Below are 48,494 nucleotides of genomic sequence, written 5' to 3'. Positions count from 1 at the left end.
TTTCGGACACTTAAAAATAATATGAAAAGAGTGTCTATTTATTCGATATTTTCAATTAATAGACACTTGTTGTCTGATAATGACTTAGGAGACATATTTTGCGCCTATTTGGTTATGCAAGGGTATCTACTAGCCAGCAATCTCTCGATACTCAAAAGAAAGCATTGATTGATGCCGGAGTGGCAAAGCATCGCTTATTTAGCGATAAAGGATCAGGAAGTCACATTAATCGTGATGGATTGCAGTTACTCAAAATTAAAGTTGAATGCGGTGATATTATTCTTGTGAAAAAACTCGACCGTCTCGGACGAGATACTGCGGATATGATTCAGTTGATAAAAGAATTCGATTCAATGGGTGTAGCTGTTCGATTTTTGGATGATGGTATAAGTACAGAAGGAACAATGGGAAAAATGGTGGTCACCATTTTATCCGCGGTGGCAGAAGCAGAAAGACAAAGAATTTTGGAACGAACAAATGAGGGCAGGCAAGAAGCTTTGCTCAAAGGGGTAAAATTTGGACGCAAGCGTTCAGTGGATCGCGAAAGAATTATTGAGCTAAAACGAAGTGGGTGGGGAGGAACCGCAATAGCCAAAGAAATGAAAGTAGCTCGTTCTACGGTTTATAAGATCTTGAATGAAGAAATATAAATGTAGTATATGAGTACTGAGGTAGCAGTAATGTAAAAATAAATCTAATCTAACAGACTGCTATGTGCCAATTGCAGACGTTGTTGCACTGCAAAAATATCTTGACCGGATCAAGGTATCGTCACCACTTGTTAGGTGGATTAATCCGTATTTATAACAAATACAATTCCCGGCTGTACCTATAAGCTGTTGTCAGTTATACAAAAGTGATGTAGTGTTCCACACACTAAATTTACAAACGTGGAAAAGTCCGTGTTTAGATACAGATTTTTCCGCTGAATAACCGCATATTTCCAAAGGTTTATCATGAGTAAGTGGCTATTAGACAGGCTATTTGAAGCCGGTGATCAGGCAGAGCCCCGGTTTGCGTTTCAGGGGACTGTAAATTGGATGAGGGCCCTTGCCGAAGTCGTTAACGGTGGCGCTTGTGCCGATGATAAACTAAATGATTTATATGCTCGGGTACAACGTAGACCTGTCAATCGTGAAGCTGATACGCTTGTGTTTGAGAACACAATGATGGCCTTACATAATCTGTCATCTTTGAAAAGTATGAATAAAGATGTCGAAGATAAATATGACATATGTCGTTCAGCTATTATTTCTTGGTATTACAGTATCTATTTTTCCGCTAGCGCGATGGTTGCAGCATCTTCTGGTTCTATTCAAGAGACACATACAGCCACAGCAAAAGTTTGGCAGTCAGATATCGCGGAAAAAGAACTTATCCCATATCCATTTAATCTTCTTCTAACTAGTTTAGTTTCAAACACTGCTGATGCCGAGATTGCTGCATATAGAGGTGCTAACCGTTTCGACCTGAATGTTAGAGCTTATGATAATGAAACTGCTCATGGTGCACTGGTTTCCTATCTAAAGGGGACTCATGGCTACAAAAAGTGGGAAACAGAAGAGAGGGTGAGAACTTCTCGTGATTTCAAGGCTCTTGGTGTTGACAACTTTCGCACGAAAGCTGCTCGCGAAGTTCGCGATCACGCACTAGAAAAAGGACAAGTTAATTTCCTTATTCAGGCATTTAGATACCGTGGTAAAGCGAACTATCGTGACTCTATATTTTTATCCTACGGTGACAACAACGAAGCTACTATAGAAAAATTTATCCAAGATTTGTATGACGTCGCTATTGGCTTCATTAGGGCTACTTCGCATTATTGCAGTCGAAGAGTCGAGAGAGGTACGTGGGCTGAGTTTGTCGAGGATATTTCTGATAACTCAAGGTTGTCTATTGACTCTGTCGTGCTTGAAATATAACAAACAATTTAAGAATGGGTCAGCACGCTTGGCATTTTCAGTTTGGTTCAAATTTAGTGATTAAGGTATTCAAATTGAGTATGGTGAATACGTGCTTCACACTTTAATTGGGCGTTAATGCCCGCTCTTCGCTCAGAGCAGACTTGACAACTAGTAGATCTGTCTACTCAGTATTATGAACGGATATTAGTTATATCACAACCAATCACACTTACCTGTACTATCGACGATAGCCACTTTGCTCCATCCTTGTTTTTTCAATGCATCGACTTCCTTTTGATTTATTTCTCCATTCTTACTTTCGACATGGCTTTTTTTCATTGCCAAGCATAATAGATGTGAAGGGCGTGTCATAGCCACGTAATGGAGCTTTAATCTCTTTGCATCAGAATCAGAAATTTTATTTTTGGGTTTGCATTTTATCCATGGAAAAATCATTTTTAAATGATGTGATTTATTGAATGTATCTAACACCAAAGTTGCGGTATGTGTTTCGCCTTTTACGGAATGAATTGAACCTAACTTAATATTCACTTTCCGTCCGTTACTCTCTACAGTATATGTATTGTTCCGAGTGCCAATATGATTTGAAGAAGAATCTTCAGATAGTTGATAGCCTAGAAAAGGGTGGTCGCTCTGTGGAGCTACGCCAGATAACGAGGTAACTATGTCGATTATAATACCCTGCCATGAACTACTCCAATCAGCTTCCGAAGGGAAATTTCGGTCAACAGCAAAATAACTAATAAGTTTGAGGTAGTTATCGTAATTCGCATGGTCATCTTTTAGTAACTCCAAAATGAATCGATGATTTCTTTGTCTTGGCTTTGGATCGAATTGGCTTGATACCTCTTTAGCAAAGTTAATTATCCCCATAGAAATACGTTCAACTGTAGTGAGTGATTCACCTCCAGTTCCTTCGGCGGCAAACTTCTCTCCCAACCTATGACCAGCGTTGACATATTGCAAAAAAGTTTTAGGTTTTGGATCGTTACTAGCGATATCTGGATCGTATTTAGTGTAATAATGAGACAGATTGTGGGGTTTATTTTTTTCCGCCCCCTTTTTATTTCGGTGTACAGCTCCAACAGCGGTAAAAGTCAATCGATCCAATAATTCCTGCTCTTCATCAAATACTGAGAGCAAATACTGTCCGTAGGCTTTTAAAACAGCCTCTGTGCTATCTTTGTCAATTAGAAATATAGCGTGAGCTGTGTCTTTTGATGAACCGATCTTAGGTCCTTGGCCTGACAATCTCATTTTCCCTACCGATAAGGGAGAAGCTAAATTTGCTATTGATTGACTGAAGCGATGGCTATTTGGGAGATCATATTTAACGTTATCTGATGGAAATTTATCAGTTTTTGCTCCGTTAATTTCAACAGTAGAATTAAATATTTCTTGATCACTATCACCGAATCGCATTCTGCAGCTTGCTCCATCTCCTTCCATAAATATTCGATGAAGTGTAGATGATTGGATTTCGCTGTTATCTTGAACTTCATCGAAAAATACAAGAGGAAAGCGACCCCGGATATACTGTTTTACGGTAGGTAAAGAGTCGATAAGATCATTTGCCCACATAAACATTTCGTCGTATCGGTGATAACCTCTAGCAACTACACGCTCAACAAGATTTTTTAGTTGATCATAGGATGCTACAGGGTTTTTAAATATTGGCATTCCGCTTTTATCTACAACATTGAACGCTGGTGACGAGATAATCCATGGGTCAATGATATCTGAGATATTAACATCCCACTTTGAACTTCGTACCTTACGATTTAGCCATTTTTTCAGATCTGGGTGATCTTTCCAATTAAGACAACTAATTCTATGTCTTTTAACTATATCATCGTCAATAGCCTTAATTGGATACCCTTTAGATCTCAACCAAGGAAGAGCCATAAATTCATTAACAAATCCATGTATAGTTCCAATGTAATGTGGATATGACAAAAGTGCCTGGCCTACTTCCGTTCCTCCTAGGCGCTTTTCAATTTCTTCTTTCGCTACATTCGTATGCGATAGAATACACATGCCTTGACGTCTATAAGGCCAGTTACGTGCAAGTATCGCCAGTTTTGCAACAAGTAAAGTTGTTTTTCCACTACCGGGACAAGCCGATACATCCAATGTTTCGCCAAGGGATTTTAGTATTCGCTCTCTTGCACCACCATCTTTTTCTGGGGAAAAAGCATCATCGGGTAAACCTAATACTCTCACTACCCAAGCAATATCATCATCCGTAATCTTTGGTAGTTCAACTTTCATTAATCTTACTCCCTGAAACAATACGAAGATTCGATGTAACATAGTCTATTGCATCAACAATATAGCCCGGGAGCTTGGTTCTTAAATCATATGTTTTTTCAAGGGTTATCTTGTCCATGATAATTCCACACAAATACTGTGCTGCGATGGATTTTGAAGCTTTAGAGCCTGTGACATACATTGCATAGACTTTACTCGCTAACACTTCATTCTTGTCCCAACCTTTATCTGCTGCAAGTTTGTCAGCCTTTTTCTTTAAAGCTGTATATTTGGCTTGGGCCTTATTAATTTTTTCCTTAGCTGTTTTTTCAGAGTAATTATCCCCTTCATCCCATATAGCCAATTGAGCAGCAATATAGACCTCTTCAGCCAAAGCGTTGTCGTTTGCAAATGCTAAGTCATATTCTAGTGTCCACTCATCTGCTACAAATGACTTAACATTTTGCCCATGGGCCTTGGATTTAATCTTTTCCTTATGTTCATTTAATTTCGTCAATGTAAAATCCCGCTTAGCACGCCACTTTCTGTTCTCTCCGTCCCCTAATATTGTCCAATCACTATCGTCTTGGATGATCTTAGTAATATAGGGAGCACAGTTTGGCATAACGTCCAGATCGGTGACACAAGCAACAGGTACAGATTGTATTCCATCTTGATCAGGATTTTTTCTCATGAATATTTTAGCGTATCGTCGTAGCCCAACGCCTCCGACGTTGATCATAGAAACTCCATGTTCCGTAAAATCTTTCCCAATGCACTTGGCCAAAGTAGGGATCAAAATATTTTCTGCATCACCCTCTACAATCATGACACCACGGGCGAAAAATAGATTCGCTTTAGTTACATCTAGAAAACGTGAGAGGAATTTATAATCATTCGAATCAAGCTCAGTTTCACCATCAGCGGTAGAAAAAGCTTTGCCTGCTTGAATAATAACTAAATTATTGAGATTAACCTCAGATGCAAGATTGGGGCTATGAGTAGTTATTATTATTTGTGGTTTGTTTTCTTCATCTTTTTTTGTGTTAACTATCTTTTGAAGATATTGTATTAGCCTAAGTTGTCGCTGTGCATGCACATGAGCCTCAGGTTCCTCTATTAATAATAACGGAAAATGCTCTTGGTCATCGGCTAAAAGGATTAATTCGCATGCAATAAAAAGAATATTATTTGATCCTAGCCCCATTCGCCCAGGAGTATTATCCACATTGAGAGTTAGCTTCTCTAAAAGTTGCCTAAGCCTCTGAGAATCAGAGCCATTTTGACTAACTGATATCGAGCTTTTTAGTGAGTCTCCATGAAGTTGTAGTTTCTCTAAATGATTATTAACTTTTGACTTTCCATTCTCAATATGAGGGTGATGTTCAATCAGCTTATTGAATAAGTCACCCAGTCCTAATAGCCCCAGTTTTTTAATGTCATCATAACTAAATGTTTCCGCATCAAACAACTGGCCCATTTCTGCTCCATCGAGTGAATTTAGAACCATCGAAAGCCTAGAATTACGACCAGAGGAAAGCTCTCGCTCAGCATCACGAAGAGGCCTTAGATATGTTGCAGCAAGCAATGAACGGCAGTTGTTATCCATATTTGGTCCCTCTCCATTCTTACCAGATCGAATCTCTGTGGAGATATATGGCCTTCCTGCCCTAGTTCCGATACGCTTTGCTGTAAGTGTAAGGTGAAGTGTAGGTTCATCATCCTTATTAATTCCGTAGGTTAAGTATTCAACGAACCCTAACTTATCGCTGGATGTTAAGTTTTTAAATGTACCAGATATTTTAATTTCACTTGATTCTGAGCTATCTTCACTTGTCTTGTGGAAGTCATCATCACTAAATCGAAGCCATTCTTGATCGGTTGTTCCGAGAAGAAATCTCAGAGCATCAATTACTGCTGTCTTGCCAGAGTCATTTTCACCCACAAGGGCTGTTAGCCCTTCACGAAATTTAACTGTAATACCGTCAGAACCAAATGATCTAAAATTGGTAATGGTTAACTCGGTTAGGTACACGATAATTGTCCTTAATTTTTAATTACCAGAGGTTTGTTTTGGGCCGACTGCTAATTTTTCTTAGGCTATCAAACAATTTTAAGATTGTCCTCTTTTCGAATATAGCAATCGTTCGTTATTTTGAGCTTGATCCAAAAATTAGGTTTATCATCAATATAAGTTATATAATTAGTAGTAGCATTTATATAGTTCCAGATACTTTTATCTTGTGATTTTCTAACTTTTATTTTCATTCAAACAACTAATTTCAGGTATTAGTTGGGGCATGACGTAGTGGTATAGTTAATATAGGAAACAACCCTTTATAATCAATAGGAAAAATAATACTCCTCAGTTATTAGGGGAATAGTTAGGAATAAGTTATTTATTATTTAATACCCATTTAAAGTTAGAGTGTGATATATCCCGAATAGATTAAGAAAGCTAGCTAAAATAAATAAGCTTAATTATCACTTCTCAAAAACACTTCCTCATTGCCCCTTAACCAACAATCCATCAAAGTTGGACTCTTTGTAACAGAGAGTCCTTATGAACAAACCCATTTCCTTTATAATCTGTTTCACTACCTTATTTATAACGGCTTGTACTCCGAAAGAAAAACTTCAGCAACTTGAAACTGAACCTCGCTCGATCATTCTCAATAAAAACATTCAAATAGCACAGCCCGATCTCTATCTAACAACACCAAAAGTTGTGCGTTATGATCGCTATCTATTGATAAATACATCTCCAACGTTGGCTCAAAGTGACCCGATCGAACAAATAATTGATGTTCATATCCCAACTTCTCAACAATCCTCTGTTAGTGATGCAATGCGTTATATTTTACAACCGTCGGGATATTCTTTATGTAAGACAACGTCGTCTAATCAAGTACTCTATAACCAAAAACTTCCTGTTGTACATCATCAATTAGGGCCTATGCGTTTAAAGCAGGCTTTAAATATTGGCAGGTGTTGCATGGCAACTTGAGATTGATGCAGTACAACGAATAATTTGTCATTCATTGCGAGAAGGTTACCAATTACCGACAGAAATACTCACAAACTCAACATTATCAGCGGATAGGATGTTTCAATGAAAATTCAATCTATATTGAATTCTCAATTTTTAGTCTCATTGGGGATTAGCGTGTTGACAGTGTCAACAGAAGGAATGGCGGATCAAAGTCAACATCAAGTTTTAAAAACAGAGCAACAGGCATTAGAACAATCACTAATCACTGAAAATGCTCAAGAATGGAAATTAACAGAGAAAGAATGGCAACGTTATGAAATGCTAAAAAAGGGGAAACGAGGGCTGTTTTCACCAAATTTAGATCCCTTAACTTTATTAGGTATTGAAGCTCGTACTTATGAGGAGCGACGTTATTTTGCTGAATTAGTGGTGAGGCAAGAATTTCAGCGTGTTGAAGCAGAATTAGCCTTTCAGCGAGAGGTGAATCAAGCATGGCTTCGTCTTTATCCTGAAATTTTACCAATTCAAAATGAAATGAGAGAAAGTCGTCAGGCTTTATTTGTAAAAGAAAATTGTTCTATTTGTGAGGCAAAACTCGCTCAGCTTATCAAACTAAATCAACCTATTGATATCTATTTAGTGGGAAGTGGGGGGAAAGATGGTGTGATACGAAATTGGGCTAAAAAACATCATATTCCTATCGAAAAGGTAAAAAATCGCCATATCACATTAAACCATGATAACGGGATATGGCTAAAGCATGGCAATGGAATAATGCCTGTTGTTTTACAACAAGGAACGCAAGGATGGCAAAGAGTCGATTAGTTTTTTTATTTATCTCCATTGTTTATCTTGGTGATAATAGTCGCCGTTGTTGATGGTTTGGTCAGACGTGATTTACGTCGATATGGTGCAGCTTATGAATCTAGTTTTGTTTATCATCATGCTAAGCGAATAATCAAGCCCGCAATTTATATCCTCTGTGTATTGTATTTGTCATTGCCATTTGCAGTTTATCCGAATTTCTTGTTGTTGCCTTCTATCTTTTTGATAGGGATAGCTATTTCTGTGACAATAGGGTGTTTTAAAAAGTATTTGTAGGGATTATTCCTTTTTATTAATTAAGATTAAGATGCGATGGAGTTGCTGATGCCTGAGTTAACAATACGAGAGTGTGGTGAGGAGGCAATTAGATTAACTAATGAGTTATTTCAACAGTCTGAGCAATCTTTTATGGCATATTTATTAAATGAATCAGACTTAGCATGGTGTATTGCAAGTACTAGAAATTTTCCGCCAGAGAGGCAACTTCCTTGGGATCACGCAGGACAAACATTTCAAAATGATAATGGATTTAGCTTTTGTTTTAAGTTTTTAGATATGCAAAATAGGCCTGCTGGAGCCTGCATTTGTGAATATTGCTCTGATAATGTATTGAATATTGAAATGATTCAGAACTTTCAAATTAAACCATCTATTCTTGATGGAAATACGCTTAAGTTTATGCTTTATACCATAGTGTTTTTTCTGTTACTGACACAAGGGACGGGTGTACGGCTCATGTTTCCTATAAATGAAAATGTTGCAACATACTATGTTGAAAAACATGGTTTTCAGGATTTAACTGGTGATGGTTCAAAAGAAATACTTTACCGCTCAGCAGAAGATTTATTAAATTGGTTTGAGCAAAATAACCGCTCAGTTGATAGTGAGTGATTTATGAGCGATACTATAATGCAATCAACATGGCAAACTAAGGAGTTGGGTATGGTAACCAGAAAAGGAAAATCTGTTACGCCTGAGTCTTCGTTTTTCCAAACGCCACACATTATTCAGACTCGAGAAGATGGAAGTACTGTTAGTACTGTTTGTAGTCGTAGTGGAAAAGAAGTGACCTTTGTTACTCCAAAAGGAAAAAGGATCAGAGCATCACAGAATGAAGTTTTTAATACTTTATTGAAATCTATAAAATCAGTAAATCATTCATAAAATAAATAGTTATTGGATACAGAAAAAGAGAGTTTAGACTCTCTTTTTGCATATCTATGGTGTAGCTAGTGGTTTTAATTACAAAATTAATTTCTGATTACTCAAGCTCTTGATATTTTCTTACGGCAACAATGAGTGTTGAAGGATTAGCGACTGCTTAATTGATCTGCTTTAATCAAACAAGACACTTTAATAATGGAATATAATTTAACTATTGAAGTGTTGAATGAAAAAACGAACAAACCGAGTTTATACTCTTGAGTTTAAGCAAGAAGCGGTCGCATTAGTCTCAAAACAAGGTTATAGCGTCTCAAAAGCGGCAGCTTCTTTAGGGATCACCGATAAATTACTTTATAACTGGAAAGCAAAATTCGACGCTGAGCAATCCGGTAGTAGCTTGAATTCCGATGAGAGAGCTGAAGTATTAAGGTTTCGAAAAGAAAATAAAGAACTTAGGATGGAGAAAGAAATCCTAAAAAAAGCAGCGCCCTCCAGCTAAAGGAAACCAAGTAACGTTTAAAACGATTAAGCAATTACCTTCTCAGTTTCCCGTGCAGAAGCTCTGTAAGTTAATGAAAATAAGTCGTTCTGCCTACTACGCTTGGCTTAAACGCCCAGCAAAATTGATCACCGCAGAACCAAAGCTATCTTTGAACAGAGTCGAAATAGCTTAGGTTACATAACGTGACATAAACGGTTATGCAAAGAGGGCTTTAGCGTGAGTGCTTATGGCGTTCAAAAGCTAATGGCTCAGCTTGGCCTAGTCGTCACTCAGCGTGTTGCTTACAAAGTCACCACAAAACGCAAACACAGTGATGCGGTAGTCGATAATTTGTTAAATCAAAATGTTAATCCTCACGCACCTAACGAAGTGCGGGCGGGTGATGTGACCTATTTAAAAACAGGGGAGGGCTGGGTGTATTTAGTCATCGTGATGGACTTATACTCACGCCGTATTGCGGGTTGACACATCGATAAACGAATAACGGCAGATTTAGTTGTGCAGAACAATTAGGGCATGCCAGTATTACATCGACATTAGAATACATTGATGAAAGTGTTGATAACTTGCGAGATATACTTGAAGCGGAATTGATGTGATAAGAATAACAAGAGGAGTATCTAGATTTGACAGTGATTAGGAAAGAAAGTAAAAGTGACAAATAAAAAAAACAGCCTTGATATGAGCAAGACTGTTTAGTTTAAGAGTTTTAACATAAAGTGACTGTGCCAAATTATATTATTTTTCAACTCTTGTTTGCCCTCTCAGTGATTTAACTCACTGACGAACAAAAGAAATATGGTGCCCGGACTCGGAATCGAACCAAGGACACGGGGATTTTCAATCCCCTGCTCTACCGACTGAGCTATCCGGGCAACGGGGCGTATTAAACCCGATCTCACCGTCTTCGTCAACGTTATTTATCACAAAACTGTTCAATCGCTGTTTTTTTAATCTTATTGATTAATAAAAGACTCTTTTTTTCACAGAATGAGTAAAAAGAGTACTGAAGTGATTTTTGTTGTCGCAGAGCAATAAAGAAAAAATGTGGCGAAGTGAACAAAAGCAGGGTACCGATAACAAAAAAGCTTACCCAAATTGATTGGGTAAGCTTTATTTTTAACCATAATAATGGTTAACGATAGTTACGTTGCGCGGTGCTTACCTTTTCAAGATAACGCCGTGATTGGTCGGCCGGATGTTTATTGCGCAATGTCGTATAAACTTCCGTCGGCGCTAAGTTATTAATCATCGCGGCTGCTTTTTTCTTATCACTGTGGAAGATGCGTAACACACTACCCGCACCGCCATTGTAAGCCTGTATCACCGCATAGCGACGAGAAACGGGATCTTTAATGTCACCTAAGTAGCTATTTTGTAATATCGAGATATACGCTGTACCAACATCGATATTATTCGCCGGATCAAATAAGTAACTGCGACTTGGCTGTCCTGATTTACCTTGCATACGAAATACATCTCGTCCGGCTGTTGCTGGCATAATTTGCATTAAGCCTAGTGCATCTGAGCTACTTACCGCATAGGGGTTGAAGCTGGATTCAATTTGCATAATGGCAAGGATCAGGGAAGGTTCAACACCATACTTGGCCGCGGCTTGTTGTACATAAGGTAAGTATTTATGTGCACGTTTATCTAAGTGGTTAGGTACTAAGTTAATAGTGACATACCAAATAGTGTTCAGCCCTGATTGACGTTTTTGTAATTTATTGGCAATTAGATAATCTGCAAATTTATTTGCTCGCCACTCCCAGCGTATAGGCTGCCCTGTATTATCAAGTACTTGTCCTAATAAAAAAGGCTCTGTACTGTGGGGAATATTATTTACATCAGAATAGAGGTCGATAGAGCCGGGATCTTCTCCCATAAGCAATGTCGTGACAATCGCTTTATGTAATTGGAATTGAGGCGCGTCACCCCCTAGGGTTTCTATAGTGATGGTACCCGCTTCAAAATTAATATGGCTACGAGTTCTATAAGCGTCCGTATATTTTACGTAGTCTTTAGGGCCTGCGATTAATACTTCCTGCATTCCCCAAATCATCTCGATATTATTGGCAAATTGTCCCATTAATATATCGAAGGCATTGGTGTCTTTGCTGTAATCAGGCTCAAAAGTTTTAGTGGGTTTACTACTACATGAGATGAGTAGAGGGGCGATAATCAGCAAGAGAAGGATTTTTTTCATGGTCTATTGCATCGCTCTGGTGAATAAAACTCCAGAGCCGTAATGGCTCTGGAAAATGGATATTATTTTTCAGGTGGTGTGTAGCCGTCAATATGAACATCGTGGCCTTCAAATAAAAATCTTACCATCTCTTGTTCTAATAATTTGCGATCGTCAGGATTCATTGTGTTGAGTTTTTTCTCATTGATAAGCATGGTTTGCTTTGCCATCCATTGACCCCAAGCTTCTTTAGAAATCTCATTGAAAATGCGTTTTCCAAGCTCTCCTGGATATAACTGAAAATCAAGTCCATCCGCTTCTTTATTTAGGAAAGTACAAAAAATAGTTCTACTCATAATAAATCCTCAAATATCGCCGGTATTAGCTTAGGCTAATTGTCTAAGTAAATTCTCTACAGGTGCCGCAAGCCCTACGCTTGCCGGGGTTTGTAAGTTATACCAAAGTCCTTGTTGCGCCTCCATCAGAGAGGTAAACGTGGAGAGTTTTACGCAAATTGGTACTATATCTAAATGAAAATGGCTAAAAGTATGTCTAAATGAAATTAATTGCTCAGTTTTATTATTTTCAAGACCATGCTCAGTTAGCCACTGTTCTAAAAGCATTTTTGTTTCAAACTGAGGAAAGGCGAACAGTCCTCCCCATATTCCTGCTGGTGGTCTTTTATCTAACCAGACCAGATTATCATATTGTAAAATAAGAAAATAAGTTGTTTTTTCCGGAATAGCCTTTTTAGGTTTTTTCCCCGGATAATCCGCCCAACTATGGTGAGCATAAGCAATACAACCTGTATTTAAAGGGCAAAGTTCGCATTTTGGTTTTGTTCGCGTACAAACCATTGCCCCTAAATCCATCATTGCTTGATTAAAATATTCAACCCCTTTGGTTGGGGTGACTTGTTCACTGATTTCCCATAATTTATTTTCAACTTCTTTTTTACCCGGCCAACCTTCTACAGCATAACAACGCGCTAAAACACGTTTCACATTGCCATCAAGAATAGGGTAAGGCTTTTTTAGTGATAGCGATAAAATAGCCCCTGCTGTAGAGCGTCCCACACCCGGTAAAGCACAAACGTCCTCAAAGGTATCAGGAAACTGTCCTTGATGCTTATCTACAATGTGTTGTGCCGCCTTATGTAAGTTTCTGGCGCGGGCGTAATAACCTAAACCCGTCCATAAATGTAGCACCTCATCAAGTGGCGCTTTCGCTAATGCGCTAACATTCGGAAAACGCGCAATAAAACGCTCAAAATAAGGGATCACCGTGGCAACTTGAGTTTGTTGTAACATCACCTCAGATAACCAAACGTGATAAGGCGTTTTTTCTTGTTGCCAAGGTAATGTTTTGCGCCCGTATTTGTGATACCAGTCGAGTACGACTTGCGAGAACTGCTGTGCTTCCATCATATTTTATTTTTAACTCAGATCTGTATAAGGGTAAGATTGCACCACAGAGAGCATAAACTGTAAACATCCTTAATATTTATCTTATAGAGTGATGCTTATATAGGTGACTCTTGCTAAAATTGGCTATCTTTGGATAATGTCGCTTAAATGTATACTATAACGACATTATAACGTTATTAAGTTAATAATTGGCCTAACGACTGACAGTATTAGACATGATCAAGAATGTAATTTCTCCGGAATTCAATGAAGAAGGGCGTGCTTTACGACGCGTTCGTAGTTTTGTTCGCCGACAAGGCCGTTTAACTCCTCGTCAGGAACAAGCATTAGAAAAGCAATGGCCTATCTTTGGCATTGAATATCAACCGGAACCTATCGACTTCAGTCAGGTTTTTGGACGTAACGCCCCTGTTGTTTTAGAAATTGGTTTTGGAATGGGCGCTTCGTTGGTGACTATGGCAAAAAATTCGCCAGAAAATAATTACTTTGGTATTGAGGTACATGCCCCTGGTGTAGGTGCTTGCCTTGCCAGTGCACAAGAAGAGAATATCTCAAATCTGCGAGTTATGTGTCATGATGCGATAGAAGTACTCAATCACATGATCCCAGATAATAGTTTACAGATGGTTCAGTTGTTTTTTCCTGATCCATGGCACAAAGCGCGTCATAATAAACGTCGTATTGTGCAAGTACCATTTGCAGAGTTAATTTTAACTAAATTAGCGCCAAACGGTGTTTTCCATATGGCAACAGATTGGGAACCCTATGCAGAACATATGCTTGAAGTTATGACAAGTGTTGATGGATATCAGAACTTATCAGAAACTCAGGATTATGTACCACGACCAGAAACACGCCCCGTGACTAAGTTTGAACAACGCGGTCATCGTTTAGGGCATGGAGTATGGGATCTTATGTTTAAGAGGGTAAAATAATGGCTAAACAACGTAGTCGCCGTTTACGCAAAAAAATGCGTATCGATGAATTTCAGGAATTAGGTTTTTCAGTTAAATGGACGTTCCCAGAAAATACCCCTATTGAGGAGGTCGACAGCTTTGTTGATGACTTTATCCTTAATGTGATAGAGCCAAATGGGCTGGCATTTGATGCGAGTGGTTATCTGAGTTGGGAAGGCCTGATCTGTCTACAAAAAATTGGCAAATGTACCGAAGAGCATCGTCAATTAGTAGAAAACTACTTAAAAGAAAAAAATATGCAAGATGTACAGACCTCTGAACTATTTGACGTTTGGTGGGACTAATAAAAAGTTATACATTTTTAGCAAATAATCACAAGGGCATCCAACAGGATGCCCTTGTCTGTCTAGGGAATCAGCTGTGACTACAACGTTATCTAACGCATTATTGTCAGATATATTGCAACAAATTCGTCCTTTAATTGGGCAAGGAAAAGTAGCAGATTATATTCCTGCTCTCGCTCAAGTACCTGCTAATCAACTGGCTATGGCCGTGTATACGGTTGATGGTGAGCTTTATCAAGCGGGTATGGCCGATAAACGTTTCTCTATTCAGTCTATATCAAAAGTACTTAGCTTAACCCTTGCGTTAACACGTTATGATGAAAGCGAGATTTGGCAACGAGTAGGCAAAGAGCCTTCAGGATTACCTTTTAATTCGTTGATCCAGTTAGAAATGGAAAAAGGGCTACCACGTAATCCTTTTATCAATGCTGGAGCGATAGTGATTACGGATATGTTGCAATCGCGATTAAGTGCGCCAAAACAGAGAATGTTAGAAGTTATTCGTGCACTGACGAATACAGCTGATATTTGCTATAACACCGTTGTGGCAAAATCAGAGATGGAACATTTAAGTCGTAATGCTGCCATTGCCTATCTGATGAAATCGTTTGATAATTTTGATAATGATGTTATCACCGTATTAGAAACCTATTTTCACTATTGCTCGATTGAAATGAGTTGTGTAGAGCTTGTTCGTTGTTTTAGCTACTTAGCGAATCAAGGAATATGTGTTGGAAGTAAAAATCAGATTATTACGCCAAGACAAGCCCGACAAATAAATGCGTTAATGTTAACTTGTGGTATGTATGATGGTGCGGGAGAGTTTGCTTTCCGTATCGGTATTCCCGGTAAGTCTGGGGTGGGAGGCGGTATTATTGCTGTGGTTCCTGATGCCTTTACCGTAGCAGTATGGTCACCAGAGTTGGATAAATCTGGTAACTCATTGGCGGGGTGTGCTGCCCTTGAATTATTAGCAAACAAAGTAGGGCGCTCAATATTTTAAGTGGCTGTAGCGCCAAGAATGCGCAATGTTAGGTAAAAAAGTAGTTCAATACGCTTCTAGGAGAGCGATTATGGGATTTAAAAAGTTGGTCGTTGCATTGGTTTTTGTCGCAAGTTCAGCCACTGCTGCACCCAGTTTTGACTGTGCTGTCACGCCAAAAGATGATTTACGTATTACACCTGAATTTGTTGAAGTGGCCGGCTCTAATGGTTTACTTGTTATTTATCCCGATGGCACGTTACTGCGCGATGAAAAGAGCGTCACACTAACCCCTGAGCAACAAGCTATTGCGAAAAAATATCAAGCGACAGTTAGGCAAGATATTCCTTGGTTAAGAAAAGAGACGGGAATTAAATTACAAGAGTCAAGAAAAGTACTGGATAAAGTTGTTATTGAAGCCTTTGGGCAAGATAGCCGTATTTTAAAGCGCTTAAGTGACTTAGAAAAAAATCTTAATCAACAAATGGATACTGTTATTTCGCTCAAGCCTGATAATGTCACATTCCATGCTCAAGCGATTAAACAGGTCGAAACCAAAGGGCGAGAAATAATTGAGAGTAGCCTTGGGGGGATGTTGCAAGATAGCATTAATGAATTAGGTCAAAAACAATTACTAGCTGCTGCGAGTGGTGATAGGAAAAAAGCCTTAAGTGGATTATTAGGTAATCTTGATGGTTTTCAACAAATCATCGAAAAAGAGTGGAAGCAACAAGAAGCTTCATTTAATCAATTTGGGCAGCAGGCATGTAATAAAATCACCCAAATGGAAAACCAACGTGTCGAATTGATAAATTCACTAAACAAATAGCTTTATCCTTACAGTAAATAAGAGTTATAGATTGTTGATTCACAATAGTTGAAAATAACAATGAAAATCATTCTTATTCAATTGACATGTAAAGTAAGCTGTTTAGAATGCCCTGCTTAAGTATTCCACTTAAACAGGGCTAAATTCATGAAAAAGATCCTTGCGTTAGTTACTGCCTCTCTTCTGTCAGTTAGCAGTTTTTCTGCATTAAGTAATACCTCAGTTACATACCAGCCTAATCAAATTGTTGAACAGCAAAATGATAAAGTTGTTATCAAGCACCTATTAGGTGAAACCGCAGTATCTAAAAATCCGTCTAAGGTTGTACTGTTTGATTTTGGTCTATATGACTCTTTAGTTGCATTAGGTTTAGCGGATAAAGTGGTTGGTTTACCATTAGGAAATGCACCTGAATATATTAAAGGGCGTATTGCGAATGATGTGGCTAATGTTGGGGGAATGAAAGCCCCTGATTTTGAGAGACTCGCTGAGCTTAAACCTGATTTAATTATTATTACCGGTCGTCAAGGCGCTTCTTATGAGAAACTCACAAACATTGCCCCCACGATTAATTTAGGTACAAATAGTGCGAATTATCTTGATTCAGTGGAAGCGAATATTCAATTAATAGGTGAATTATTTGATAAGCAACAAGCTACTCAAACACAATTAGCAACATTGAATACCGTGATTGAACAGGCTCAGAAAAAAGCGGCAGGATCAGATAAAAAAGTGTTGGTCTTACTGCACAATGCAGGCAATTTAATGCCCAATAACCAAAGCGTGATTTACGATGTGGTTAAAGCGAAGAAAGCAGAATTACCACCTGTTGCTGAAGAAGAGAAAGGCAAACGTCGCGTGGTTACTTCTGAAATGATCGCCAAAGTAAATCCGGATGTTATTTTTATTATCGATCGCAGTGAAGCCATTGGTGCCGGTAAATTAGAGAAAAACACCTTTGAAAATGATGAAGTGAAAACAACTTCTGCTTATAAAAATGGTGGTATTGTTTATTTGCAATCTGATCTTTGGTATCTCTCTGGTGGTGGATTAGAAAGTCTTACTCAGCAAATTGAAGCGGTGCAAAGTGCACTTTAAAATCAGTGATAATGGTTATAAGCGCCGATAAATAAATTATGCCCATAGTGTAAATGAACAGTATGGGCATTTGTTTATTAACGAAATAAGTGAATTTTCGTATTAAAGAAAGAGTTCAAGTAATGAATTAAGAAACAGTTTACCGTGGGGCGTTATCTGCCAATGGGTTTCTGTTTCACTGATATAACCTAATGCGAGTGCCTCATCAATTTGTCTACGGATAGTCTCTTGTGCAAGCCCCGTGTAGTCGCTAAAATCTTGCCGAGGAAAAGCTTCTAATAACCGAAAGCGGTTCATAAAAAATTCAAATGGACGGTCATCATTATCAACCCAATTTTGCTGGTGAAGATAACGTCCTGCCATAAAACCTTTAGGATGTTTGGTTTTTACCGTTCTCATAATTCGGCCATCGGCAAAACTTATTTTTCCATGAGCACCACAGCCAATACCTAAATAATCCCCAAAACGCCAATAGTTTAGGTTATGTTGACATTGAAAACCTGGCTTACAATAAGCCGATGTTTCATATTGTTGATATCCTGCTGCGGTAAGTAATTTGTCACCTTCAGAAAAAATATCCCACAACATATCATCATCAGGTAATTTAGGCGGACGGGAGCCAAATTGTGTATTGGGTTCAATAGTTAATTGATACCAAGAAAGATGTGGGGGAGATAAAGCGATTGCTTGCTGTAGATCTGAGAGTGCTTGAGATAATGATTGGTCAGGTAAGCCATGCATTAAATCAAGATTAAAGCTACGTAAGCCTAACTCTTTTGCTAGTCTCGCGGCATTTTTAGCTTCATCGGCATCATGAATGCGCCCTAAGCGGATCAGTTTATCATTACCAAAACTTTGTACGCCAATGGATATACGGTTAATTCCCGCCCGTTGAAAACCGGCAAATCGTTCAGCTTCAACCGTACCAGGATTGGCTTCCATCGTAATTTCAGCATCAGGAGCAACGGCTATGCGCTCTTTTACGCCATACAGTAAATCGGCCATTGATTCAGCACTTAATAGGCTTGGCGTGCCACCACCAATAAAGATAGTTTGCACTTCACGAGAGCCAACATGAGTAAGATCAGCATCTAAATCATTGAGCAGATGTTGCACATATTCCTGATGTGGAACTTCGCCTTTTAAGGTGTGAGAATTAAAATCACAATAAGGGCATTTTTGTACACACCAAGGAATATGAATATACAAACTTAATGGTGGTAACTTAAGCATTCTTAAGTGCATCCAACATTAGTTTTAGTGCTTTACCACGGTGAGAGTATTGATTTTTTTGCTCTCTGGTTAATTGTGCCGCAGTGCAATTTAGCTCAGGGATAAAGAAAATAGGATCATAACCAAATCCACCATCACCTTGCATTTCTTGAGTTAACACACCTTGCCAAATACCATGGAAAATCAGCGGAGTGGGATCGTTTTCATGGCGTAGATAAACTAACACACAGTTAAACTGAGCTTGACGTTTCTCTGCGGGAACATCTTTCATTGCTTCGAGTAATTTATCTACATTTTGCTGATCGGTTGCCTCAATACCAGCATAACGAGCAGAGTAAATGCCCGGAGCACCACCTAATGCATCAACCGAGATCCCTGAATCATCAGCTATAGCCGGTAAGCCTGTTACTTTGGCAGCATGACGCGCCTTAATTAGTGCGTTTTCTACAAAAGTAAGACCTGTTTCTTCAACTGAGCCAACACCTAGCTCAGTTTGTGCGACAATATCTAAACCAAAATCAGCGAGTAATGAGGCTAACTCTGTTACTTTACCGGGGTTTCCAGTAGCAAGAACCACTTTTTGCATATTATCTTCCTTAGTAAAGTGTCATGGTGATTAGCCACTGTAAAACATCTACACGTAAATAATTCAGGGCATAAAGGATCAGGATAACAATCATGGCTGAGAAATCTAATCCTCCCATTGCCGGAATAACACGGCGAATTGGGGCCATTAAAGGCTCAGTTAATTGGAAGAGCAGATGATCGATAGGATTACGTCCTTGACTGACCCAACTGAGAATTGCACGGATGATAATCATCCAAAAAATAATCTTACCTGCTGCGGTGAGTAATTCAATAAATGCGAAGGGTAGGACTAAAGAAAATGGAATAGCACCACCTGCTCCGGATAAGTAAGAAGGGAGGATAATTTCTAATAACACTAAAACATATGCCAAGATGACCGAAGCAGTATCAATAGAGCCAATAGAGGGGATAATTCTTCTTAATGGGCGCACAACAGGTTGGGTAATTTTAACCACAAATTGTGAAAACGGATTATAAAAATCAGCTCTTACACATTGCATCCATACACGAAGTAGTAGCACGGAAATATAGAGTTGAATAAGAGTCAGAATGACGAAATTTAAAAAGTTCATTAGTTGGCCCTGATGAAATTAAAACTGTTTTTCCATTTCTTGCGCTCGTTTAATCGCCGCTTGCATCGCTAAAGCAACATTCTCAGGTAATTTACCTGCATAGAATTGTGCCAATGCTGCAGCTGTTGTGCCACCTTTTGACGTTACTTGTTCACGTAATGTTGAAAAAGGTAAGCTATTTTGTTTTTCAGCTAATGCAGTAGAGCCACTGGCTGCTTGTTGTACAATAGCTCTTGCTACGTCGGCTGAAAAACCTAAGCGCTCGGCTTCTTGTTGCATAGATTCCATAAACAAGAAGAAATAAGCAGGCGCACTACCCGCAACGGCGATAATATCATTGATAGCTGATTCTTGCTCTACCCAAACCGTCGTACCGACACTTTTCATTAACGCATCAGCAAATTGTTTATCTTCAGGGGTAATAGTGTTTTGAGCAAACATACCGCTTAACCCTTTGCCAACCAGTGCTGGGGTATTTGGCATGATGCGGATCAGTCGTAGCGAAGTGGCTAAATAATCATTATAACGAGAAGCTGGAATACCCGCGGCAATGGTTAGCACTAATTTTTGACCAAAATCGATATGTTGTAATGGCTTACAAACTTCAGCCATCATTTGCGGTTTGACGGCTAATACGATGACATCGGCATTTTCAACAGCACTGATGTTGTCGCAAGTACTCTGTATGGCAAACTCTTTTTCTAAAGGCTCACGTCGAACCTCTGAAGGTGAACTTACCGTAATATTTTTTGCGGGATAACCACCATTAACCAGTCCTGCAATAATAGCGTGTGCCATATTTCCGGCACCAATAAAAGCGATATTGCGATGTTCCATACTAATTTAACCTCTTTTTTATTTATTGGCGTAATCACGAGCGCCAAAAATGGCCGTTCCAATACGTACCAGTGTTGAGCCACAGGCAATTGCTGCTTCCATATCACCAGTCATTCCCATCGACAATGTATCAATATCGGGGTACTGGTTTTGTAACTGTTTAAATGCCTGATGCATTTTCTCTAGTACCTCGACTTGCTTGTTATAGTCATTTTCTGGGGCAGGAATAGCCATTAGTCCGCGCAGTTTGATCCCTGGCAGAATGGATATTTGTGCAGCAAGGCCATCAAGCTCGGTAAGAGAGATCCCTGATTTACTGTTTTCATCACTAATATTTATTTGGATCAAAACATTGAGTGGCGGTAACGTAGTTGGACGTTGATCACTTAATCTTTGCGCTATTTTTAATCTATCTATGGTATGGCACCAGGCAAAATGTTCAGCAACAAGACGTGTTTTATTGGACTGCAATGGGCCAATAAAGTGCCAAACTAAATTTTTGTTTTCAGCAAAATAGCTAATTTTATCTACACCTTCCTGCACATAGTTTTCACCAAATTCAGTTTGTCCACATGCAATTGCTTTTTCGATATCGCTCACAGGCTTAGTTTTACTAACTGCAAGTAGGGTTATTTCGTCTGGAGAACGCCCGCATTTTTGCGCTGCGGTGTCAATGTGAGACCTGACATTGACGAGATTCTGTTTAATAGTATTCATGGCAACTCAGGAGATAATAAGATGAATATGGAAAAATTAATTATATATAGTGTAAAGCATAATGCTTCCGATCTGCACCTTTGTTGTGGCGATGTGCCACGATTACGGATCAATGGCGTACTTTATCAACAAAATCAATGTAAACCTATTACTTCTGATACGCTACTCAAATGGATAACACCTTATCTGACCACAGCGCAATTGCAATTTTTTGGTAAGGAGGGGCAAGTTGATACGGCGATAACTCTTGCTGAGGGGCAGCGCTTACGAGTGAATTTATTTCGCCAACAATTAGGGATATCCGCAGTACTAAGAGTGATAAATTCACAGCTCCCGACATTAACATCACTACGCGTACCAAAATCAATCACTGCATTATTAGATAATGTTTCTAATGGACTTATTTTAGTGACGGGAGCAACAGGGAGTGGTAAATCATCCACATTAGCAGCGATGATTGATTATCTCAATCAGCATAAGCGTCAGCATATTCTTACTTTGGAAGCGCCAATAGAGTTTATTTACACCAATAAGCAAAGCATTATCCAACAACGTGAAATAGGGCGCGATGTACAAAATATAGCGAGTGCAATAAAAGCCGCATTACGTCAAGATCCCGATGTAATTATGCTAGGGGAATTAAGAGATCTAGAAAGTATTAAAATGGCATTAATTGCGGCTGAAACGGGGCATTTAGTACTAGCAACATTACATACGCAAGGCGTTGTTCAAACGTTAGAGCGTGTCACTAATGTATTTTCATCCAATGAACGACAATGGATCTCGGCACAATTAGCTGGAAGCTTAAAAGCAATTATTTCTCAGCAATTGGTTCCAGCAACACAAGGCGGGCGTGTTGCCCTGTTTGAAGTGATGTATATGACGCAGGGGATTGCACATCTGATCAGAGAAGGGAAATATCATCAAGTGACGACATTAATGCAAACTGGGTTTGAATATGGCATGCAAACCTTCACTTTAAGTCGCCAACAACGTCAATATGAAGGTTTGCTCAATGAGCACATCAATGAAGAAAATTAATACTGCCGTTCAAACCAGCTTTCTAAAATAATAACGGCAGAAGTTGCATCAACACTGCCTTTATCTAAAGAGCGATACCCCCCTTGTTCAAAAAGGTGAGCACGGGCTTCTACTGTGCTAAGGCGCTCATCATGTAAGGCGATTTGTACGCCAAAGCGTCCATGCAAGCGATTAGCAAATTTTTTGGCTTGGGTAGTCACTAGCTGTTCTGTACCGTCCATATTAAGAGGCAAACCCACCACCACTAAATCCGGCTGCCATTCTTTAATGATTTTTTCGATTTGACTCCAATCTGGAATACCATCTTTAGCTTTAAAGGAGGCTAATGGCCTTGCTGTCCCTGTAACTTCTTGACCTATTGCGGCTCCAATACTTTTGGTGCCAAAATCAAACCCCATTACCGTTCTATTTGACATTATGCATGACCAGCCGTTGGTGAAATTGTGTGGATATCGATACCAATTAGTTCGGCGGCTTTATGCCAACGCTCTGCAATTGGGGTATCAAAAATGATTTGTGGGGTTGCTTCAACGGTAAGCCAACTATTTTCTAAAATTTCTCTCTCGAGCTGGCCTTTTTCCCAACTGGAATATCCTAATGAGACTAAGGTTTTTTCAGGCTGTCTTGCTGTACCTAATGTTTCTAACACATCTTTTGACGTGGTGATCATGGTGCTATCGCTGATTTTAATACTTGAGCTAAAACCAGAAACAGGGGTGTGTAAGATAAAACCATGCTCTTCCGCTACAGGGCCACCAGACATAACCGGTTTTTGTAAGCTAATCGCACTATCTCTATCTGCTGAGAATATCTCCAACTGCTCTAAGACACTTTCAATAGAGATATCTTCAATCGGCTTATTAATAACTAAACCCATTGCACCGTTTTCATTATGTTCGCAAACATAGACGACCGAGCGTTGAAAGAGCGGATCGCTTAATGATGGCATAGCAATAAGAAAATGGTTGAGTAAATTCATAATAGTAATACTGTTCTCTGATTGTTTTTATTAAAAAACCTAGCCCTATTGATAATGTTTAATATAAGGGCTAGGTAAAGACTTTTAAACCTTAAAACACATCGTTTAAAAATTAGTTTTTCTTGTTAAGGCGAGTTTCAATAGCATCCATTAACATACCTGTAATAGAAACCTCAGGATAAGCCGCTTCAATCTCACGTGCACAAGTCGGGCTTGTAACATTAATTTCCGTTAAACGATCGCCAATAACATCTAATCCAACAAAAATAAGGCCTTTTTGTTTTAAGATAGGTGCTACTTGGCGTGCAATTGCCCAATCGCTTTCTGTTAATGGGCGCGCTTCTCCACGGCCACCAGCGGCTAAGTTACCACGGGTTTCCCCTTTGGCAGGGATACGGGCTAAGCAATAAGGAACCGGCTCTCCATCAACTACCAGAATACGTTTATCACCATCAATAATTTCTGGTAAGAAATTCTGTGCCATACAGAAACGGTGACCGTGCTCTGTTAAGGTTTCGATAATAACACCGACGTTTGGATCATCTTTTTTCAGGCGGAAAATAGAAGCGCCACCCATACCGTCAAGTGGTTTAAAAATCACATCACCATGTTTTTCATGGAAAGCACGAAGGTGTTTGGCTTCTCGAGTGACTAATGTATTTGGCGTTAATGAAGGGAACCATGCTGTAAAGAGTTTTTCATTACAATCACGTAAGCTTTGTGGTTTATTAACAATTAAAGTCCCCATATCTTCAGCACGTTCAAGAATATAGGTAGCATAGATAAATTCGGTATCGAATGGGGGATCTTTACGCATTAAAATGGTATCAAGGGAGCCTAACGCAATATCTTGCTCTTGACCAAATTCAAACCACTTTTCAGGGTTTTCTTCTACACTTAACAGACGTGTGTGAGCACGGGCTTCACCTTGATTAAGATAAAGATCGTTCATTTCCATATAATGGATTTCCCAACCACGGCGCTGTGCTTCGAGTAACATGGCAAAGCTGGTATCTTTTTTAATTTTGATGGATGAAATAGGATCCATCACAATACCTAATTTAATCATTATTTCTCCTTTATCCCAGATCGCCGAACCGAACCTGCAAAGCGGTGATTGCGGTGAGTGCTGTTGTTTCAGTTCTTAATACACGAGGACCTAATAAAATATCAGTAAAATGGTATTTTGCTGTCATGGCAATTTCTTCAGGAGATAATCCCCCCTCAGGGCCAATTAATAGTCGTACTTTTTTAACTGGAAGTGGCAAGGTATTAATACTTTGGCTTGCTCTAGGGTGTAAATTAAGTTTTAAGCTATCATCCGTTTGGGCACACCACGCCTCTAATGACATCACCGGCATAAGCTGTGGAATTTTATTTCTGCCACATTGTTCACAGGCTGAGATAATAATTTTTTGCCATTGCTGATGCTTTTTTTCTAAACGACTAGGATCTAGTTTAACACCACAACGTTCAGAGATCAGCGGAGTAATGGTGTTAACACCTAATTCAACGGACTTTTGGATAGTAAACTCCATTTTCTCACCACGTGAAAGTACTTGGCCTAAATGAAGATCAAGTGGGGATTCTCTATCATCCATTTGTCCTTCATTAATCTGCACAATCACTGATTTTTTGCTGCTTTCGATAATATCAGCATCAAATACTTGATTGGAGCCATCAAAAAGTGCCAGTTTTTGGCCTTTTGACATTCTTAATACTCGTCCAACGTGATTTGCAGCTTCTTCTGCTAATGAAGTTTGTGTACCTGCACTGAGTGGCTCTGGATGATAAATGCGAGGAATACGCATAACGTGAAACCCTTACGTAAAATGTTAACCATGATAAACAAGATATTGTGATATGCATCATACGCATGCCATTAGCTCATGCAAGTTATCAGGTGGCTTTTTCTATCATTATAGCTGGATTTTATTTGCGAGATTTGTCGTAAAACTTCATGTTTGCAATATGATAAAACAACCATTGCTTGGAAGTAATAGCATTCTATTTTAGAGTCCTAGATTAGGAACTCGCAAATATCAAGGATAGATATTTATGTTATTACCGCAAAACATCATGATTACAATGGCCTTTTTTACCTTTTTAAAAGGGTGTAGCGATTATTTCTCTACCTCTGTTTTAGCACGCCTCTCACCTATTCGTTATCAGCAATTGTGGCAAGTCTATTTAATTATCTGTTTTTATTGGTCTTTTACTATTTCTAATTATTCGTTATTAATATTATTTCTATTGTTTAGTTTTTACCTCTTAACTCTCTCGTTTTTCGATGCAGATTATCTTCAGCTACCTGATAACTTAACTTTTTGGTTACTTTTCTTTGGAATTACGCTTAATTTAACGCCTTATGGCGTGATTTCTTCAACTTGCTCTTTTTATGGCTGTTTAGTCGCAAGCTTGTTTTTTTATAGTATTTATTGGCTCGGTTATTGGATATATCAAGAGACTATTTTGGGGTTGGGTGATGTAAAGCTTTTTAGTGCCATAGGCGCTTGGTGTGGAATAGAACTATTACCTTATATCCTCTTTTTCGCTGCACTATTAGGGATTGTTATTTATATGCTTATTTGGGCTTTTACTAATGTGAAGATAAAGCAGATTGCCTTTGGCTCTTGCCTTGCATTTTCAGCGATAGTTGTTTTAAGAGTAAAGACAATAATAATGTATTGAATAGGCTAATATTTCTTGCTGAATATTAAATAAGAGTGAGGTGTAGAATTTGTCTACACCTTCAAGTCTCTATCATTATTTACTCTATTTTCAGTAAGGTATTACAGCGTTTGTTTTAGAAAAGAAGTCCAACTTTTTGTATCGCCAAAATAATTCTCTACTGGGATCAACTGGTAGGTTTGGTTATCTTCAATACATAGCGTTGGGAAACCACGACCATTTACTTGATGCATTAATTGTTGAGTTTGCTGTATATGTTGAGTTATTTCATACTCATTTACTTGCGTAAATAGCGTCGAAAAAAGGGTGATATCAAACCCGAGTTTTTGTACGATAAAAAATAGCACATCTTTATCACTAATATTTAATCCATCAAGATAATAGGCATCTTGTAACGCTTTTAATAACATAACATCTCTATCGCCCATTTTTCTTGCTACCAATATCGCTGCAATTGGCATCAGTGAGTTTAATGTCATCTCTGTATTGGCGAGGTTATCACGGTATTGCTGGCTAAAAATTTGTCCCGATAACTGGCTAATACGTTCATCGATAGGGGTAACATGCTCTTTCCATGCATCGCCCCCTGTCACTTTTCTTGTCGGGGTAAATAATCCCCCACCATGTAGTGTTAGTACATGTGGGTATTCGTGACTCACTACTTCAATAAGTGGGGCAATGCCGTAGCACCACCCACAAAGTGGATCGTAAATATAGTGCAGCTTTTTGGTGCTATTTTCTTGGTTCACATGGCTTACTGAGGCCATTTCATCTCTCCTTTAAGGACTTTTGCGCTAAGCTCTAAACTCGATTTATCTGCTAAGTCAGGATAACTTTTTTCCATCGCCGCAATAAATTGTTCTGAGTTTTGAGTTTCAGCGAGTTTAATTTCTGCCTCTTTAAGGTAATTCATTGTGAAATCAACAGAACGCATATCATAATTGCTTTTTGGAACATAATGTCCTGGAATAACCGTTTTAGGTGATAACGTTTTAATCTGTTGTAACGCTTCTAGCCAATATTGGCGTTGTGCTTTAGATTGAGTATCTGCTAGCCACACATGAATATTTTCAGACAGTATTACCCCACCCATAATAGCATTCAGTTTTGGCACATAAACATAGGTTCTTTCTGGAGATTGGCTATCTAATCCTTTGATATAGAGTTTTTCACCTTCAAGAGAAAAACTATCACCAGTAACGACTTCAGGAATGATAACTTTTTTAGGGGCATTGTCTTTGAGGACAGGCCCCCAGTAGGCAAGTTTTCCTGCTTGGGTTTCATTAATGATTTTGACGGTGGGAGCTGAGGCAATCACTTTAGCATTTGGAAATGCTTCAGTAATGACATCTAACCCAAAATAAAAATCGGGATCAGAATGGCTGATATAGATATAAGTTAAGTTTTTCCCTGATGCTTTAATTTTATCGACTAAGGCTTGAGCATCATTTTTTTGGAATTGAGCATCGATTAAGACAGCATCTTTATCACCATAAATGATTTCAGATGAAACAGGGAATACACTGGCATCACCGGGATTGTAGATATCTAATGTTAACTCTGCTGCCATAACAGAAGTGGCGAAAAACGCAGTAGTTGCAAGTGTTAAAGGAAGTAATTTTTTCATCTTTATTTTCTCCATCATGTTGATGCGTTCTATAATAGGTTGCATGAAATGGGAGAAAAACCCTGTTTTGGTGAATACATTGTTGCATAAATCGAGCAAATAATATGGACAAAATTAAAGCATCAGAGGTTTTTGTGACCATCGTTAAGCAAGGTAGCATGATTAAAGCTGCTGATTATCTAGGTATGTCTAGAGCAATGGTGACGCGCTATCTTAATGAAATGGAGGAGTGGGCTGGGGTGCGTTTGTTGCATAGAACAACCCGTAAGCAGAGTCTGACTTCCGTGGGAGAATTAGTTTATCAACAAAGTTTACAACTGCTAGAGATGGCCGAGCGTATTCCCGCGAATATTCCCAAAGAGAGTCACCAAATCAGTGGGCTGGTGCGTATTACAACGGCACAATCACTCGCTAATTGTGCATTATCTGTGGCTATAACTGAATTTATACAACTTTATCCTCTTATTGCAGTCGATTTGCAGATATCTAATCAGACAGTCAATCTTATTGAAGAGCGTATTGATATTGCATTGCGTATTACCAACCATTTAGAGCCTAATCTGATAGCCCGCCCTTTAGCAAAATGTCTTTCTGTGGTTTGTGCTCATAAAGATTATTTAGCTAAACATGGTATCCCTAACACGCCGGATGATTTGACTTATCATCAATGTCTCACATATCGCTTTTTTGGCAGTAGCTTGTGGGAGTTTAGTTTAGGTGATGAGCGTTATTCTGTTCCTGTAGGTGGTAATTTAAGTGCCAATGAGTCTGTTGTGTTATTGCAAGCCACTTTGCAAGGTGCCGGAGTCTCCTTACAACCTTACTGCTCAGCAAAACCCTATCTTGAACGGGGTGAGTTAGAAATTTTGTTAGCGGATTATCAGCCACAGCCTATGGGAATTTATGCCGTGTTAGCGAGCCGACAAAATATGCCCGCAGCCGTGCGTGTTTTACTGGATTTTCTGGTTGACTGGTTTGCTTCTTCGCCTCATTGGTTGTCATTATCGGGTGAACGCGTGAGTTAATTGTTTTGGGTAATTAGCTAAAGTGGTTTTCATCACATCAATAAAATAGCGCACAAGTTGTGATGAGGGGCGATGAGATGGTGTGATCAAACTCACCGTAAATGGAATGGTAAAACTCAGTGGCCGTATACAGAGATCACTATATTGATAATCAAGGGCGGTAATAGGGTTAACGATAGAAACACCAATGCCTTTACTCACCATGGCACAAATTGAGGCCGCACTTTGTGTTTCCATGATCAATTGTCGAGTGATCCCCTGTTTAATAAACATAGCATCAATAAGTTGTCGATAACTATCATTAGCAGATAAGCTGATAAAACGAGTTTGATGAAAGTCTTGTGGCTGCAGTAATGCTTTTTTACTTAACACATGAGACTTTGGCAAAATAGCGACTTCATTTAACGTTAGCAGTGTTTCTTGTTGGGTTCCGGCAGGTGTTTGTGTGTGCTCAGTTAGCCCTAAGTCATAATGTTGTGCAGATAACCACTCCTCTAATAAAGGAGACTCCTGTGGCACTATCGTTAAATTAACCTCGGGATATTGGCTGAGAAATTGTTGGCAAATTGAGGGTAATAGTGATTGAGCAAATGCCGGTAAACAGGTGATATTTAATTCCGCTTGATGAAAATGGCGAATACTATTGGCTGCGGTAATAATGCGGTCAAGTCCATAATAAGAGCGCTGTACCTCTTCAAAAAATCTTAATCCCTCCGTGGTAGGTTGTAGTCGACCTTTAATTCTATCAAATAGCTTAAATGACAATAGCTGTTCAAGACGTGATAGTTCGCGACTGACTGTGGGTTGAGACGTTTTCAGTAAATCTGCCGCTTCGGTTAGGTTTTGTGTGGTCATCACTGCATGAAAAATTTCAATATGTCGCCAACTAAATGGAGTTTTCATAAATTTTATCCTATATCACAAGTGAATAGACTATAGCTAATTTGATATTTTTATTCCCGCTTTAATTGCTTAATAATATTTTTATTCACCCTACATTGCTGAGTAAAAAATGATGACAACATCCAACAATGCGATCCTATCTCAATTAGCACAAACTTATGGCACGCCATTATGGATCTATCAAGGTGAGACTATTTCTGAACATATTGAGCAATTAAAAGCCTTTGATGTGGTTCGTTTTGCACAAAAAGCCTGCTCTAACATTCATATTTTACGGTTAATGAAACAGCAGGGCGTTAAAGTTGATTCTGTCTCACTAGGTGAAATTGAGCGGGCGTTGGTTGCCGGTTTCCAAGGTGGTCGCGAGCGTAGTGAAATTGTCTTTACCGCAGATTTACTCGATGAAAAAACGATTGAACGTGTGGTTGAATTAGATATTCCGGTTAATGCAGGTTCTATTGATATGCTTCGCCAACTTGGAGAACGTCATCAAGGGCACGCGGTGTGGATAAGAATAAATCCTGGGTTTGGTCATGGACATAGCCAAAAGACCAATACAGGTGGGGAAAATAGCAAACATGGTATTTGGTATGAAGATGTGCCAGAAGCATTAGCGGTGATTAATCAATACAATTTGAATTTGGTTGGTTTCCATATGCATATTGGCTCAGGGGTTGATTATCAGCATTTAGCGAGTGTCTGTGATGCAATGGTTGAGCAAGTACTCACCTCTAATGTTGATATTAAAGCCATCTCGGCCGGTGGGGGATTGTCAACACCTTATCAGCAAGGAGATAAAAGAGTCGATTTAAACCACTATTTCTCTTTATGGGATAGTGCTCGTCAACGTATAGCGCAACACCTTGGGCATGATATTGAACTGGAAATTGAACCAGGACGCTTTTTAGTGGCTGAGTCTGGCGTGTTAGTGTCACAAGTAAGGGCGGTTAAGTCGATGGGAAATCGTCATTATGTGCTGGTGGATGCAGGGTTTAGTGATTTAATGCGCCCAGCTATGTATGGTAGTTACCATCAAATCACATTATTAGATAAATACGGCCAATTAAAATCTAGCGAGTTTCAACAAGAAACCATAGTTGCGGGGCCTCTTTGTGAATCTGGTGATGTGTTTACCCAGCAAGAAGGAGGAATGGTTGCTCCTCGTTTATTACCTCCGGCAGAAGTTGGTGATTACTTAGTTATTCATGATACGGGGGCTTATGGTGCATCAATGTCATCTAACTATAATAGTCGTCCCCTTATTCCTGAAGTGTTAATTTCACAGGGCATACCTCAATTAATTAGACGTCGTCAAACCATTGAAGAGCTATTAGCGCTAGAAATTAACCTGTAACTTTTACTATTCCTCCCAGTGTGATCATCTCCCAATAAAAAACACCTCATTATTAAATTAAAATAATGAGGTGTTGTATCCGTGTTTCAGTCGTTAAATGGCAGACTATTTATTGACGATCATAACGGCATAATTAGGCTGCTTTATCTGTTTTTATTGTATCAGTTGACGACTTTTTTGCCGGCACCGCCAAGGCATCAAAGTCAAATTCATCCACATTAATACTACGTAAACGGCTTTGCTCCGCTTTGCGTAAGATATCTGCTTCTTCGGGAGTCACTCGTTTATCAGCTAAAGCCTTATCCGCTAATTTATCTAATTGAGTGAAGCTAAATTTCTTTTCATAGAGTCGACAGATACGTTCAAACAGTGGCTCTGCGGCTAAAATATCGAGCAGAGCTTCTTCCATTAAACCATGAGGATTGTGCTCACTGGGTGTGAGGAATTGTCCTTTACCAATACGATCACGGGTTTCAGAAGGTTGTTGGATAATTTGAGCCACTTTACTATCTAACTTATCTGAAGGCAGTTTCTGCACTTTACCCAGAGGGAAAATAAGGGCGCGCAGAGCTCCTGCAACAAAACGATTTGGGAAATTGCGTAATAGCTCATCAATGGCATTTTCTGCTTGGTATAAACACTCTTTAATACCCCAGTGTACCAGTGGTAAATCAGCGGTATTACGACCTTCATCCTCATAACGTTTTAGCACCGCAGAGGCGAGGAAAATATGACTTAAAATATCGCCAAGTCTTGCAGAAATACGTTCACGACGTTTTAAACTACCACCTAAAACCCCCATGGCAACATCAGAAAGTAACGCCATGTTGGCACTGAGCCGGTTAATTTGTTGGTAATAACGACGAGTTTCATCTTTTGTTGGCGCGGTACTTAAGCGACCATTAGTGATACCTAACCAAAGGCTACGTAATGTATTACTGGCAACATGGCCTAAGTGACCAAATAAGGCATGATCAAAGTCGTGTAAGTTGTTATCTCTAGCTGCTGCAATTTCATCTAAAACATAAGGGTGGCAACGAATAGCCCCTTGTCCATAAATGATCATGCTACGAGTGAGAATATTAGCGCCTTCCACCGTAATGGCGATGGGGGAGCCTTGATAAGAGCGAGCCACAAAGTTGGAAGGGCCAAGACAAATCCCTTTCCCACCAACAATATCCATTGCATCAATAATCCCGCGTTGCGCTCTATGGGTACAATGATATTTTACGATAGCAGAAAGTACGGCAGGCTTTTCTCCTAACATAATACCTGTGGTAATTAAGGTTGAAGCTGCGTCCAAGAGATAAGCATTACCAGCAAGGCGCGCTAATGGCTCTTCAATTCCTTCCATCTTCCCGATAGGAAGCTTAAATTGACGACGAATTCGAGAGTAAGCACCTGTTGCCATTGCTGCACTTTTTAAGCCTCCAGTGGAGTTAGATGGCAGTGTGATACCACGACCGACTGAAAGACATTCCACCAGCATTCTCCAACCTTGGCCTGCCATTTTTGGACCACCGATAATAAAATCGATAGGAACGAAAACATCTTTACCACGAGTGGGACCATTCATAAAAGGAACATTGAGTGGGAAATGGCGATGACCAATTTCTACCCCTTTTACGTCGGTTGGAATTAAAGCACAAGTAATACCGGGATTTTCATTATCACTCAGTAGATGGTCTGGATCGCGAAGTTTAAAAGCGAGTCCTAATACTGTGGCTATAGGTGCTAAAGTAATATAGCGTTTATTCCATGTGAGACGAATACCAAGGACTTGCTCACCTTGCCATTCCCCCATACAAACCACACCACTATCAGGGATAGCGCCAGCATCAGAGCCTGCTTCAGGACTGGTTAATGCAAAGCATGGAATTTCATCACCTTTGGCTAAACCGGGTAAGTAACGTTTTTTCTGCTCATCAGTACCATAATGTTGCAATAACTCACCTGGACCTAATGAATTAGGTACACCTACAGTGATGGCGAGAATACCAGAAACACCCGCGAGCTTTTGCAGTACACGAGATTGTGCATAGGCAGAAAACTCTAATCCGCCATACTCTTTTTTGATAATCATCGCAAAGAAGCGATGGTCTTTTAAATATTGCCAAATCTCAGGAGGTAAATCAGCTAGTTCATGTGTGATTTGGAAATCATTGGTCATGCGACAAACTTCTTCAACTGGACCATCCAGAAAAGCTTGTTCTTCAGCGGTAAGTTGTGGCTTAGGATAATTGTGAAGTTGTTTCCAATCTGGTGCTCCACGGAATAATTCACCTTCCCACCATGTTGTTCCCGCATCAATGGCCTCTTGCTCTGTCTTAGACATAGATGGCATCACTTTTTGGAAAGCCTTTAGTGCAGGGGCAGAGATATATGCTTTGCGAATAGAAGGAAGAGTGAATGGTAATAATATCAATGCAACGGGCAGTAATAGCCAGTAGCTCCAGATATTGGCTAAACCCATCACGAAAGTATAAGCAATAAGTAAGATACTGCTTACTACAAGGCTGTATTTTCGGTAACTAAGTATACCGATGAGAACTAAGAAAAGCACAATACTGAGTAGGGTCATAATAAAACTCCTGTATTTGCAAGACATCAGAGGTCAGACCTGTTATGTGTTATTTAGATCTAATGCAGTCACCAAGTTTTAGCAATATTTTTACATTCTAATTACAATGTAGCTCACAAATTATTCGTAAATGAGAGAAGTTAGCATTTGTAGGTAAAGAGGTGCTTCTTTCGTATCATTGGATCCGTTACACTGAGAAATAGATATTTTTTGATCCCTTTTCTGGAGTAAAAATCCTATGTACCAAGATCTTATTCGTGGCGAATTAACTGAAGCGGCAGATACACTCTCTCGTTTTTTACAAGATGATGCGAATATTGAAGCCATTCAAAAAGCAGCTGTATTATTAGCAGACTCATTTAAAGCAGGCGGCAAAGTTTTATCCTGTGGTAATGGGGGATCACACTGTGATGCCATGCATTTTGCAGAAGAATTAACGGGGCGCTATCGTGAAAATAGACCCGGTTATCCTGCTATCGCAATTTCTGATGTGAGCCATATTTCTTGTGTGAGTAACGACTTTGGTTATGAATATGTTTTTTCACGTTATGTGGAAGCGGTAGGTAAAGAGGGTGACGTATTACTGGGGATCTCAACTTCCGGTAATTCAGGCAATATTATTAAAGCCATTAGTGCCGCTCGTGAAAAAGGTATGAAAGTTATTACTCTAACAGGTAAAGATGGCGGAAAAATGGCAGGGAGTGCAGATATTGAAATTCGTGTCCCTCATTTTGGTTATGCCGACCGTATTCAAGAAATCCATATCAAAGTTATTCATATTCTGATCCAGCTGATTGAAAAAGAAATGGAAAAATAACGATATAGTAATATTGCCTTATATGAATAATTAAAGTGTGAGTAAGTAGGAGCGGGCGATGTGTGAATTGTTGGGCATGAGTGCAAATGTACCCACTGATATCAATTTTAGTTTAAGTGGCCTCATTCCTCGTGGTGGTAAAACTGGCCCTCATAAAGACGGCTGGGGTATCACCTTTTATGAAGGATTAGGATGTCGTACATTTAAAGATCCACAAGCTAGTGCCGTTTCACCCGTCGCTCGTTTTGTACAAGAATACCCCATTAAATCACATGCTGTCATTGCGCATATTCGCCAAGCTAATCGAGGTAATGTCAGTTTAGAAAATACGCATCCTTTTACCCGTGAACTGTGGGGTAAAAATTGGACTTATGCTCATAATGGACAACTTAAAGGTTATCAATCACTGGATACAGGGCGTTTTAGAGCGGTAGGACAGACTGATAGTGAAAAAGCCTTTTGCTGGATATTAAATCAGCTTGAAAAGCGTTACCAGAGAACACCATCTAATTGGCCGGCGGTCTTTCGTTTCATTGCTATTTTAGCTGATCAATTGCGACAAAAAGGTGTGTTTAATATGTTGTTATCCGATGGCCGGTTTGTTATGGCATATTGTTCAACTAATTTACACTGGATAACCCGTAAAGCTCCTTTTGGTAAGGCCAAATTGCTGGATCAAGATATTGAAATTGATTTTCAGCAACACACTAAAGCGGATGATATTGTGTCGGTAATATCGACATTACCCTTAACAGGTAATGAATCTTGGCAAAAAATTCCTGTTGGTGAGTTTGTTTTATTTGATCGTGGGTTGCGAATTTTGTAACCATTTACTATCGATACTTTTAGCTAAATTTAATGTGGAAATAGCCTCACGATTATTCACCAAATAGCGACCGTTTTTTACACTAATCGATGGGATCTTTTTGTATTCTTCCACATATTGGTAAGCAGGTGCTAACTGTTGCCAAAAATCCATATTGGCAGAGTATTGGAATTTTTTCATATTTTCGGCTGTCATTTTAAAAGGGAAAATATGAATATTAATGCTCTGTTGGCCATTTTTCAGCGCAAGTTCGGCATATTGGTAGATTTCATCCATCACAGTATCGGTCATTGCGTAGCAACCCACTGATTTACAAGCACCGTGGATCATCAAGAAATCACCGGTATAACCTTGCTCTTGATCGTATTGATTAGGAAATCCTAGGTTAATTGCTCGATAAAACCGACTATTTGGGTTAAGCTGAGTTTGATTAACTTGATAAAAGCCTTCGGGACTTTTTAAATCACCTTGATATTTCTTCGGACCTAATCCTCCCGAATAGCTACAAATGGGATAAGTACGTATTTTCTCTAATTGTCCATCCTGTTTTTCTATATACAGTTCTAGTAAGTTTTCTTCTTTAAATATTTGAATATAGATGGGCTCTCCTGTACTTTTTTTAACAGGTTTGATAAGAAATTTTGAACTATTTTCAGCGTTAACAAATAATGAGGTTAATATTATTGTTAAAAATATGATTAATTGTTTTGCGTGACTGGTCATGGTTTTATCAAAAAAAAGGCTTAAAATTTGTTGATAAACTAGATTGTAGATTGCAATGAAGCAATCAATTTGTAAATTTAAATCTACTATGGTTTCTTTTCTATTACAAAATATTCTGTATAAAACTTAATCGTTGGTCGAGAAATGTGATATTTTAATTCGGTTTATGCGAATTGTTAACGTTTCAGTCAAAATAATATTCCCATTTGCTTGAGCTAAATCACTCGAATAGTCAGACAGGCTGAAACTGAGATGATAAAATTCAGATCGGCAGAATAAGAGAAAATAGTAACAATTATCGGAGATAAATAACTTAGGGTATCAAACTACCTTAAGGTGTTTTTATTACAGAGTCGCTACATTTTCGGGGTGAATTTGTAGCTTAGGGTTTAACTGATAAACTTGTGCAAATCTTATGATTAAAATTAAAAAAGGACTCGACCTCCCAATTGCAGGAGCGCCTGCCCAAGTGATAGAAGACGGACCCGCGATTCGACACGTAGCTTTGCTAGGTGAAGAATATGTCGGAATGCGTCCTTCTATGATGGTTTCGGAAGGTGAGCATGTTAAAAAAGGGCAGGTTCTTTTTGAAGATAAAAAGAACCCCGGTGTAATATTCACAAGCCCTGCGTGTGGTAAAGTTGTTGCCATTAACCGCGGTGAGCGCCGTGTACTTCAATCCGTTGTTATTGAAGTTGACGGCGATGAAGAAGTCACTTTCGACAGTTATGATAGCTCATCACTTTCAGAATTGACCCGTGAACAGGTAGAAACAAACCTAGTAAATTCAGGTTTATGGACAGCGTTAAGAACACGTCCATACAGTCGTTCCCCTAAATTAGGAACCACGCCGGTGGCAATTTTTGTCACTGCGATGGATACTAATCCATTAGCGGCAGATCCTACTGTGATCATTGAACAAAACGAGCAGGCTTTTAACGATGGTCTGATTGTTTTAAGTAAATTAACAGAGGGTAAGGTACATGTTTGTCATGGTGAAAAAGCACCGGCAAAACTCAATGATGGACAAATTAGCTATAACCAATTTGTTGGCCCTCATCCTGCGGGATTAGTGGGTACTCATATCCATTTCTTAGAGCCAGTCAGCGCGAAAAAAATGGTATGGCATCTTAACTACCAAGATGTTATTGCGATAGGGTATCTCTTTACTACCGGCTCTTTATATACCGAGCGTGTTGTTGCATTAGCGGGACCTCAAGTTAAAGCCCCTCGATTATTACGTACCTGTTTAGGTGCTGATCTTTATGAATTAACGAAAGATCAATTAGTCGATGGTGATAATCGTATTATTTCTGGCTCTATTTTATGGGGTTGGAAATCGGACGAAGCGCATCACTATTTAGGCCGTTTTCATAACCAAGTCTCTGTATTACGCGAAGGTCGTGAAAAAGAGTTATTTGGTTGGGGTTATCCAGGTACTAATAAATTCTCCATTACACGTACCACAATTGGTCACTTCTTAAAGAACAAACGTTTTGCATTTACAACCACAATGAATGGTGGTGAACGTTCAATGGTGCCAATTGGTAACTATGAGCGTGTTATGCCATTAGACATTATGGCAACACATTTGTTACGTGATTTGATTGTCGGTGATACTGACAGTGCTCAAGCATTAGGTTGTTTGGAATTGGACGAAGAAGATTTGGGACTATGCACTTATGTTTGTCCAAGCAAATATGAGTATGGCCCAGCACTGCGCCAAGTATTGACCAAAATTGAGCAGGAAGGGTAACTCATGGGGTTGAAAAATTTATTTGAAAAAGTAGAGCACCATTTTGAGCCCGGTGGTAAATACGCCAAGTGGTATGTACTCTATGAAGCGGTCACAACGGTTTTTTATACGCCGGGTACGGTGACACGTAATGGTTCGCATGTACGCGATACCATCGATCTAAAACGTATGATGATCCTTGTTTGGTTATCTGTTTTCCCAGCCATGTTCTGGGGAATGTATAACGTTGGTCAACAAGCGATCCCTGCTCTTAATCAGTTGTATAGTGGTGCTGAGTTACAGCAAGTGATTGCTTCTGATTGGCACTATGCACTTGCACAGTATTTAGGTGCATCATTGACACCAGATGCTGGGTGGGGAAGTAAAATGCTCCTTGGGGCAACTTACTTTTTACCTATCTATCTTGTTGTATTTGCGGTAGGTGGTTTCTGGGAAGTGTTATTTTCCCTTATTCGCGGACATGAAATTAACGAAGGTTTCTTTGTTACTTCTATTCTGTTTGCGTTAATTGTGCCACCCACATTACCATTATGGCAGGCTGCTTTAGGTATCACCTTTGGTGTCGTAATTGCAAAAGAGATTTTTGGTGGAACAGGACGTAACTTCTTAAACCCCGCATTAGCAGGGCGTGCTTTCCTCTTTTTTGCTTATCCGGCACAAATTTCAGGTGATCTTGTTTGGACTGCCGCTGATGGTTTCTCTGGTGCAACCCCTCTCTCTCAATGGTCTGTTTCTGGTCAAAGTGCATTGTTAAATAATGTCACTCAGCAGCCTATTTCTTGGATGGATGCATTCCTTGGAAATATCCCTGGTTCTATTGGTGAAGTCTCAACACTGATGATCCTAATTGGCGGCGCAATCATTTTATTTGCTCGTATCGCATCATGGCGCATTGTTGCCGGTGTGATGGTGGGTATGATTGCAATGTCATATCTGTTTAACTTGATTGGTTCTGACTCTAATCCATTATTCTCAATGCCTTGGCACTGGCACCTCGTATTAGGTGGCTTTGCATTTGGTATGATGTTTATGGCAACCGATCCGGTATCAGCTTCATTCACTGATAAAGGCAAATGGGCTTACGGTATTTTAATTGGCGTAATGGCTGTGCTAATCCGTGTCGTCAATCCGGCTTACCCAGAAGGAATGATGCTAGCAATCTTATTCGCCAACTTATTTGCACCGCTGTTTGACTATGTGGTTGTTCAGGCGAATATTAAGCGGAGAAAAGCTCGTGGCTAAAGAAAAAAACAAAGATAGCGTCGGAAGAACGTTCCTCGTTGTATTTATTCTATGTCTTGTTTGTTCCGTGGTAGTGGCTGGCTCTGCTGTTGGACTTAAATCTAAGCAAGAAGAGCAAAAGCTACTGGATAAACAACGTAATATTCTAGATGTTGCTGGTTTATTGGTGCCTAAGATGAGCGCCAGTGAAGTACTCAAAGTTTACGATACACGTATTAAAGCTAAGATTGTAAACTTCAAAACTGGCGAATTGACAGACAGTAAAGGCGACTTTGATTTAAATAGCGAACTACGTAGCGATGAAACTTCTATCGCACTATCACCTGAAGAAGATATTGCAAAAATTCGTCGTCGCGCCAATACCGCAGAAGTTTACTTTGTTCTTGATGATCAAGGTAAAACCCAAGAAGTGGTACTGCCCGTCTATGGTTCAGGCCTATGGTCGGTCATGTATGCCTTTGTTGCGGTAGATATTGATGGTGTAACAGCGAAGGGGATTACCTATTATTCTCATGGTGAAACGCCGGGGCTAGGTGGAGAAGTTGATAATCCGCAATGGAAGGCTCAGTGGAAAGGTAAACGCTTACTGAATGAAGAAGGTGTGCCTGCTATTAAAATCGTACGTGGCGGGGCATCAGATAGTCCTTATGGTATTGATGGCCTTTCAGGTGCAACCTTAACCTCTAACGGCGTTCAACATATGTTCGATTTTTGGTTAGGTGATAAAGGTTTCGGCCCATTCCTGAAAAAAGTTCGTGAAGGAGAGATCAATGGCTGATACAAAAGAGATCAAACGCGTTTTACTCGGGCCGTTGTTAGATAATAACCCGATTGCCTTACAGGTATTAGGGGTCTGTTCTGCATTAGCAGTAACAACCAAGCTTGAGACGGCATTAGTAATGACCATTGCGGTAACATTAGTGACGGCATTCTCAAACTTCTTTATTTCACTGATCCGCAACTATATCCCCAGCAGTGTACGTATTATTGTGCAAATGGCGATCATTGCTTCATTAGTAATTGTGGTAGACCAAGTTTTACAAGCGTACGCTTATGAAATATCTAAACAGCTTTCTGTTTTCGTTGGTCTTATCATTACTAACTGTATCGTGATGGGACGCGCTGAAGCCTATGCGATGAAGTCACCACCTATCGAAAGCTTTATGGATGGTATCGGTAATGGCCTAGGATATGGGGTTATCTTGATCCTTGTTGGATTTTTACGTGAGCTATTTGGTTCAGGTAAATTATTTGGCATTACGGTGATGGAATCTATCCAAAACGGCGGTTGGTATCAACCTAATGGCTTATTCCTATTAGCGCCAAGTGCTTTCTTTATTATTGGCTTGCTAATTTGGGGATTACGTACATTAAAACCTGCACAGGTTGAAGAGGACTAATTGCCATGGAACATTATATAAGCTTATTTGTTCGTGCTGTTTTTATTGAAAATATGGCACTGGCGTTCTTCTTAGGGATGTGTACTTTCCTTGCGGTATCTAAAAATGTAAAAACAGCATTTGGATTAGGTATTGCGGTAACCGTTGTTCTGGGGCTTTCTGTACCTTTGAATAACTTGGTTTACAACTATGTACTACGCGCAAATGCATTAATGGAAGGTGTTGATTTAAGTTTCTTAAACTTTATCACTTTCATTGGTGTGATTGCGGCTCTGGTACAGATCCTCGAGATGATTTTAGATCGCTACTTCCCTTCGCTATATAACGCATTGGGGATCTTCTTGCCACTGATCACTGTTAACTGCGCTATTTTTGGTGGTGTGTCCTTTATGGCACAACGTGACTATAACTTTAGTGAATCTATTGTATATGGTTTCGGCTCTGGAATTGGCTGGATGTTAGCTATCGTATTACTGGCTTCTATTCGCGAAAAAATGAAATACGCGGATGTACCGTCAGGTATGAAGGGATTAGGAGTTACTTTTGTCACCACAGGGTTGATGGCATTAGGTTTCATGTCCTTCTCTGGTGTTCAGCTATAAAGGGTGAGAAGAACTCATGGATATAATTATTCTAGGTGTTGCGATGTTTACCCTGATTGTATTGGTGCTAACTGCATTGATTTTGTTTGCAAAATCAAAGTTAGTCAATACAGGGGATATTGAAGTTGAGGTGAATGGAGATCCTGAAAAAAGTTTCCATGCGCCAGCCGGTGATAAATTACTCAACGTATTATCAAACGAAGGTATTTTTATCTCATCTGCATGTGGTGGTGGTGGCTCTTGTGGTCAATGCCGCGTAAAAGTGCTTGAAGGTGGTGGAGATATTCTTCCTACTGAGCTTTCTCATATTAATAAGCGTGAAGCTAAAGAAGGTTGCCGTTTAGCTTGTCAGGTTAACGTTAAAAATAATCTGAAATTAGAGCTACCCGAAGAGATCTTCGGGATTAAAAAATGGGAATGTGAAGTTATCTCAAATGATAACAAAGCCACGTTTATTAAAGAGTTGGTATTAAAAATTCCTGAAGGTGAAGTGGTACCTTTCCGTGCTGGGGGCTTTATTCAGATTGAATGTCCTCCTCACACAGTGCGCTATGAAGATTTTGATGTTCCTGAAGAGTATCGTGAAGATTGGGATAAATTTAATTTATTCCGCTATGTTTCTGAAGTTAAAGAGACCACAGTGCGTGCATACTCCATGGCGAACTACCCTGAAGAGCATGGCATTATCATGTTAAACGTGCGTATTGCGACACCGCCACCACGTAATCCTGATGTGCCACCGGGAATTATGTCATCTTATATCTGGTCATTAAAACCGGGTGATAAAGTGACAATTTCAGGGCCGTTTGGTGAATTCTTCGCGAAAGAAACTGATGCGGAAATGATCTTCATTGGTGGTGGTGCTGGTATGGCACCGATGCGTTCACATATTTTTGATCAGCTAAAACGCTTACATTCTAAACGTAAAATTAGCTTCTGGTATGGTGCTCGTTCTGTGCGTGAAATGTTCTATACAGAAGATTTTGATATGCTGGCTAAAGAGAATGAAAACTTTACTTGGCATGTTGCGCTGTCAGATGCATTACCGGAAGATAATTGGACGGGTTACACCGGCTTTATTCACAATGTGCTCTATGAAAACTACCTCAAAGATCATCCAGCACCAGAAGATTGTGAATTCTATATGTGTGGACCACCAGTGATGAATGCTGCGGTGATCAAAATGCTTAAAGATTTAGGCGTAGAAGATGAAAATATTATGCTGGATGACTTTGGTGGTTGATTTTTCTCATAAAGTAGATAAAGCATAACAGTATGAAATGACAAGCGCCCACTAATGTGGGCGCTCATGATCAGAAGAGAGATATATGTTAAAAAGAAAGATGATGCATGGGATCTTGATGCTATGTGCACTGGTTTTCTTATCAGCCTGTGGTGAAAAACAGCAGGTGTTAGAAGGCGAAACGATGGGAACTTACTATTCAATTAAATATGTTCCTAGTAGTGATTCACCTTCACAAAGCGTCTTACAAACAGAAATCGATCGTATTCTTGAAGAAGTGAACGATCAAATGTCAACGTATCGTCCTCAATCTGAATTAAGTCGTTTCAATCAAAGTCGTGAAATTAATACGCCATTCCCAGTTTCACCCGCTACTGCTAAAGTCGTTAGTGAAGCGATTCGTATTAATAAAATTACGGATGGGGCTTTAGATGTTACTGTTGGGCCTTTAGTCAATTTATGGGGATTTGGCCCTGAAGGACGTTTTACTCATCAACCTTCAGCCGATGAACTAGCTAAACGTAAAAAATGGACGGGAATTGATTACCTTGCAGTGGAAGGTAATACATTAATTAAAAAAATACCTGAGCTTTATGTTGATCTCTCTTCTATTGCTAAAGGTTACGGTGTTGATGCTGTTGCCGAATATTTGATTTCTCAAAATATTACCAATTATATGGTTGATATTGGTGGTGAGGTGAGAACACAAGGTGTTAATGGTAATGATAAACCTTGGCGCATTGCGATTGAAAAACCTGCTAATGATGGCACCACACAGAGCGTACAATTAATTATTGAACCGGGTGATAATTCGATTGCGACATCGGGGGATTATCGTAACTATTTTGAAGAAGATGGCGTCCGTTTTTCTCATACGATTGATCCTACAACAGGTCGCCCAATCAAACATAACCTTGCCTCTATTACCGTAATTGTACCTACTTGTATGAGTGCTGATGGTTTATCAACAGGGTTAAATGTTCTGGGGCCTGAAAAGGGCTTAGAGGTAGCAAATAAATTAAATATTCCTGTTTTTATGATAGTTAAAACTGAAAATGGGTTTGAAGAGCGTTATAGTAAGGCATTCGCCCCATTCTTGAAAAAGTAGAATTTAAGGAGAGAAGGTTATGTTAAAAATATTTCTTTTTGCCTTCATCTTGTTCTTACTGGCATTCTTTGGAATGGCTTTAGGATATATTGTTAAACGTAAAAGTATTCAGGGCAGTTGTGGTGGTTTAGGCTCTATTGGTATTGAGAAAGAGTGTGATTGTCCTGAACCTTGTGATGCTCGTAAAAAAAGAATGGCGAAAGAAGCTGCTCGCCAAGAGCTATTGCAAAAAAACCGCATCTTATAGTTTGGTTATCGATGCATTTTTTTGCTAACGATAGATTTATCAAGTAATAGCTAAAATAAAAGAGTGACGTATATTTTATACGCCACTCTTTTTTGTTTAGAAAAATCGCTTTCAGATAAGGATATTAAGCTTTTTAATACTGTGATTAAGTCGCTGCTACTTCCAAGGATAAGGGTTACTGCCTTCCCACTCTAATACTTCTTTTTTTGCCTCATCATAAGAATAGCCATAATGCTCTTGGAGTTTCCCTATCAGTTGCTCTCTGGTTCCTTCAATAATATCCAGTTCATCATGGGTGAGTTTTCCCCATTTTTCTTTCACTTTTCCTTTAAATAAATTCCAGTCACCAGAAGCTTTATTATTTAACATCTTATTCCACCTAACTTATTTCTGTTTATTGACACTATTAAGTGTAGAAGAGAAATGTATTAAGGTAAAAAAGCGCCAATGTCGCAACGATGTTTACTCTTTTCTGAATGCTTTTATTTTAGCTGGAGAATCAACCATAACTGCATCAGCACCTAATTCTACTGCTTGCAAATAATCTTTCTCAGTATTGATACCGAATAAAACGATATGCGCATTACCCCCCGCACGAAAACAAGACATCGCATCTTTGTCCCAACTTAATACAGCCGCTGAACGAGCTTCACCTAAGGTATATTTTTCAACCACCTCAACTTTTCTGTGCAGTTCAAGGCCATACCAACGTGTGATATCAAGATTTTCTGGCAGTAAACAGATATGCCCCATAGTAATATTGGCTAAGATATCGCGGGTAACATCACGACTTTCAAAGCGTTGTACGTTATCAGGTAACGCATCTAAAAAAGCACTATTGGTAGAATAAACACGCGTTCTCTCTAACGCATTATGTTTGCTTAATACCGAAGCTAATGCTTTGCCTTGTATAACGGGATCGGCATCAGGTGATTTTAAGTCAATATAGAATTGTGTTTTAGGAAATTGAGTCAGAATATACTCCAATGTCGGGATAGTAACTCCTTTATTGCGATATGGAAATTGTTGTGCTTCCCCATATTTATATCCTGCATCCCATTGCGCCAATTCTTTGGCAGTAAAGGTTGAAATTGCCCCTTGCCCATTAGTGAGGCTTTTTAGATCACTTGGACGATAAAGAACAGGGACATTATCTTTAGACAGTTGAACAGTTATCCAAATTGCATCAGCTTGATTGCTTAGTGCTGTTTTGATAGCAATTTCGGTATTTTCAGGTGCATCCGCTGTGCCACCTCTGTGTGCAATAATTTTAGGAGAAGCCATAACAAATACTGAGTAAAAGAGGAATGAAATTGCAATAAATATTTTGATCATATAACTCTATTTCCTTGTTTTATATTTTATTTTCAAATAATTACGATAAAAATAAAAAGAGCAGAATAAGTTAAAAGTAATCTATCATTACTGTGTGACATTTCTATAAACAAACGTACTTAATTAAAATAATAATCACTAATATCACTTAAAATAGGTATAGATCAGGGAATAAAAATTGTAGTTAATGGTTATTTACTGTATATTTAAACAGTAAATAGCGTGAGGTGATTGTATGCGGAAAATTATTCATGTCGATATGGATTGTTTCTATGCTGCGATTGAAATGAGAGATAACCCTACATTAAAAGAGATCCCTATCGCAGTCGGTGGTAATGCTTCTCGTCGAGGTGTTATCTGTACTGCTAATTATCCTGCTCGCCGTTTTGGTGTCCGTAGTGCCATGTCAACGGCTACGGCATTAAAATTATGCCCTCATTTAAAAGTATTGCCCGGTCGCATGGCATTATATAAAGAGACTTCAGCTAAAATTCGTCAAATATTTGCCCGTTATACAGATTTAATAGAGCCGCTTTCATTAGATGAAGCTTATCTTGATGTCTCTGATAGTAAACACTGTCACGGCTCTGCCACATTGATAGCGCAACAGATCCGCCAGCAAATTTTTGCTGAACTTAACCTCACGGCTTCCGCCGGTATTGCACCGATTAAGTTTCTCGCCAAAATAGCATCTGATTTAAATAAACCGAATGGACAATATGTGATCACCCCTGAACAGATGGATGACTTTATTTTAAAATTACCATTAAATAAAATTCCGGGAGTAGGAAAAGTCACCTTTGCTCGATTACAAGAGATGGGATTAGAAACCTGTGCTGATGTTCGTGGTACGGATGTTATTTCCTTAGTGAGAAATCTAGGTAAATTTGGGCAAAGCTTATGGGAGCGTAGCCATGGTATTGATGAGCGATTAATCAATCCTGAACGTTTAAGAAAATCTGTTGGTGTTGAGCGCACACTGGCTGAAGATATTGATTCATGGGATGAGTGTTTAGCATTGCTTGATGGATTATATGATGAATTAGAAAAACGATTAAGCCGAGTGAAACCTGATCTTAGAATTGCGAGACAAGGGGTTAAATTAAAATTTGATGATTTTCAGTTAACCACCCAAGAGCATTCTCATCCTATTTTAGAAAAAACGGATTTAATTGATATTGCTTATCAGGCATGGCATGAACGTCGAAATGGCAGGGGAGTAAGATTAGTCGGTTTTCATGTCACGTTGCAAGATCCACAAATGGAACGACAACTTCTTTTAGCATTATAAGTATTAAAAAACCATAGCGAGCATCAAGGCGCACTATGGTTAATGTATTTAAATATACTTTTTAATTAATAGATGATCACCAGCGGTAATTTATCGTTGCTGTCATGGTTCTGCCAATGCCATAAAAACAGGCAGTTTCACCCGCACAAGAGGCAACATAGTGTTTGTTGGCAATATTATTCATATTTAGTTGAACTTCAGCCCCTTTTAAAGAGGAGGATAATTCGCCTAAAGAATAACCTACCATGGCATCATACAAAGTGACTGCAGGTACACTAATCGTATTTTTAGTATCGCCTTGAGATACACCGATATATCTCACACCAAAGCCCGCTTTAGCACCATTAAATAGCCCTGATGTTTCATCATACTGCCCCCAAAATGATGCCATATGTTTAGGAACCCGTGGTAATTCTTTTCCTTGTGTACCTGCGGTGATGGTTTTTCTCACTTCAGTATCGGTATAAGCATAGCTACTAATAAATGATATATTTTCAGTTAATTGGCTATTAATTTGCGCTTCAATACCACGGCTTCTAATTTCACCTACTGGCTCAAAATAGGCTTTTTCGGCGTTATAGTTAGTCACATTACGTTGTTGTAATTGGTAAATGGAGAGTGTTGCTAATGTCTGTTCATTTGGGGTGAGGTATTTTATTCCTGCTTCTAATTGACGTCCTTCACTTGGCTCAAATGGTGCACTACCCGGAGCTCTTCGTGTCTGTAAATTAGGTTCAAAAGAGGTGCTATAACTAATATAAGGTGAAATACCATTATCAAAGGCATAGAGTAGACCCACTCGACCGGTTAGCTTCTGGTCGTCTTGTTGGTCTTTGCTGTTTTTGATGTGATCATAGGTACGAACTTGCGCCCAATCTTGGCGTAATCCCCCTAATAAGATCCAGTTTTTCCATTGGATCTGATCTTGCAAATAGATCCCTAACTGGTCGTGTTTTTGTAATTGATTTGTCACCGCTTTTTGTAAACTGATATCAATAGGATAATGATAATTAGGATTTCGCCAATCCAGATCATATTCTGGGCCCATCGCTTGCAATAAATTGTCTTTATTTTTACTCCATTGATAATCAATACCTATAATTACTGTATGCGCTAATTTTTCAGTATCAAAATCAGCTTGTAGTCGAGTATCAATACCAAATGTATCTGTTTCTCGTTTTTCCTGTTGAGCTCGGCGTTCCAGAATATAAGGGTTATCTTTTCTTAATGAACCAAAAACAAGATATTTATATTTTTGTTTGATATGGCTATAACGGGCATTTTGGATCAATTTTAATCTATCATTAAATTCATGTTCAAATTCATAACCAACGCCATATTGTTGACGCCATGATTGGTGATAATCAGCATTATTTACATTGAAATCAAATGGAATGGTGCCTTCGGGTGTTTTTTTGACCGTACCATAAGCTGGCAAAAAATTACGGTATCCCGCTTCGGGCTCTTGTTGAATAAAACTTAATAACGTTAAACGTGTCTGCTCATTTGGCAAAAAAGTGATGGCAGGGGCAAGGGCAAATCGTTCTTCTTTATAGTCTTTAATTTGAGTATGTTGTGTTTTTGCTAATCCATTAAGGCGATAGAGAATACGATTATCATCACTTAATGAGCCTGCAAAATCAAAAGCTGTCTCTGCTAATTTATCATTTCCTACACGTGCTTGAATATGATTAATGGTTGTTGAAGTGGGTCTTTTGCTGGTCATTGCCACAAGACCACCTGGATTTAATTGACCATATAGAACAGAAGACGGGCCACGGATCAGCTCAACTCTCTCTAATAGCCAAGGGTCAATAGCTCCTGTAGAAGATGAGGCTCCCATACCATAACTAAGTCCATCAAGAAAACGGGGGGCATAGCTATATCCACGAATAAAGATTTCATCATTTCGGTTTGAACTGCCGCGATATTCAGTGAAAACGCCAGGTGTATACCGCAATGCTTGAGAGACAGAACTGACATCTTGCGCATCCATCTGGTCACGTGTAATGACACTGATTGATTGTGGTGTCTTATCTATATCACTAAGTATTTTATTTGTTGATAGTGTTTTTGTTGCCACTAAACCTGAAATTGGTCCTTGCGGATCTTGTGAGGGGGATGCGGTAACAATGATTTTATCAGGTGAATTTTGTGTCATTGCGGCATGAATTTGTAACGATAACAGACTGAAGGGGAGAGTAAGTAATAGGTTGGTAGCAATAATTTTTTTAGACACTGTTGATCCCTTTAAATTTTTAATTTTTCTTTACCTAAAATGCGGTAATGGTGAAAATACCATTATGTAAATATTAA

At 39.2% G+C, this 48,494-nt stretch carries 48 protein-coding genes, 1 tRNA gene and 3 pseudogenes; 29 read left to right on the top strand and 23 right to left on the bottom strand.

Annotated elements, in window-relative coordinates:
• The first annotated feature begins 98 nt into the window (after positions 1 to 98).
• Both AACU95_RS07185 and AACU95_RS07180 read left to right on the top strand, forming a co-directional pair.
• Positions 99 to 650 (top strand): recombinase family protein, encoded by a 552-nt coding sequence (locus AACU95_RS07185; protein ID WP_049211887.1) that lies wholly within the window; start codon positions 99 to 101, stop codon positions 648 to 650.
• Positions 651 to 956: 306 nt separating this feature from the next.
• Positions 957 to 1,922, top strand: a complete 966-nt coding sequence (locus AACU95_RS07180; protein ID WP_049211884.1) for a hypothetical protein — start codon at positions 957 to 959, stop codon at positions 1,920 to 1,922.
• Positions 1,923 to 2,117: 195 nt separating this feature from the next.
• On the opposite strand, the gene AACU95_RS07175 is transcribed toward AACU95_RS07180, so the two are convergent.
• Both AACU95_RS07175 and AACU95_RS07170 read right to left on the bottom strand, forming a co-directional pair.
• Positions 2,118 to 4,196: a UvrD-helicase domain-containing protein gene (locus AACU95_RS07175; RefSeq protein WP_049211882.1), complete on the bottom strand. Its 2,079-nt coding sequence runs from the start codon at positions 4,194 to 4,196 to the stop codon at positions 2,118 to 2,120.
• A complete protein-coding gene (locus tag AACU95_RS07170) occupies positions 4,186 to 6,210 on the bottom strand; it encodes an ATP-dependent nuclease (RefSeq protein WP_161737210.1) in 2,025 nt (674 codons plus the stop codon). Before AACU95_RS07170 ends, AACU95_RS07175 begins: the two co-directional genes overlap by 11 nt.
• A 528-nt stretch (positions 6,211 to 6,738) precedes the next feature.
• Here AACU95_RS07170 and pilL2 point away from each other — a divergent pair.
• The 7 genes and pseudogenes from pilL2 to AACU95_RS07135 form a co-directional block, all read left to right on the top strand.
• Positions 6,739 to 7,291: pseudogene (gene pilL2, locus AACU95_RS07165) on the top strand (PFGI-1 class ICE element type IV pilus protein PilL2).
• Positions 7,288 to 7,992: a TIGR03759 family integrating conjugative element protein gene (locus AACU95_RS07160; RefSeq protein ID WP_141191994.1), complete on the top strand. Its 705-nt coding sequence runs from the start codon at positions 7,288 to 7,290 to the stop codon at positions 7,990 to 7,992. The pseudogene pilL2 and the gene AACU95_RS07160 overlap by 4 nt, the downstream one beginning before the upstream one ends.
• A 15-nt stretch (positions 7,993 to 8,007) precedes the next feature.
• Positions 8,008 to 8,268, top strand: a pseudogene (locus tag AACU95_RS07155) (TIGR03747 family integrating conjugative element membrane protein); the annotation flags it as partial.
• Between the two features lie 48 nt (positions 8,269 to 8,316).
• Positions 8,317 to 8,883: a hypothetical protein gene (locus AACU95_RS07150; protein WP_223293427.1), complete on the top strand. Its 567-nt coding sequence runs from the start codon at positions 8,317 to 8,319 to the stop codon at positions 8,881 to 8,883.
• A gap of 3 nt (positions 8,884 to 8,886) precedes the next feature.
• Positions 8,887 to 9,156, top strand: a complete 270-nt coding sequence (locus tag AACU95_RS07145) for a hypothetical protein (protein WP_004244841.1) — start codon at positions 8,887 to 8,889, stop codon at positions 9,154 to 9,156.
• Between the two features lie 226 nt (positions 9,157 to 9,382).
• Positions 9,383 to 9,655 carry a transposase gene (locus AACU95_RS07140; protein ID WP_017628332.1) on the top strand — a complete coding sequence of 91 codons (273 nt, stop codon included), beginning with the start codon at positions 9,383 to 9,385 and terminating at the stop codon, positions 9,653 to 9,655.
• Between the two features lie 282 nt (positions 9,656 to 9,937).
• Positions 9,938 to 10,120: pseudogene (locus AACU95_RS07135) on the top strand (IS3 family transposase); the annotation flags it as partial.
• 337 nt (positions 10,121 to 10,457) lie between these two features.
• Here AACU95_RS07135 and AACU95_RS07130 read toward each other — a convergent pair.
• From AACU95_RS07130 to mutY, 4 genes are all read right to left on the bottom strand, one after another.
• A tRNA-Phe gene (locus AACU95_RS07130) sits at positions 10,458 to 10,533 on the bottom strand.
• Between the two features lie 260 nt (positions 10,534 to 10,793).
• Positions 10,794 to 11,864, bottom strand: coding sequence for a membrane-bound lytic murein transglycosylase MltC (gene mltC, locus AACU95_RS07125; protein ID WP_004244838.1), 1,071 nt, complete (start codon positions 11,862 to 11,864; stop codon positions 10,794 to 10,796).
• A gap of 62 nt (positions 11,865 to 11,926) precedes the next feature.
• The gene (locus tag AACU95_RS07120) at positions 11,927 to 12,199 is read right to left on the bottom strand and encodes an oxidative damage protection protein (RefSeq protein WP_004244837.1); all 273 of its coding nucleotides are present in this window, start codon (positions 12,197 to 12,199) and stop codon (positions 11,927 to 11,929) included.
• 30 nt (positions 12,200 to 12,229) lie between these two features.
• The gene (gene mutY / locus AACU95_RS07115) at positions 12,230 to 13,270 is read right to left on the bottom strand and encodes an A/G-specific adenine glycosylase (protein WP_004247375.1); all 1,041 of its coding nucleotides are present in this window, start codon (positions 13,268 to 13,270) and stop codon (positions 12,230 to 12,232) included.
• 215 nt (positions 13,271 to 13,485) lie between these two features.
• On the opposite strand from mutY, the gene trmB reads away from it, so the two are divergent.
• The 5 genes from trmB to AACU95_RS07090 all read left to right on the top strand — a co-directional run bounded on the left by trmB (position 13,486) and on the right by AACU95_RS07090 (position 17,440).
• Positions 13,486 to 14,205 (top strand): tRNA (guanosine(46)-N7)-methyltransferase TrmB, encoded by a 720-nt coding sequence (gene trmB, locus AACU95_RS07110; protein WP_004244835.1) that lies wholly within the window; start codon positions 13,486 to 13,488, stop codon positions 14,203 to 14,205.
• Positions 14,205 to 14,531 carry a YggL family protein gene (locus tag AACU95_RS07105; protein ID WP_004244834.1) on the top strand — a complete coding sequence of 109 codons (327 nt, stop codon included), beginning with the start codon at positions 14,205 to 14,207 and terminating at the stop codon, positions 14,529 to 14,531. The genes trmB and AACU95_RS07105 overlap by 1 nt, the downstream gene beginning before the upstream one ends.
• Before the next feature lie 76 nt (positions 14,532 to 14,607).
• The gene (glsB, locus tag AACU95_RS07100) at positions 14,608 to 15,534 is read left to right on the top strand and encodes a glutaminase B (RefSeq protein ID WP_012367555.1); all 927 of its coding nucleotides are present in this window, start codon (positions 14,608 to 14,610) and stop codon (positions 15,532 to 15,534) included.
• 70 nt (positions 15,535 to 15,604) lie between these two features.
• The gene (locus AACU95_RS07095; RefSeq protein ID WP_004244832.1) at positions 15,605 to 16,342 is read left to right on the top strand and encodes a YggN family protein; all 738 of its coding nucleotides are present in this window, start codon (positions 15,605 to 15,607) and stop codon (positions 16,340 to 16,342) included.
• 147 nt (positions 16,343 to 16,489) lie between these two features.
• On the top strand, positions 16,490 to 17,440 hold the full coding sequence (locus AACU95_RS07090; protein WP_012367557.1) for a siderophore ABC transporter substrate-binding protein: 951 nt from the start codon (positions 16,490 to 16,492) through the stop codon (positions 17,438 to 17,440).
• Between the two features lie 102 nt (positions 17,441 to 17,542).
• Here AACU95_RS07090 and hemW read toward each other — a convergent pair whose 3' ends face one another.
• Genes hemW through AACU95_RS07065 form a run of 5 tightly spaced genes read right to left on the bottom strand, consistent with a single transcriptional unit; the run spans position 17,543 to position 21,387 of the window.
• On the bottom strand, positions 17,543 to 18,673 hold the full coding sequence (hemW, locus tag AACU95_RS07085) for a radical SAM family heme chaperone HemW (RefSeq protein ID WP_004244830.1): 1,131 nt from the start codon (positions 18,671 to 18,673) through the stop codon (positions 17,543 to 17,545).
• Positions 18,666 to 19,259, bottom strand: a complete 594-nt coding sequence (locus AACU95_RS07080; protein WP_004244829.1) for an XTP/dITP diphosphatase — start codon at positions 19,257 to 19,259, stop codon at positions 18,666 to 18,668. Before AACU95_RS07080 ends, hemW begins: the two co-directional genes overlap by 8 nt.
• Positions 19,260 to 19,269: 10 nt before the next feature.
• Complete coding sequence (locus AACU95_RS07075) at positions 19,270 to 19,833, bottom strand: YggT family protein (protein ID WP_004244828.1); 564 nt, start codon at positions 19,831 to 19,833, stop codon at positions 19,270 to 19,272.
• A gap of 18 nt (positions 19,834 to 19,851) precedes the next feature.
• Positions 19,852 to 20,670, bottom strand: coding sequence for a pyrroline-5-carboxylate reductase (gene proC / locus AACU95_RS07070; protein ID WP_004244827.1), 819 nt, complete (start codon positions 20,668 to 20,670; stop codon positions 19,852 to 19,854).
• Positions 20,671 to 20,688: 18 nt separating this feature from the next.
• On the bottom strand, positions 20,689 to 21,387 hold the full coding sequence (locus AACU95_RS07065) for a YggS family pyridoxal phosphate-dependent enzyme (protein ID WP_004244825.1): 699 nt from the start codon (positions 21,385 to 21,387) through the stop codon (positions 20,689 to 20,691).
• 21 nt (positions 21,388 to 21,408) lie between these two features.
• Between AACU95_RS07065 and AACU95_RS07060 the strand changes: the two genes are divergently transcribed.
• Positions 21,409 to 22,428, top strand: a complete 1,020-nt coding sequence (locus tag AACU95_RS07060; RefSeq protein WP_017628337.1) for a type IV pilus twitching motility protein PilT — start codon at positions 21,409 to 21,411, stop codon at positions 22,426 to 22,428.
• Here the strand turns inward: AACU95_RS07060 and ruvX are convergent.
• The 4 genes from ruvX to rsmE form a co-directional block, all read right to left on the bottom strand.
• Entirely contained in the window at positions 22,425 to 22,844 is a 420-nt protein-coding gene (gene ruvX, locus AACU95_RS07055; RefSeq protein WP_004247382.1) for a Holliday junction resolvase RuvX, read from the bottom strand. The genes AACU95_RS07060 and ruvX overlap by 4 nt on opposite strands.
• Positions 22,844 to 23,407: a YqgE/AlgH family protein gene (locus tag AACU95_RS07050; RefSeq protein ID WP_004244821.1), complete on the bottom strand. Its 564-nt coding sequence runs from the start codon at positions 23,405 to 23,407 to the stop codon at positions 22,844 to 22,846. The genes ruvX and AACU95_RS07050 overlap by 1 nt, the downstream gene beginning before the upstream one ends.
• A gap of 112 nt (positions 23,408 to 23,519) precedes the next feature.
• Positions 23,520 to 24,476 carry a glutathione synthase gene (gene gshB, locus AACU95_RS07045; protein ID WP_141191995.1) on the bottom strand — a complete coding sequence of 319 codons (957 nt, stop codon included), beginning with the start codon at positions 24,474 to 24,476 and terminating at the stop codon, positions 23,520 to 23,522.
• A 10-nt stretch (positions 24,477 to 24,486) separates the two neighbouring features.
• Positions 24,487 to 25,218, bottom strand: a complete 732-nt coding sequence (gene rsmE, locus AACU95_RS07040) for a 16S rRNA (uracil(1498)-N(3))-methyltransferase (protein ID WP_004244819.1) — start codon at positions 25,216 to 25,218, stop codon at positions 24,487 to 24,489.
• Positions 25,219 to 25,465: 247 nt separating this feature from the next.
• On the opposite strand from rsmE, the gene AACU95_RS07035 reads away from it, so the two are divergent.
• Entirely contained in the window at positions 25,466 to 26,098 is a 633-nt protein-coding gene (locus AACU95_RS07035) for a prepilin peptidase (RefSeq protein WP_074561797.1), read from the top strand.
• Between the two features lie 101 nt (positions 26,099 to 26,199).
• Here the strand turns inward: AACU95_RS07035 and AACU95_RS07030 are convergent, their stop codons facing one another.
• The gene (locus AACU95_RS07030) at positions 26,200 to 26,865 is read right to left on the bottom strand and encodes a DsbA family protein (protein ID WP_017827570.1); all 666 of its coding nucleotides are present in this window, start codon (positions 26,863 to 26,865) and stop codon (positions 26,200 to 26,202) included.
• Positions 26,853 to 27,725, bottom strand: a complete 873-nt coding sequence (locus tag AACU95_RS07025) for an MBL fold metallo-hydrolase (RefSeq protein ID WP_237612032.1) — start codon at positions 27,723 to 27,725, stop codon at positions 26,853 to 26,855. Before AACU95_RS07025 ends, AACU95_RS07030 begins: the two co-directional genes overlap by 13 nt.
• Before the next feature lie 104 nt (positions 27,726 to 27,829).
• Between AACU95_RS07025 and AACU95_RS07020 the strand changes: the two genes are divergently transcribed.
• Positions 27,830 to 28,750: a LysR family transcriptional regulator gene (locus tag AACU95_RS07020; RefSeq protein WP_004244813.1), complete on the top strand. Its 921-nt coding sequence runs from the start codon at positions 27,830 to 27,832 to the stop codon at positions 28,748 to 28,750.
• Here AACU95_RS07020 and AACU95_RS07015 read toward each other — a convergent pair.
• On the bottom strand, positions 28,727 to 29,653 hold the full coding sequence (locus AACU95_RS07015) for a LysR family transcriptional regulator (protein ID WP_004244812.1): 927 nt from the start codon (positions 29,651 to 29,653) through the stop codon (positions 28,727 to 28,729). The genes AACU95_RS07020 and AACU95_RS07015 overlap by 24 nt on opposite strands.
• 109 nt (positions 29,654 to 29,762) lie before the next feature.
• Between AACU95_RS07015 and lysA the strand changes: the two genes are divergently transcribed.
• Positions 29,763 to 31,007 carry a diaminopimelate decarboxylase gene (gene lysA, locus AACU95_RS07010; RefSeq protein ID WP_017827569.1) on the top strand — a complete coding sequence of 415 codons (1,245 nt, stop codon included), beginning with the start codon at positions 29,763 to 29,765 and terminating at the stop codon, positions 31,005 to 31,007.
• A gap of 133 nt (positions 31,008 to 31,140) precedes the next feature.
• Here the strand turns inward: lysA and fadE are convergent, their stop codons facing one another.
• Positions 31,141 to 33,588: an acyl-CoA dehydrogenase FadE gene (fadE, locus tag AACU95_RS07005; RefSeq protein WP_141191997.1), complete on the bottom strand. Its 2,448-nt coding sequence runs from the start codon at positions 33,586 to 33,588 to the stop codon at positions 31,141 to 31,143.
• A 238-nt stretch (positions 33,589 to 33,826) separates the two neighbouring features.
• Here fadE and lpcA point away from each other — a divergent pair, with 238 nt between their 5' ends.
• Together lpcA and AACU95_RS06995 are read left to right on the top strand one after the other, a co-directional pair.
• The gene (gene lpcA / locus AACU95_RS07000) at positions 33,827 to 34,405 is read left to right on the top strand and encodes a D-sedoheptulose 7-phosphate isomerase (RefSeq protein WP_004244807.1); all 579 of its coding nucleotides are present in this window, start codon (positions 33,827 to 33,829) and stop codon (positions 34,403 to 34,405) included.
• Between the two features lie 58 nt (positions 34,406 to 34,463).
• Positions 34,464 to 35,231: a class II glutamine amidotransferase gene (locus tag AACU95_RS06995; protein ID WP_004244806.1), complete on the top strand. Its 768-nt coding sequence runs from the start codon at positions 34,464 to 34,466 to the stop codon at positions 35,229 to 35,231.
• Here AACU95_RS06995 and AACU95_RS06990 read toward each other — a convergent pair.
• Complete coding sequence (locus AACU95_RS06990) at positions 35,202 to 35,954, bottom strand: L,D-transpeptidase family protein (protein WP_004252270.1); 753 nt, start codon at positions 35,952 to 35,954, stop codon at positions 35,202 to 35,204. The two genes, AACU95_RS06995 and AACU95_RS06990, sit on opposite strands and share 30 nt — an antisense overlap.
• A gap of 415 nt (positions 35,955 to 36,369) precedes the next feature.
• Here AACU95_RS06990 and AACU95_RS06985 point away from each other — a divergent pair, with 415 nt between their 5' ends.
• The 8 genes from AACU95_RS06985 to nqrM all read left to right on the top strand — a co-directional run bounded on the left by AACU95_RS06985 (position 36,370) and on the right by nqrM (position 43,552).
• Positions 36,370 to 37,710: a Na(+)-translocating NADH-quinone reductase subunit A gene (locus AACU95_RS06985; RefSeq protein ID WP_004247390.1), complete on the top strand. Its 1,341-nt coding sequence runs from the start codon at positions 36,370 to 36,372 to the stop codon at positions 37,708 to 37,710.
• A 3-nt stretch (positions 37,711 to 37,713) separates the two neighbouring features.
• Positions 37,714 to 38,952, top strand: coding sequence for an NADH:ubiquinone reductase (Na(+)-transporting) subunit B (locus AACU95_RS06980; protein WP_004244803.1), 1,239 nt, complete (start codon positions 37,714 to 37,716; stop codon positions 38,950 to 38,952).
• Positions 38,945 to 39,730, top strand: a complete 786-nt coding sequence (locus AACU95_RS06975) for a Na(+)-translocating NADH-quinone reductase subunit C (protein ID WP_004244802.1) — start codon at positions 38,945 to 38,947, stop codon at positions 39,728 to 39,730. The genes AACU95_RS06980 and AACU95_RS06975 overlap by 8 nt, the downstream gene beginning before the upstream one ends.
• Positions 39,723 to 40,352 (top strand): NADH:ubiquinone reductase (Na(+)-transporting) subunit D, encoded by a 630-nt coding sequence (locus AACU95_RS06970; protein ID WP_004244801.1) that lies wholly within the window; start codon positions 39,723 to 39,725, stop codon positions 40,350 to 40,352. The genes AACU95_RS06975 and AACU95_RS06970 overlap by 8 nt, the downstream gene beginning before the upstream one ends.
• Before the next feature lie 5 nt (positions 40,353 to 40,357).
• On the top strand, positions 40,358 to 40,954 hold the full coding sequence (nqrE, locus tag AACU95_RS06965; protein WP_004244800.1) for an NADH:ubiquinone reductase (Na(+)-transporting) subunit E: 597 nt from the start codon (positions 40,358 to 40,360) through the stop codon (positions 40,952 to 40,954).
• A gap of 16 nt (positions 40,955 to 40,970) precedes the next feature.
• Positions 40,971 to 42,197, top strand: coding sequence for an NADH:ubiquinone reductase (Na(+)-transporting) subunit F (nqrF, locus tag AACU95_RS06960; protein WP_004244799.1), 1,227 nt, complete (start codon positions 40,971 to 40,973; stop codon positions 42,195 to 42,197).
• A gap of 85 nt (positions 42,198 to 42,282) precedes the next feature.
• Entirely contained in the window at positions 42,283 to 43,305 is a 1,023-nt protein-coding gene (locus AACU95_RS06955) for an FAD:protein FMN transferase (RefSeq protein ID WP_004244798.1), read from the top strand.
• Positions 43,306 to 43,324: 19 nt separating this feature from the next.
• Positions 43,325 to 43,552 carry a (Na+)-NQR maturation NqrM gene (nqrM, locus tag AACU95_RS06950; RefSeq protein WP_004244797.1) on the top strand — a complete coding sequence of 76 codons (228 nt, stop codon included), beginning with the start codon at positions 43,325 to 43,327 and terminating at the stop codon, positions 43,550 to 43,552.
• Between the two features lie 156 nt (positions 43,553 to 43,708).
• On the opposite strand, the gene AACU95_RS06945 is transcribed toward nqrM, so the two are convergent.
• Together AACU95_RS06945 and AACU95_RS06940 are read right to left on the bottom strand one after the other, a co-directional pair.
• Positions 43,709 to 43,921 (bottom strand): CsbD family protein, encoded by a 213-nt coding sequence (locus AACU95_RS06945; RefSeq protein WP_004244796.1) that lies wholly within the window; start codon positions 43,919 to 43,921, stop codon positions 43,709 to 43,711.
• A 93-nt stretch (positions 43,922 to 44,014) separates the two neighbouring features.
• A complete protein-coding gene (locus AACU95_RS06940) occupies positions 44,015 to 44,887 on the bottom strand; it encodes a glycerophosphodiester phosphodiesterase family protein (protein ID WP_004244795.1) in 873 nt (290 codons plus the stop codon).
• A gap of 235 nt (positions 44,888 to 45,122) precedes the next feature.
• On the opposite strand from AACU95_RS06940, the gene dinB reads away from it, so the two are divergent.
• Complete coding sequence (gene dinB / locus AACU95_RS06935; RefSeq protein ID WP_004244794.1) at positions 45,123 to 46,178, top strand: DNA polymerase IV; 1,056 nt, start codon at positions 45,123 to 45,125, stop codon at positions 46,176 to 46,178.
• Between the two features lie 76 nt (positions 46,179 to 46,254).
• Here the strand turns inward: dinB and AACU95_RS06930 are convergent, their stop codons facing one another.
• Complete coding sequence (locus AACU95_RS06930; protein ID WP_049217177.1) at positions 46,255 to 48,417, bottom strand: TonB-dependent siderophore receptor; 2,163 nt, start codon at positions 48,415 to 48,417, stop codon at positions 46,255 to 46,257.
• Positions 48,418 to 48,494: the final 77 nt, after the last annotated feature.

Source organism: Proteus sp. G4415 (assembly GCF_963896075.1).
GTDB classification, from domain to species: domain Bacteria; phylum Pseudomonadota; class Gammaproteobacteria; order Enterobacterales; family Enterobacteriaceae; genus Proteus; species Proteus mirabilis.
This window is presented reverse-complemented; position numbering and strand designations above follow the sequence as displayed.

Coding starts and splice junctions, on each gene's coding strand:
- nqrM (WP_004244797.1), top strand. CDS start 43,325: ATGTTAAAAATATTTCTTTTTGCCTTCATCTTGTTCTTACTGGCATTC.
- mutY (WP_004247375.1), bottom strand. CDS start 13,270: ATGATGGAAGCACAGCAGTTCTCGCAAGTCGTACTCGACTGGTATCAC.
- dinB (WP_004244794.1), top strand. CDS start 45,123: ATGCGGAAAATTATTCATGTCGATATGGATTGTTTCTATGCTGCGATT.
- lysA (WP_017827569.1), top strand. CDS start 29,763: ATGATGACAACATCCAACAATGCGATCCTATCTCAATTAGCACAAACT.
- AACU95_RS07120 (WP_004244837.1), bottom strand. CDS start 12,199: ATGAGTAGAACTATTTTTTGTACTTTCCTAAATAAAGAAGCGGATGGA.
- AACU95_RS06940 (WP_004244795.1), bottom strand. CDS start 44,887: ATGATCAAAATATTTATTGCAATTTCATTCCTCTTTTACTCAGTATTT.
- AACU95_RS07035 (WP_074561797.1), top strand. CDS start 25,466: ATGTTATTACCGCAAAACATCATGATTACAATGGCCTTTTTTACCTTT.
- AACU95_RS07025 (WP_237612032.1), bottom strand. CDS start 27,725: ATGAAAAAATTACTTCCTTTAACACTTGCAACTACTGCGTTTTTCGCC.
- proC (WP_004244827.1), bottom strand. CDS start 20,670: ATGGAACATCGCAATATCGCTTTTATTGGTGCCGGAAATATGGCACAC.
- AACU95_RS06980 (WP_004244803.1), top strand. CDS start 37,714: ATGGGGTTGAAAAATTTATTTGAAAAAGTAGAGCACCATTTTGAGCCC.
- AACU95_RS07160 (WP_141191994.1), top strand. CDS start 7,288: ATGAAAATTCAATCTATATTGAATTCTCAATTTTTAGTCTCATTGGGG.
- AACU95_RS07175 (WP_049211882.1), bottom strand. CDS start 4,196: ATGAAAGTTGAACTACCAAAGATTACGGATGATGATATTGCTTGGGTA.
- nqrE (WP_004244800.1), top strand. CDS start 40,358: ATGGAACATTATATAAGCTTATTTGTTCGTGCTGTTTTTATTGAAAAT.
- AACU95_RS07020 (WP_004244813.1), top strand. CDS start 27,830: ATGGACAAAATTAAAGCATCAGAGGTTTTTGTGACCATCGTTAAGCAA.
- AACU95_RS06970 (WP_004244801.1), top strand. CDS start 39,723: ATGGCTGATACAAAAGAGATCAAACGCGTTTTACTCGGGCCGTTGTTA.
- AACU95_RS06985 (WP_004247390.1), top strand. CDS start 36,370: ATGATTAAAATTAAAAAAGGACTCGACCTCCCAATTGCAGGAGCGCCT.
- mltC (WP_004244838.1), bottom strand. CDS start 11,864: ATGAAAAAAATCCTTCTCTTGCTGATTATCGCCCCTCTACTCATCTCA.
- AACU95_RS06995 (WP_004244806.1), top strand. CDS start 34,464: ATGTGTGAATTGTTGGGCATGAGTGCAAATGTACCCACTGATATCAAT.
- lpcA (WP_004244807.1), top strand. CDS start 33,827: ATGTACCAAGATCTTATTCGTGGCGAATTAACTGAAGCGGCAGATACA.
- AACU95_RS07090 (WP_012367557.1), top strand. CDS start 16,490: ATGAAAAAGATCCTTGCGTTAGTTACTGCCTCTCTTCTGTCAGTTAGC.
- ruvX (WP_004247382.1), bottom strand. CDS start 22,844: ATGTCAAATAGAACGGTAATGGGGTTTGATTTTGGCACCAAAAGTATT.
- AACU95_RS07080 (WP_004244829.1), bottom strand. CDS start 19,259: ATGCAAAAAGTGGTTCTTGCTACTGGAAACCCCGGTAAAGTAACAGAG.
- AACU95_RS07015 (WP_004244812.1), bottom strand. CDS start 29,653: ATGAAAACTCCATTTAGTTGGCGACATATTGAAATTTTTCATGCAGTG.
- AACU95_RS07180 (WP_049211884.1), top strand. CDS start 957: ATGAGTAAGTGGCTATTAGACAGGCTATTTGAAGCCGGTGATCAGGCA.
- hemW (WP_004244830.1), bottom strand. CDS start 18,673: ATGCTTAAGTTACCACCATTAAGTTTGTATATTCATATTCCTTGGTGT.
- AACU95_RS07030 (WP_017827570.1), bottom strand. CDS start 26,865: ATGGCCTCAGTAAGCCATGTGAACCAAGAAAATAGCACCAAAAAGCTG.
- AACU95_RS07140 (WP_017628332.1), top strand. CDS start 9,383: ATGAAAAAACGAACAAACCGAGTTTATACTCTTGAGTTTAAGCAAGAA.
- nqrF (WP_004244799.1), top strand. CDS start 40,971: ATGGATATAATTATTCTAGGTGTTGCGATGTTTACCCTGATTGTATTG.
- AACU95_RS07150 (WP_223293427.1), top strand. CDS start 8,317: ATGCCTGAGTTAACAATACGAGAGTGTGGTGAGGAGGCAATTAGATTA.
- rsmE (WP_004244819.1), bottom strand. CDS start 25,218: ATGCGTATTCCTCGCATTTATCATCCAGAGCCACTCAGTGCAGGTACA.
- AACU95_RS06955 (WP_004244798.1), top strand. CDS start 42,283: ATGTTAAAAAGAAAGATGATGCATGGGATCTTGATGCTATGTGCACTG.
- gshB (WP_141191995.1), bottom strand. CDS start 24,476: ATGATTAAATTAGGTATTGTGATGGATCCTATTTCATCCATCAAAATT.
- AACU95_RS07065 (WP_004244825.1), bottom strand. CDS start 21,387: ATGAATACTATTAAACAGAATCTCGTCAATGTCAGGTCTCACATTGAC.
- trmB (WP_004244835.1), top strand. CDS start 13,486: ATGATCAAGAATGTAATTTCTCCGGAATTCAATGAAGAAGGGCGTGCT.
- AACU95_RS07060 (WP_017628337.1), top strand. CDS start 21,409: ATGAATATGGAAAAATTAATTATATATAGTGTAAAGCATAATGCTTCC.
- AACU95_RS07075 (WP_004244828.1), bottom strand. CDS start 19,833: ATGAACTTTTTAAATTTCGTCATTCTGACTCTTATTCAACTCTATATT.
- AACU95_RS07105 (WP_004244834.1), top strand. CDS start 14,205: ATGGCTAAACAACGTAGTCGCCGTTTACGCAAAAAAATGCGTATCGAT.
- AACU95_RS07050 (WP_004244821.1), bottom strand. CDS start 23,407: ATGAATTTACTCAACCATTTTCTTATTGCTATGCCATCATTAAGCGAT.
- AACU95_RS06990 (WP_004252270.1), bottom strand. CDS start 35,954: ATGACCAGTCACGCAAAACAATTAATCATATTTTTAACAATAATATTA.
- fadE (WP_141191997.1), bottom strand. CDS start 33,588: ATGACCCTACTCAGTATTGTGCTTTTCTTAGTTCTCATCGGTATACTT.
- AACU95_RS07145 (WP_004244841.1), top strand. CDS start 8,887: ATGAGCGATACTATAATGCAATCAACATGGCAAACTAAGGAGTTGGGT.
- AACU95_RS07095 (WP_004244832.1), top strand. CDS start 15,605: ATGGGATTTAAAAAGTTGGTCGTTGCATTGGTTTTTGTCGCAAGTTCA.
- AACU95_RS06945 (WP_004244796.1), bottom strand. CDS start 43,921: ATGTTAAATAATAAAGCTTCTGGTGACTGGAATTTATTTAAAGGAAAA.